This window comes from Devosia sp. Root105, from assembly GCF_001424865.1.
Taxonomy (GTDB): Bacteria; Pseudomonadota; Alphaproteobacteria; order Rhizobiales; family Devosiaceae; genus Devosia_A.
This window is the reverse complement of the sequence record NZ_LMCR01000018.1, coordinates 391,515-438,593: the sequence shown is the minus strand read 5'-3', so window position 1 is coordinate 438,593 and position 47,079 is coordinate 391,515. Positions and strand designations below refer to the sequence as shown.

47 protein-coding genes (1 of these 47 cut by a window edge) are annotated in these 47,079 nt (G+C 67.1%); 20 read left to right on the top strand and 27 right to left on the bottom strand.

Annotated features, from left to right (window positions below; translation table 11 throughout):
• Positions 1-160 precede the first annotated feature (160 nt).
• From ASC68_RS22440 to ASC68_RS22415, 6 genes are all read right to left on the bottom strand, one after another.
• Positions 161-865 (bottom strand): FadR/GntR family transcriptional regulator, encoded by a 705-nt coding sequence (locus ASC68_RS22440; RefSeq protein WP_055884383.1) that lies wholly within the window; start codon positions 863-865, stop codon positions 161-163.
• On the bottom strand, positions 862-1,896 hold the full coding sequence (locus ASC68_RS22435) for a four-carbon acid sugar kinase family protein (RefSeq protein ID WP_055884380.1): 1,035 nt from the start codon (positions 1,894-1,896) through the stop codon (positions 862-864). Before ASC68_RS22435 ends, ASC68_RS22440 begins: the two co-directional genes overlap by 4 nt.
• Positions 1,889-3,508 (bottom strand): ABC transporter ATP-binding protein, encoded by a 1,620-nt coding sequence (locus ASC68_RS22430; protein WP_055884376.1) that lies wholly within the window; start codon positions 3,506-3,508, stop codon positions 1,889-1,891. Before ASC68_RS22430 ends, ASC68_RS22435 begins: the two co-directional genes overlap by 8 nt.
• Positions 3,501-4,463 (bottom strand): ABC transporter permease, encoded by a 963-nt coding sequence (locus ASC68_RS22425; RefSeq protein WP_055884373.1) that lies wholly within the window; start codon positions 4,461-4,463, stop codon positions 3,501-3,503. Before ASC68_RS22425 ends, ASC68_RS22430 begins: the two co-directional genes overlap by 8 nt.
• Positions 4,464-4,467: 4 nt before the next feature.
• Entirely contained in the window at positions 4,468-5,382 is a 915-nt protein-coding gene (locus ASC68_RS22420) for an ABC transporter permease (protein ID WP_055884370.1), read from the bottom strand.
• Between the two features lie 77 nt (positions 5,383-5,459).
• The gene (locus tag ASC68_RS22415) at positions 5,460-6,962 is read right to left on the bottom strand and encodes an ABC transporter substrate-binding protein (RefSeq protein ID WP_055884453.1); all 1,503 of its coding nucleotides are present in this window, start codon (positions 6,960-6,962) and stop codon (positions 5,460-5,462) included.
• A gap of 325 nt (positions 6,963-7,287) precedes the next feature.
• On the opposite strand from ASC68_RS22415, the gene ASC68_RS22410 reads away from it, so the two are divergent.
• The 5 genes from ASC68_RS22410 to ASC68_RS22390 are packed head-to-tail and all read left to right on the top strand — an operon-like array spanning position 7,288 to position 12,391.
• Positions 7,288-8,460, top strand: coding sequence for an exo-alpha-sialidase (locus ASC68_RS22410; protein ID WP_055884367.1), 1,173 nt, complete (start codon positions 7,288-7,290; stop codon positions 8,458-8,460).
• Positions 8,457-9,407 carry a 4-hydroxythreonine-4-phosphate dehydrogenase PdxA gene (gene pdxA / locus ASC68_RS22405; RefSeq protein WP_055884365.1) on the top strand — a complete coding sequence of 317 codons (951 nt, stop codon included), beginning with the start codon at positions 8,457-8,459 and terminating at the stop codon, positions 9,405-9,407. The genes ASC68_RS22410 and pdxA overlap by 4 nt, the downstream gene beginning before the upstream one ends.
• Positions 9,404-10,333, top strand: a complete 930-nt coding sequence (locus ASC68_RS22400) for a dihydrodipicolinate synthase family protein (RefSeq protein ID WP_055884360.1) — start codon at positions 9,404-9,406, stop codon at positions 10,331-10,333. Before pdxA ends, ASC68_RS22400 begins: the two co-directional genes overlap by 4 nt.
• Positions 10,326-11,462: an iron-containing alcohol dehydrogenase gene (locus ASC68_RS22395; protein WP_055884357.1), complete on the top strand. Its 1,137-nt coding sequence runs from the start codon at positions 10,326-10,328 to the stop codon at positions 11,460-11,462. Before ASC68_RS22400 ends, ASC68_RS22395 begins: the two co-directional genes overlap by 8 nt.
• 29 nt (positions 11,463-11,491) lie before the next feature.
• Positions 11,492-12,391, top strand: coding sequence for an alpha/beta hydrolase (locus ASC68_RS22390; protein ID WP_055884354.1), 900 nt, complete (start codon positions 11,492-11,494; stop codon positions 12,389-12,391).
• Positions 12,392-12,454: 63 nt separating this feature from the next.
• Here ASC68_RS22390 and ASC68_RS22385 read toward each other — a convergent pair whose 3' ends face one another.
• From ASC68_RS22385 to ASC68_RS22375, 3 genes are read right to left on the bottom strand one after another with little or no spacing between them, the layout of a single operon-like run.
• Positions 12,455-13,078, bottom strand: coding sequence for a TetR/AcrR family transcriptional regulator (locus tag ASC68_RS22385; RefSeq protein ID WP_197421369.1), 624 nt, complete (start codon positions 13,076-13,078; stop codon positions 12,455-12,457).
• 2 nt (positions 13,079-13,080) lie between these two features.
• Positions 13,081-13,866 carry a hypothetical protein gene (locus ASC68_RS22380; RefSeq protein WP_055884351.1) on the bottom strand — a complete coding sequence of 262 codons (786 nt, stop codon included), beginning with the start codon at positions 13,864-13,866 and terminating at the stop codon, positions 13,081-13,083.
• A gap of 13 nt (positions 13,867-13,879) precedes the next feature.
• Positions 13,880-14,743 carry an alpha/beta hydrolase gene (locus ASC68_RS22375; protein WP_055884349.1) on the bottom strand — a complete coding sequence of 288 codons (864 nt, stop codon included), beginning with the start codon at positions 14,741-14,743 and terminating at the stop codon, positions 13,880-13,882.
• A 15-nt stretch (positions 14,744-14,758) separates the two neighbouring features.
• On the opposite strand from ASC68_RS22375, the gene ASC68_RS28765 reads away from it, so the two are divergent.
• Entirely contained in the window at positions 14,759-14,941 is a 183-nt protein-coding gene (locus ASC68_RS28765) for a hypothetical protein (protein ID WP_156384502.1), read from the top strand.
• 132 nt (positions 14,942-15,073) lie between these two features.
• On the opposite strand, the gene ASC68_RS22370 is transcribed toward ASC68_RS28765, so the two are convergent.
• The 7 genes from ASC68_RS22370 to ASC68_RS22340 all read right to left on the bottom strand — a co-directional run bounded on the left by ASC68_RS22370 (position 15,074) and on the right by ASC68_RS22340 (position 21,267).
• Positions 15,074-16,633 (bottom strand): polyamine aminopropyltransferase, encoded by a 1,560-nt coding sequence (locus tag ASC68_RS22370; RefSeq protein ID WP_055884346.1) that lies wholly within the window; start codon positions 16,631-16,633, stop codon positions 15,074-15,076.
• The gene (locus tag ASC68_RS22365; protein ID WP_055884344.1) at positions 16,630-16,860 is read right to left on the bottom strand and encodes a hypothetical protein; all 231 of its coding nucleotides are present in this window, start codon (positions 16,858-16,860) and stop codon (positions 16,630-16,632) included. Before ASC68_RS22365 ends, ASC68_RS22370 begins: the two co-directional genes overlap by 4 nt.
• A complete protein-coding gene (locus ASC68_RS22360; RefSeq protein ID WP_156387416.1) occupies positions 16,857-17,465 on the bottom strand; it encodes a hypothetical protein in 609 nt (202 codons plus the stop codon). Before ASC68_RS22360 ends, ASC68_RS22365 begins: the two co-directional genes overlap by 4 nt.
• Before the next feature lie 9 nt (positions 17,466-17,474).
• On the bottom strand, positions 17,475-18,326 hold the full coding sequence (locus ASC68_RS22355; RefSeq protein WP_055884338.1) for a DUF350 domain-containing protein: 852 nt from the start codon (positions 18,324-18,326) through the stop codon (positions 17,475-17,477).
• A 32-nt stretch (positions 18,327-18,358) separates the two neighbouring features.
• On the bottom strand, positions 18,359-18,754 hold the full coding sequence (gene speD, locus ASC68_RS22350) for an adenosylmethionine decarboxylase (protein ID WP_055884448.1): 396 nt from the start codon (positions 18,752-18,754) through the stop codon (positions 18,359-18,361).
• 106 nt (positions 18,755-18,860) lie between these two features.
• Positions 18,861-19,397 (bottom strand): AAA family ATPase, encoded by a 537-nt coding sequence (locus ASC68_RS22345; protein WP_055884336.1) that lies wholly within the window; start codon positions 19,395-19,397, stop codon positions 18,861-18,863.
• A 7-nt stretch (positions 19,398-19,404) separates the two neighbouring features.
• Positions 19,405-21,267 (bottom strand): ABC transporter ATP-binding protein, encoded by a 1,863-nt coding sequence (locus tag ASC68_RS22340; RefSeq protein WP_055884333.1) that lies wholly within the window; start codon positions 21,265-21,267, stop codon positions 19,405-19,407.
• Positions 21,268-21,463: 196 nt separating this feature from the next.
• Here ASC68_RS22340 and ASC68_RS22335 point away from each other — a divergent pair, with 196 nt between their 5' ends.
• Complete coding sequence (locus tag ASC68_RS22335; RefSeq protein WP_055884330.1) at positions 21,464-22,384, top strand: cation diffusion facilitator family transporter; 921 nt, start codon at positions 21,464-21,466, stop codon at positions 22,382-22,384.
• A gap of 216 nt (positions 22,385-22,600) precedes the next feature.
• On the opposite strand, the gene ASC68_RS22330 is transcribed toward ASC68_RS22335, so the two are convergent.
• Entirely contained in the window at positions 22,601-23,497 is an 897-nt protein-coding gene (locus tag ASC68_RS22330) for an AraC family transcriptional regulator (protein ID WP_055884327.1), read from the bottom strand.
• A 165-nt stretch (positions 23,498-23,662) separates the two neighbouring features.
• Here ASC68_RS22330 and ASC68_RS22325 point away from each other — a divergent pair, with 165 nt between their 5' ends.
• From ASC68_RS22325 to ASC68_RS22310, 4 genes are all read left to right on the top strand, one after another.
• Positions 23,663-23,965, top strand: a complete 303-nt coding sequence (locus tag ASC68_RS22325; RefSeq protein ID WP_055884324.1) for an antibiotic biosynthesis monooxygenase family protein — start codon at positions 23,663-23,665, stop codon at positions 23,963-23,965.
• A gap of 73 nt (positions 23,966-24,038) precedes the next feature.
• On the top strand, positions 24,039-24,986 hold the full coding sequence (locus tag ASC68_RS22320) for an alpha/beta hydrolase (RefSeq protein ID WP_055884320.1): 948 nt from the start codon (positions 24,039-24,041) through the stop codon (positions 24,984-24,986).
• A gap of 11 nt (positions 24,987-24,997) precedes the next feature.
• On the top strand, positions 24,998-25,741 hold the full coding sequence (locus tag ASC68_RS22315; protein WP_055884318.1) for an SDR family oxidoreductase: 744 nt from the start codon (positions 24,998-25,000) through the stop codon (positions 25,739-25,741).
• A 104-nt stretch (positions 25,742-25,845) separates the two neighbouring features.
• On the top strand, positions 25,846-26,724 hold the full coding sequence (locus ASC68_RS22310; protein ID WP_055884315.1) for a hypothetical protein: 879 nt from the start codon (positions 25,846-25,848) through the stop codon (positions 26,722-26,724).
• Here ASC68_RS22310 and ASC68_RS22305 read toward each other — a convergent pair.
• Positions 26,684-27,580 carry a 2-dehydro-3-deoxygalactonokinase gene (locus ASC68_RS22305; RefSeq protein ID WP_055884312.1) on the bottom strand — a complete coding sequence of 299 codons (897 nt, stop codon included), beginning with the start codon at positions 27,578-27,580 and terminating at the stop codon, positions 26,684-26,686. The two genes, ASC68_RS22310 and ASC68_RS22305, sit on opposite strands and share 41 nt — an antisense overlap.
• A 129-nt stretch (positions 27,581-27,709) precedes the next feature.
• Here ASC68_RS22305 and ASC68_RS22300 point away from each other — a divergent pair, with 129 nt between their 5' ends.
• The 8 genes from ASC68_RS22300 (at position 27,710) to ASC68_RS22265 (ending at position 36,785) form a co-directional block, all read left to right on the top strand.
• Entirely contained in the window at positions 27,710-28,636 is a 927-nt protein-coding gene (locus ASC68_RS22300; RefSeq protein ID WP_055884309.1) for a dihydrodipicolinate synthase family protein, read from the top strand.
• The gene (locus ASC68_RS22295) at positions 28,636-29,805 is read left to right on the top strand and encodes a mandelate racemase/muconate lactonizing enzyme family protein (RefSeq protein ID WP_055884306.1); all 1,170 of its coding nucleotides are present in this window, start codon (positions 28,636-28,638) and stop codon (positions 29,803-29,805) included. Before ASC68_RS22300 ends, ASC68_RS22295 begins: the two co-directional genes overlap by 1 nt.
• Positions 29,806-29,832: 27 nt before the next feature.
• The gene (locus ASC68_RS22290; protein ID WP_055884304.1) at positions 29,833-31,092 is read left to right on the top strand and encodes a sugar ABC transporter substrate-binding protein; all 1,260 of its coding nucleotides are present in this window, start codon (positions 29,833-29,835) and stop codon (positions 31,090-31,092) included.
• Between the two features lie 68 nt (positions 31,093-31,160).
• A complete protein-coding gene (locus ASC68_RS22285) occupies positions 31,161-32,117 on the top strand; it encodes a sugar ABC transporter permease (protein ID WP_082528383.1) in 957 nt (318 codons plus the stop codon).
• Positions 32,118-32,130: 13 nt separating this feature from the next.
• Positions 32,131-32,961, top strand: a complete 831-nt coding sequence (locus ASC68_RS22280) for a carbohydrate ABC transporter permease (RefSeq protein ID WP_055884301.1) — start codon at positions 32,131-32,133, stop codon at positions 32,959-32,961.
• 4 nt (positions 32,962-32,965) lie between these two features.
• Positions 32,966-34,096, top strand: coding sequence for a sn-glycerol-3-phosphate ABC transporter ATP-binding protein UgpC (gene ugpC, locus ASC68_RS22275; RefSeq protein ID WP_055884299.1), 1,131 nt, complete (start codon positions 32,966-32,968; stop codon positions 34,094-34,096).
• Positions 34,097-34,329: 233 nt separating this feature from the next.
• Complete coding sequence (locus ASC68_RS22270) at positions 34,330-36,036, top strand: SMP-30/gluconolactonase/LRE family protein (protein ID WP_055884296.1); 1,707 nt, start codon at positions 34,330-34,332, stop codon at positions 36,034-36,036.
• Positions 36,033-36,785 carry an SDR family oxidoreductase gene (locus ASC68_RS22265; RefSeq protein ID WP_055884292.1) on the top strand — a complete coding sequence of 251 codons (753 nt, stop codon included), beginning with the start codon at positions 36,033-36,035 and terminating at the stop codon, positions 36,783-36,785. Before ASC68_RS22270 ends, ASC68_RS22265 begins: the two co-directional genes overlap by 4 nt.
• A 314-nt stretch (positions 36,786-37,099) precedes the next feature.
• Here ASC68_RS22265 and ugpC (ASC68_RS22260) read toward each other — a convergent pair whose 3' ends face one another.
• The 8 genes from ugpC (ASC68_RS22260) to ASC68_RS22225 all read right to left on the bottom strand — a co-directional run bounded on the left by ugpC (ASC68_RS22260) (position 37,100) and on the right by ASC68_RS22225 (position 45,877).
• Entirely contained in the window at positions 37,100-38,176 is a 1,077-nt protein-coding gene (gene ugpC, locus ASC68_RS22260) for a sn-glycerol-3-phosphate ABC transporter ATP-binding protein UgpC (protein WP_055884289.1), read from the bottom strand.
• 5 nt (positions 38,177-38,181) lie between these two features.
• Complete coding sequence (locus tag ASC68_RS22255) at positions 38,182-39,174, bottom strand: levansucrase (protein ID WP_055884286.1); 993 nt, start codon at positions 39,172-39,174, stop codon at positions 38,182-38,184.
• 11 nt (positions 39,175-39,185) lie between these two features.
• Positions 39,186-40,064 (bottom strand): carbohydrate ABC transporter permease, encoded by an 879-nt coding sequence (locus ASC68_RS22250; protein ID WP_055884283.1) that lies wholly within the window; start codon positions 40,062-40,064, stop codon positions 39,186-39,188.
• Positions 40,064-41,137 carry a sugar ABC transporter permease gene (locus ASC68_RS22245; RefSeq protein ID WP_055884279.1) on the bottom strand — a complete coding sequence of 358 codons (1,074 nt, stop codon included), beginning with the start codon at positions 41,135-41,137 and terminating at the stop codon, positions 40,064-40,066. The genes ASC68_RS22250 and ASC68_RS22245 overlap by 1 nt, the downstream gene beginning before the upstream one ends.
• A gap of 77 nt (positions 41,138-41,214) precedes the next feature.
• A complete protein-coding gene (locus tag ASC68_RS22240) occupies positions 41,215-42,471 on the bottom strand; it encodes an extracellular solute-binding protein (RefSeq protein ID WP_055884274.1) in 1,257 nt (418 codons plus the stop codon).
• Between the two features lie 5 nt (positions 42,472-42,476).
• Positions 42,477-43,559, bottom strand: coding sequence for a LacI family DNA-binding transcriptional regulator (locus ASC68_RS22235; protein ID WP_055884271.1), 1,083 nt, complete (start codon positions 43,557-43,559; stop codon positions 42,477-42,479).
• Between the two features lie 285 nt (positions 43,560-43,844).
• On the bottom strand, positions 43,845-45,224 hold the full coding sequence (locus ASC68_RS22230) for a HAMP domain-containing sensor histidine kinase (RefSeq protein ID WP_055884269.1): 1,380 nt from the start codon (positions 45,222-45,224) through the stop codon (positions 43,845-43,847).
• Positions 45,221-45,877 carry a response regulator transcription factor gene (locus ASC68_RS22225; protein ID WP_055884264.1) on the bottom strand — a complete coding sequence of 219 codons (657 nt, stop codon included), beginning with the start codon at positions 45,875-45,877 and terminating at the stop codon, positions 45,221-45,223. Before ASC68_RS22225 ends, ASC68_RS22230 begins: the two co-directional genes overlap by 4 nt.
• Before the next feature lie 177 nt (positions 45,878-46,054).
• Between ASC68_RS22225 and ASC68_RS22220 the strand changes: the two genes are divergently transcribed.
• Positions 46,055-46,726 carry a Spy/CpxP family protein refolding chaperone gene (locus tag ASC68_RS22220; protein ID WP_055884262.1) on the top strand — a complete coding sequence of 224 codons (672 nt, stop codon included), beginning with the start codon at positions 46,055-46,057 and terminating at the stop codon, positions 46,724-46,726.
• 263 nt (positions 46,727-46,989) lie between these two features.
• Here ASC68_RS22220 and ASC68_RS22215 read toward each other — a convergent pair whose 3' ends face one another.
• Positions 46,990-47,079 carry the 3' end of a transcription termination/antitermination NusG family protein gene (locus ASC68_RS22215; RefSeq protein ID WP_055884258.1) on the bottom strand. 465 nt of this gene lie beyond the right edge of the window, so 90 of the gene's 555 nt are visible here — the last part of the coding sequence; its start codon lies off the right edge, out of view; its stop codon occupies positions 46,990-46,992.

Genomic DNA, 47,079 nt, shown 5'->3' with positions numbered 1-47,079 from the left:
CCACGGCATCGACAGGTCCTCCTGTCAGCCATGTATCCGGACTAAACTGTCAGCGATCTATCCGGATCGGACCGCGGCGATCTCCTCCCACCAGCCTTTCGGCTGGTCCCCCCTCCCCCGCAAGCGGGAGAGGGTGCGCCGACTGATAGTCTGGGGCTACTCAACCCTTCGGTGCAAACAACCGATCCCGCGAGCCCTGCAAATGCTCCCGCATGCGCGCGCGCGCCGTGTCGGGGTCGGCGGCGTTGATCGCTTCGAAGACGGCGGAGTGTTCGGTGAAGACGTGCTGCAGGCCGTCGCTGGTCGAGCGCAGCGAAATGCCGTGGAAGCGCATGCCGACGGCGATGTGTTCTTCCAGCGCCTGCATGGCGGTGGAGAAATACGGGTTAGCCGAGGCCTGGGCGATGCTGAGGTGGAACATGAAATCGGCGTCGGCGCGGTGCGCCTGCCGGTTGGTGGCATCGCGCAAGAGGCTGAGGGCCGATTTGATCCGGGCCAGCGCTTCAGGGGTGCGGCGCTGCGCTGCCATCGCCGCGGCTTCGGGCTCGATGGTCAGGCGGAAATCGTAGCAGTGCTGTAGGTCGGAGAGGTTCTCCATCTGGCCGAAGCCAAGCGGCTCGCGCAGCCCCTGTTCGCGCACGAAGCTGCCGGCGCCCTGGCGCGAATAGATCAGCCCCTGGTCGCGCAGCCGCTGCAGCGCATCGCGCACCACCGGGCGAGACACCTGGAACTCGGCGGCGAGCGCATGCTCGGTCGGCAGCCGGGCATCCACCGCATAGGCCCCCGACTTGATGGCCCGCTGGATGCGGTCGAACACTGCGTCGGAGAGGCTCCGCCGGACGTTGAGACCTTCGCTCATGGTCATGCGAGGCGCTCCTCCTCTCTGTGGAACGGATGCAGCAGGTGTTGCAGCGTTTCGGGCCCGCCAAAGCCGCCCGATTTAGTGACAAAGGTCAAGCCGCCGCCTTGCGCAAGGGGCAGGCCGGGCAGGGCTTCGCCGATGAGATCGAGCACCCGGACGCCCAGCCGCTCGAGCAGCACCTGCGCCGTGGCGCCGCCCGATAGGACCAGCAGCGCGCCGGGCGGCGGGGCGAGGCGCTGTAACGTGTCGGCGAGGGCGTTGGCCACCGATTTGCCGTCGGCGGGGGTGGCGCCGGGGGCGGCCTGCAGCACGGTCAGCCGCGCCGGGGCCGGGAGCTCGGCCGGACCGATGCCGTTCGGCGCCGCAAGATAGGCGAGGTTGGGTTCGGCGGCCCTCAGTTCCGCCAGCTGGGCGAGGGTGATCGGGTCGGTCGAGCCGATCACCAGATAGGCATGGCGGTGGCGCAGGCTCACATCCGGCGCCGGGGCGTCGGGCGCCATGGCGCGGGCCATGGCTTCGGCGAGACCGCGGGCGCCGATCGGCAGGTCGTGGGCGGTTGCCAGCGCCGCGATGATATCGGCATCGCTCTCGATGTCGGGAATGCTGGCGCGGCCGGCATGGGCGCCGAGGCGGGGGGCGATGGCGACGGGCGCCGCAACGCCGAAGCCGCCGAGCGACCCCTCTCGCACCCAGCGGCCGAAACCCGGGATGGCGGGGATGACGAGGCTCTGCACATGCGGGATGGCGTCGAGTTCAGCGGCGATCTGGCCCTTGAGGCGGGAGTCGATCTTCTTGAACAGGCGGGTGCCGGCGGGCAGGGCGGCCAGCGCAGCTGCAACCGCGGCGCGCGCCTCATTGGGTGGCAGCTCGCGGCTGTCGGTCGACACGCCAATGACGCGAGCGCCGCCGGCAATCGCCGCGCCGAGCGCGGCCGGGCTCAGCGCCACGGCGGTCGAAATCGACCGCATGGCGAAGGGCGCCGCGGCGTCGAGCGCCCCGGTCAGGTCATCGGCAATGATCGCCAGTTCAGGCATTTTGCGCTGCAATGACGGCCCGGCGGCTGGCCTGCACGTCCGGATCGGGGTCGAGATTGGCGGCCAGCAGCCGCTGCGTATAGGGGTGCTGCGGGGTGTCAAAGATCTGCGCGGTCGGGCCGCGTTCGACGATTTCGCCGGCCTGCATGACGATCACCGTATCGGCGAAATCGCGCACCACGCCCAGGTCGTGGGCGATGAACAGGAAGGCGATGCCGAGCCGGCGGCGCAGGCTGTCGAGCAGCGCGATCACCTGGGCCTGGATCGAGACGTCGAGCGCCGATACCGCCTCGTCGCAGATGATCAGCTCGGGCTCGAGCGCCAAGGCGCGGGCGATGGCGATGCGCTGGCGCTGCCCGCCCGAGAACTGGTGCGGATAACGCTCGGCATGCTCGGGCGCGAGCCCGACCTGGTCGAGGAGTTCGGCGACCCGGGCCCGGCGCTGCGCCCGGTCGGGCATCAGCTTGTGGATGTCCCAGCCCTCGGCGATCAGCTGGTACACCGACATGCGCGGGTTGAGCGACTGGGTCGGATCCTGGAACACCATCTGGATCTCGCGGCGCACCCCGAGCAGTTCCCGCGCTCCCATGCGGATCAGGTCGCGGCCCTTCCACAGCGCCTCGCCGCCATCGGCGACCTCGAGCCGCAACAGGGTGCGCGCCAAAGTCGATTTGCCCGAGCCGCTCTCCCCCACCACGGCAAGGCTCTGGCCGCGCAGTAGGGTCAGCGAGGCGCCCTTGAGCGCGGTGAAGCCGCCATAGCTCTTCTTGAGGGCCTTGGTTTCGAGCAGCAGCGGCGCATCGGCTTCGAGCTCTTTGATCTCGCCCTTGCCGGGCGCGGCGCCGATCAGCTTTTTGGTATAGGCGTGCTGCGGCTGGTGGTAGACGTCGCGCACGCTGCCGGTTTCGACGATCTCGCCCTGGTTCATCACCACGACGCGGTCGGCGATCTCGGCGACGACGCCGAGATCGTGGGTGATGAGCACCAGGCCCATGCCCGTCTCGGCCTGCAGTTCCTTCAACAGCGCCAGCACTTCCGCCTGGATGGTGACGTCGAGCGCGGTGGTCGGCTCGTCGGCGATCAGGATGTCGGGCTTCAGCATCAGCGCCATGGCGATCATCAGGCGCTGGCGCTGGCCGCCGGAGAACTGGTGCGGGTATTTCCGCATCGCCGCTTCGGGGTCGGCAATGCCGACGCGGGCGATCAGCTCGAGCGCCCGGGCCCGGGCCATGGCGGCGGGACGGCCATGGGCGGTCATCATCTCGACGATCTGCCAGCCCACCGTATAGACCGGGTTCAGGTGGCCGAGCGGATCCTGGAAGATCATGGCGATCTTCTTGCCGTTGAGCGCCCGGTGCTCCTCGTAGCTGACCTGCAAGAGATCCTTGCCGTCATAGAGGATTTCGCCGGAGACGATGCGGGCCGGCGGGGTATCGAGCAGGTTCATCACCGCATTGGCGGAGACCGATTTGCCCGAGCCGCTTTCGCCGAGAATGGCGAGGGTTTCGCCGCGGCCGACCGACCAGCTGACATCTTTCACCGCGTGCACCGTGCCGCGGGCGGTGTGAAAATCCACCGACAGGTTTTTGACCGTGAGCAAAGCCTCAGCCATGGGTGGGGCTCGCTGGTTTGGCGCTTACTGGCGCAGTGCTCCTGGCTTCGAGGCGCCAGCGCTGGTTGGGATCGAGCGCGATGCGCATCCAGCCCGAAAGCAGGTTCAGCGCCAGCGCGGTGATGACGATCAAGAGCCCCGGCCAGAAGGCCAGCCACCAGGCGGTGGTGAGGTAGGGGCGGCCCTGCGCCACCATCAGGCCCCAGGTGATATCAGGTGGCTGCACGCCGATGCCGAGAAAGCTCAGCGAGCTCTCGGCCAGCATGACGAAGGCGAAATCGAGCGTCGCGATGGTCAAGAGCGTCGGCGCCACCACCGGCAGGATGTGGCGGAAGATGATGCGCCGGTGCGAGGCGCCCATCACCACGGCGGCCTGGACGAACATCCGCTCGCGCACTTCCAGCACCTCGGCGCGGGTGGTGCGGAGGTAAATCGGGATGCGGGTGATGGCGAGCACCAGGATCATGTTGGGGATCGAGGGTCCGAGCACGTAGAGCACCACCACGGCGAGCAGCAGCGAGGGGAACGACATGATGACGTCGGCGAGCCGCATGATCACCTGCGAGGTGGTCTTGCCCATATAGCCGGCGACCAGCCCAGCGGCGGCGCCGACCAATGCCGCCGCGGCGACGGTGCCGGCGGCGATCAGGATGGTCGAGTGCGCGGCAACGATCAGCCGGGCCAGCATTGGCCGGCCCAGCGAGTCGCCGCCGAGGAAGAACTGCCAGCCGCGGGCGAGGCTGAACGGCGCAAAGTTGCGCCCCCTGAGGTTCTGGTCATTGGCCATTTCACCCAGCAAAGCCGGGCCGAGCAGCGCCGCGACGACGATCAGCAGCAGGATCACCGCCGAGGCGAAGGCGAGCTTGTCGCGCCACAGCATGGCGAGCAAAGGCGGCGCGGCGCGCGGGGCCGGAGCGGGGGTTTTGGCGAGCGACGTATCGGTCACGGGCGACATGTCCTTAGTGCCGGATGCGCGGATCGAGCAGCGAATAGGCGATGTCGATCAGGATGTTCATGAGGAAGATGGCGAGGGCGGTGACCATGATCGCCGCCAGCACCACGTTGAAATCGCGCTGCAGGATCGAGTCGATCATCAGCTTGCCGACGCCGGGAAAGCCGAAAATGGTTTCGACGATCACCGCGCCGTTGAGCATGGCCGCGGCCTGGTCGCCGATCACGGTGATGACCGGCAGCATGCCGTTGCGCAGCGTATGGACGAAGATCAGCGGCAGGTTCTTCACTCCCTTGGCGCGCGCCGTCTTCACATAGGGAGCGCTCAGCGCCCCTAGCATCGAGCCGCGCACCACCTGCACCACGAGGCCGAAGGGGCGGATGAACAGCACGGCGATCGGCAGCACCCAGTGGAGCGGCGTGCCGACGCCGGAAGTCGGCACCCAGCCGAGGCCGATCGAGAACACCACGATCGCGACAATGGCGATCCAGAAATCCGGGGCCGAGGCGCCGACCAGCGAGACGATCGAGACCAGCCGGTCGAAAAAGCCGCCGACCTTGAAGGCGGCGAGCGAGCCGAGGACGATGGCGGCGACGACGACGATCGCCATGGTGATGAGCGCCAGCGGCAGCGTCCAGGCATAGGCCTCGAGCACCACCTCGAGGGCAGGGCGGGCCTTGCGCAGGCTGTCGCCGAAATCGAGCTGCAGCAGATCGAGCAGGTAGCGCCAGAACTGCTCGATGATCGGGAGGTCGAGCCCGTGCAGCGCGCGGAACTCCTCTTTCATCTGCTCGGTGGCGTCGATCGGCAGGAACAGCACGGCCGGATCGCCGGTCAGGCGCGACAGGAAGAACACCAGCACCATCAGCCCGAACAGGGAGAGGAGGCTGGCGATCGCGCGTTGTCCGATCAGTTTGGTCATGGCGCTCGGGTGTCCTTATGGGCGGCGGCGCCGGACGCGGGGGTCCGGCGCCGCCAACAGTGTAGTCTGGAAGCGGCTTACTTGAAGCCGATCTCGCTCAGCTGCAGCTGCTGGTTGGTGGCGATGGTCGGGGTGAAGGCGAGCCGTTCGCTCACCCGGCTGTGGCCGACCATGTGGAACAGCAGGGCGTCGGCGACGATGTCCTTCTGCACATAGGCGAACAGTTCGGACCAGAGCGCGGCGCGCTCCTCGCCGGTCGCGGCGCTGGCCTTCTCGATCAGCGCATCGACCTTGGGGTCGTTGACGCCCGACTGGGTGCCCTGGCTGTGATACTTGAAGTACATCGAGAACACCGGATCGCCGCGCGAGTTATCGTGCTGGGCGACGACGAGCTGGGCCGGACGCCCCTCGGGATAGGGCTTTGAATAATACTGCTCGTGCTCGGCCACTTCGACCATGCGCAGGCTGGCGTTGAAGCCGGCTTCGTTGAGCATGTCGACCAGCGCTTCACCCACTTCGGTGACGTGCGGGAAGTTCTCGGTGCGGGCGATCACTTCGACCGGCGCCTTGACGTTGACGCCATCGGCGGCGGCAGCGGCGAGCAGCGCCTTGGCGCCTTCGAGGTCATAGGCCGGCGGGGTGAGGGTGGAGTTCCAGCCCAGCGTCGTCGGCGGCACCATGGCGACGGCGAGTTCGGTGCCGGCGGCGAGCACGGTGCCGATAAAGGCCTCGCGGTCGATGGCGGCATTGAGCGCCTGGCGGACGCGCAAGTCACCCATGGGCTCGACCGTCTGGTCGATGCGCAGGTACACGGTTTCCGAGTTCGGGTAGGTGAAATCGGTCTTGGGGTTGGTCGCTTCCACCTCGGTGATCTGCGGGGCGATATCGGCTTCGCCGGCTTCGACCATGGCGGCGCGCACGGCCGGCTCGGAGCGGAACAGGTAGGTCGCCTTGGTCACCGCGGGGGCGGCGCCCCAATAATCGTCGCGGCGGGTCAAAACGATCTGCTGGCCGGCGGTCCACTCGGTCATCTTGTAGGGGCCGGTGCCGATCGGATCGCGCACGAACTCGATCGGCGTCTCCGAGGGAACGATGGTGACCAGCGACATCAACAGCGGCAGGATCGGCTGCGCCGGCGTGGCCGTGACGTCGATGGTATTGGCGTCGACGATGTTGAAATCGAGCTTGGTGTCGGCGAAGTAGCGCTTGCTCTCGCAAGTGATCTGGTCGCTGAACACCCGGTCGAACGAGTGCTTGACGTCAGCGGCGTCGAAATCGCTGCCATCGGAGAATTTGACGCCCGGATGCAGCTTGAACTGCCAGGTGCCGTTGCCCTTGTCTTCCCAGCTGTCGGCGAGGCGCGGCATCAGCCCCTTGTCGCCGCGCACGTCGAGCTCGGTCAGCGTCTCGGAGATGTTTTCCATGATGACGCGGCCGATATTGGAGCGGGTCGCCATGCAAGGCTCGACGAGGTCGAGTTCTTCGCTGAGCACCACGGTGATGTCGGTATTGGACTGCGCCATGGCGGGGGCAACCAGCCCCGTAGCCATGAGGGCGCCGGCCAGAACGTGCTTGATGATCAAGTCATCCTCCCATCGCAGCTTTCACGATTGGCGCGGGCCGAGCTGCGAACAACCCACGCGAAACTCCCGGCGCCGAATTGAAGGCGCCCGGCGCCGCTCAGGCGGTCACCGATCGGGCTGCACCTAACCCGAGTGCAGCGAAGGTTGTCAAATTAAAAGTGTATGAACGGGCCTTTCGGTTGCGCAGATGAAAGCTAATACATTGAAAATACGTAGATATATCTAACATCCGACCAACGTCTATGCCGCTGACAACGCTGATAATAACTTGACAACATGTGTTTCGGTGTGACTTTTGCGGCCAACAGCAAGTGGGGGAGAGATGACTCCGGACGAGATCGCCGCGCAGATGAATGGTCGGCTGGCCGGCACTGCCGATGGCCGCTACGAGGCGTTTCTCGCCTCGCCCATGGTGCAGAACCACGCTGCCTTCATCGAGCTCCTGGATGACGGCACGCTCGCCTGCCTGTGGTTCGGCGGCACGCTCGAGGGCAAGTCGGATATCTCGATCCACGGCACGGTGCTGGCGCCGGGCGCCGACGCGTTCGGCCCGACGGTGCAGCTCAGCCACGATGCCGAGCGCTCGGAGCAGAACCCGGTGCTGGCGCGCGACGCCGCGGGGAACTGGCAGCTGATCCACACCGCCCAGCCCGCCGGCAACCAGGATGAGTGCCTGTTGCGCAGCCGGCCGATCAGTCTCGAGGGCGATCGCCTGGTCGGCGGCGCGCCGCGCGACCTCGATCTGCCGCTCGGCACGTTCGTCCGCGCCCGCTTCGTCCGGCGCAAGGATGGCGCGACGCTGATGCCGGTGTTCCGCTGCATCTCGCGGCCGGGCCAGCGCTGGAACGGCAGCCACGATACCGCCGGCGTCGCGGTCAGCCGTGATGACGGCCAGAACTGGGTGCTCAGCGAAGTGCCTGGCTCGATCGGCTCGGTGCATATGACCATCGTGCCGCTCGACGGCGATCATCTCGTCGCCTTCTACCGCCGCCGGCAATCCGATCTCGTCCACCGCTCCGAAAGCCGCGATGGCGGTTTCACCTGGTCGGCGCCGGCGCCGACCGATGTGCCCAACAACAACTCGTCGATCAACGTCATCCGCCTCGCCGATGGGCGGCTCGCCATGGTGGGCAACCCGACCTCCGCCGCGACTTCGGCGGATCGCCGGGTGTCGCTTTATGACGAGATCGAGGCCGGCGACGACCGGCCCGACGCCAGCGGCGGCTGTGCCCCGGTCTGGGGCGTGCCGCGCGCCCCGTTGACGCTCAGCGTCTCGTCGGATGGCGGCGTCACCTGGCCGCTCCGCCGCATTATCGATGACAGCCCCGGCACCTGCCTCACCAACAATTCGGTGGATGGGCGGAACAAGGAGCTGTCCTACCCATACCTGCTGGAAGGACCGGACGGCGCACTGCATGTCGCCTACACCTACTTCCGGCGCGCCATCAAATATGTCCGTCTCCCCAAGGGATGGATCGACGGAGAAAACTCGTGAGCGACATTATCGGCATCACCATGGGCGACCCGGCCGGCGTCGGCCCGGAAATCTCGGTCAAGGCGGTGGCCGAGATGAGCGCCGAGGACCGCGCCCGCACCCGCATCTATGGCAACCGCGCGACGCTGGAGCAGGCGCTCCGCGCCACCGGGCTGACGCTCGATCTCGATGAGATCGTGATCGACCTGCCGGTCGAAGGCGGCCCGCTGCCCTGGGGCAAGCTCGATCCGCGCGCCGGCGATGCGGCGTTCCGCTTTATCGAGAAGGCAGTGCGCGACGCCGAGGCCGGCATTATCGGCTGCCTCGTCACTGCGCCGATCAACAAGGAAGCGCTGAACCGCGCCGGCCACCACTATGACGGCCATACCGGCATGCTGGCGGCGCTGACCGGGCAGAAATCGGCGTTCATGCTGCTGGGTTCGGAGCGGTTGAAGGTCATCCATGTGTCGACGCATGTGTCGCTCAAGACCGCCATCGACCGCGCCACGCCCGAGCGCATCCTCGCCACCATCCGGGCCGGCAACGAGCACCTGAAGCGCATCGGCTATGCCAGCCCGCGCATCGCGGTGGCCGGCATCAACCCGCATTGCGGCGAGAACGGGCTGTTCGGCAGCGAGGACGACCAGCAGGTGGTGCCCGCCGTCGCCATGGCGCGAGCCGAGGGCATCGCTGTCGAGGGGCCGATCTCGGCCGATACGGTCTATCACCGCGCCCATAACGGCGCCTTCGACCTGGTGATCGCCCAGTATCACGACCAGGGCCATATCCCGATCAAGCTCGTCGCTTTCGATACCGCGGTGAACGTGTCGCTGGGGCTGCCGATCGATCGCACCTCGGTTGATCACGGCACCGCCTTCGATATCGCCGGCACCGGCAAGGCCAACCACACCAACATGAATTCCGCCATTGCTTATGCGCGGCGTCTCGTTGCGGGGAACAAGCAATGAATCCTGCCACCACGTTCCCCGTCCACGGCGTGTTCAGCGCCGCGGCGACGCCGGTCCTCGCCGATGGCGCGCCGGATCACGAGAGTTTTGCGAGCCACGCCAGGGCGCTGCTGGCCGAAGGGTGCGACGGCATTGCGCTGCTCGGCACCACCGGGGAAGCCAACTCGTTCAGCCTCATTCAGCGCCGGCAGCTGCTCGAGCACGTCATCGCCGCGGGCGTCGAGCCCAAGCGGCTGTTGCCCGGCACCTCGCAGACCAATGTTGCCGATACGGTGGCGCTGACCCGCCATGCGCTCGATGCGGGCGTCGCCGCCAGCGTCGTGCTGCCGCCCTTTTACTACAAGGGGGTGAGCGACGAGGGGCTGTTCCGCTTTTATGCCGAGGTGATCGAGGGGGTGGCGAGCGATAGCTTACGCGTCGTCCTCTACCACATCCCGCCGATCGCCCAGGTCGGCATCTCGCTGGAACTGACCGCCCGGCTGCGCGAGGCGTTTCCGGGCATCATCATCGGGGTCAAGGACAGTTCGGGCAAGCTCGAGAGCATGGCGGCCTTCGCCTCGGCCTTCGAGAATTTCGCCGTGCTGGCCGGCGCCGACCCGCTGATGCTGCCGCTGCTCAGGGCCGGCGGCGCCGGGTGCATCACCTCGAGCTCCAACCTGATCGCCAGGCACCTGCGCGTAGTGTTCGACAACTGGTTCGATCCGCAGAAGGCCGCCGAAGTCGAGGCAGCGCAGGGGCGGATCAATGCCTGGCGCGACCTTTCCAACGCCTATGTGCAGTTGCCGACCATCAAGGCGATGCTGGCCAAGCGCCGTGGCCACGATGGCTGGACGCGGGTGCGGCCGCCGCTGGTCGAGCTGACGGCAGACGAGATCGCCACGGTCTGGGCTCGGATGGGCGAACTGGAGGCGGCGGACAATGTCTGACGCCGTGCTCTCCATGGCCCGCCCCATCACGTTGCTGCAGCCATCGCGGCTCGAGATCGGGGCAGGGGCGATTGCCCGGCTCGGCGCCTGGGCCGCCGGCTATCGGCGCATCTTCGTCGTCGCCATGCCGCCCACCGTCGGCTTTGTCGAGCGCATCGGGCTCAGCGGGGAGGTCGCGACCTATATCGATATTCCGCCCGAGCCCGATCTCCCCGCCGTGGAGGCGGTGCTGGCAGCCGCGCGGGCGTTCCGTCCCGACCTGGTGATCGGGCTCGGCGGCGGCTCGGTGATGGATGTGGCGAAGCTCGTTGCTGCGCTCTGGGACAGCGAGCAGGCAGTGCTCGATGTGGTGGGTGTCGACAAGCTCGCCGGCCGCCGCTCCGCCCTCGCCCAGGTGCCGACGACCTCGGGCACCGGCTCGGAAGCCGGCATCCGCTCGCTGGTCACCAACCCCGCGACGCTGGCGAAGCTGGCGGTCGAGAGCCGGCACATGCTGGCCGATATCGCGGTGCTCGACCCCGAACTCACCTATTCGGTGCCGGCGGCGGTTACCGCAGCCACCGGTATCGATGCGCTGGCGCATTGCGTCGAGGCTTTCACCAACCTCAAGGCGCACCCGCTGATTGACGGTTATGCGCGGTTGGGCATCGAACTCGTCGGTCGATATCTGCCGCGCGCCGTCGCTGATGGCGCCGATACCGAAGCGCGCGCCGGCATGATGCTGGCGTCCTACTATGGCGGTCTCTGCCTCGGTCCGGTGAATACGGCCGGCGGGCATGCGCTGGCCTATCCGCTGGGGACGCGCCTCAAGCTGCCGCATGGCCTCGCCAACGCCATCGTCTTTCCGCACGTGCTGGCGTTCAACACCACCGCGCGCCCCGACAAGACGACTGAGATCGTCACGGCACTCGGCCTCGGGCAGCTGGCCGATGCGCGGGAGGTGCTGGCCGGAAGCATGGCCTATTGCCGTGACCTCGGCATCGAGATGAGCCTTGCGCGCCATGGCGCGCAGGAAGCCGAATTGCCGGTCTGGGCCGAGGAGGCTTTCGCCATAAAGCGCCTGATCGACAACAACCCGCGCGCCCTGGGGGTTTCCGACATCCTGACGATCTACACCAGCGCGCTGTAGTCGCAGCAAACATTGTTGAGGAGGAGCAAATGCTCAAACCCGTCATTTTCGGGATCGCTATCGCATGCCTGGTCGCCGGCATGGCCCACGCCGAAACCAGGACAATCGACGCCGCCGGGATCAGCTTCAGCGGCACAGAGCTCTACTCCGACATCCAGTATTCGACGTCGGCGCTGGGGCTGATGCGCAACGAGCTCTATCTCGACCTGCTGCGGCCCACCAGCGCCGCGCCGGCGCCGGTCATCGTCTTCGTCACCGGCAGCGGCTGGCGCGCAGTCGAGCGCGAGCGGCTGCTGCCGCAGCTGGTCCGCTTCGCTGAGGCGGGTTTCGCGGTCGCCTCGATCGATTATCGCGGCATCGGCGAGGCGAAATTCCCCGAGCCGCAGATGGACGTCAAGGCGGCGGTGCGGTTCCTCCGCCACAACGCAGCGCTCTACAATCTCGACCCGGAGAGGATTGCGGTGTTCGGGCCCTCCGCCGGCGGGCATCTGTCGCTCATTGCCGGTCTCACCGGCAATGAGGAAGCCTTCGTCGACGACCGGCTGCCGGGCGTGTCATCGGAAGTCGCCGCCATCGCGGCATTCTACCCGGCGGCGTATCTGGGGGAAGCGGGCGAGGCCGGCTACGACCTCGCCAGCCTGCATATGGGTCTGTCGGTGCATGACAAGGCCAATGCCGAAGCGGTCAATCTCGCGACTCCGGCCAGTCACGTCACCGAGGCCAGCCCGCCGGTGCTGCTGATTCATGGCACCGAGGACAAGATTGTACCGATCGATCAAAGCCAGCGCCTCTACGACGTGCTGATCGGCAAGGGCGTCGATGCGACGTTCATCACTGTCGCGGGGGTGGGTCACGATTTCGAGCAGATGACCAGTGTGCCTGAGGTCACCGATGCGCTGATCGGCTTTTTCGAGCGGACCCTGAAATGACCTGCGGATCGCGCGGCAGCCGGCCGCGCGATCCGCTTCAGCACTTGCCTCGCCCCGCACCAGTCAGTGCGGCAGGATCACCCGCACGCGGCCGGCGATTTCCGCCATGATGTCGTCGACCGGGCGCGTGGCGTTGATGGTGGCCGCCATGCTGACGAACATGATCGTCGAGACGATCTGCGCCAGGGTGGCGGCGACGTCCGGTTCGATGCGCTCGTTCCGACACAGAACCGCGGCGACTGCCGCTTCGGTCTTGAAGGTCAGGGTCAGGGCATCGCGGTGGTGCGGCTCGTCGGGGTCGCCGAAGACCAGTTCGCGCAGGTAAGCCCGCCCGTTCTCGACATTGACGCGGTTGCATTCGACGATCGGGCGGATGATGGCGAGCACCCCATCGAGCGCTCCGGACGTGGCTTCGGCGGCGGCCCGGCCTTGCTCGAGCGCCTCGGCATAGCCCGAGTTCTGCACCAGCAGCAGCAACTCGCTCTTGCTTTTGGCATAAAGGAACAGCGTGCCGGTGCCGATGTCGGCCCGGTCGGCGATCTGCTGCGTGGTCACCGCATCGACGCCGTGGGCCTCGAAGAGCTGGCGCGCGGCGGCGACGATCCGGTCGAGCTTGTCCTGCTTGTTGCGCTCGCGACGTCCCACCGGTTTCGGTCCGGCCGGCGGCATGTCCTCCAAGGTCTTCACCGTTACTCCTGATAATGGGGAAGGATGACGCCATCCCGCACGAACGTCAGTGCCTCGGCGACCTGATAGGCGTGGGCGGCAGAGGCGATCTGGGCCAGCCCGATCGACAGACTAGCCAAACTGCGGCCCGCAAAGAAGGCCGCCTGCGTGGCCGTGTCGGGGAAGCCGAGCATCACCGAGGCGTGGAACTGCTGATCCCCGGGATTGTCGTGCGCGACATTGGGGGTGTTCCACAGGGCCTTGCTCCAGGGCAGGAAGGTTTCGGTTCTGAGCTCCTGCAACGCTCCCGTGCCGGCAAGGGCAGGCGCCAGCTGATCGTTGATGAACCTGCGAAAGGCGCGGCCGCCGACCCCATCCCGCCGCCGCAGATAGACCAGCACCCGGGAGGCAACCCGTTCGCCCGGCCGCGCAACGTCGTACCAGCGCGACCAGTTCGGCAGACCCAGATAGAGCAGGGTGCGCCGGAACACGTTGACCTCGTCCTTGAACGCCAGCTTGTTCTGCTCGCGCCCGGCCAGCACCGAGAACGCCGACTGGAACGCCACCTGGGCGACGCCGTCGATCCGGCGACCGGCGGGAATCCCGGTTTCGAAACCCGGGGTCGCCGGCCACAGCCCCGGGTTCGTCTCAGCGAGGTGAGTCTGGCGATACTCATGGAGGCCCGGGCTTGCCGAGATGATCTTCGAATGCGGCCCTTTCCAGTAGTTCATGCCGGTTTGGCGGGGCTGGTCGGAACGCATCCACAACAGGATCGAAGAGGAGAAGCGCCTGCTGAATGTCGTGCTCATTTTGCTCGTCCTTTCAGCGATCGAGGAATGCGACGGCGAGCGGGGCGAACCTGTCGTGGAACTGGAAGATGCCGCCATGGCCGGAGTCGGGATAGATGATCAACTCGGAACCCTTGATGCGCCGATTGAGATCCGTCGAGAGCACGGAAGGCACCATCCGGTCATTGTCGCCATTGGCGATCAGGGTGGGCTGGGTGAGCCTCGAGAGGTCCGCCGGAGCCGAGCGCCCCCACTTGCCGATCGCCTTCAGCTGCGTCCGGAACGCCTTGAGCGTCACCGGCACGTCGCGGTCGGCGGTCCGCTCCTTGAGCCGGTTGACGAAGGCCCGCGCCGCTGGCTTGCCGCTGGCGTTCCGGTTGAAGAACAGAAATTCCTTGGGGTCAGACCCGGTCAGGGTCGCACGGAGGATGTCGAAATAGGTGACACCCGCCACCTTATCGATGTCCTTGCCGCCGGCCGGGCCGGTGCCCGTCAGGATCAGCTTGCGGACCAGGCCGGGGTGCTTGTCGACCAGCGCCTGGGCGACGAAACCGCCGAGCGAAAACGAGAAGATATCGATCCTGTCGAAGCCGAGGGCCTTGATGAAGGTGAAGGCGTCGTCGGCCATCGCCTCGATGCTGTCGGGCACCTGGCCGCTCGAGCCGCCGACGCCGCGGTTGTCGAAGGTGATGACGTGGTGACCCCTGGCGATCGGGTCGATGAGGCGCGGGTCCCAGTTGTCGAGGTTGGCGGCGAGGTGGACGAAGAAGACGACGGGGATGCCGCCTTTCGGCCCCAGCTCGCGATAGGCGTAGGTGACGCCGCCGGCGGTGATCGTTCGCCCCGGTGCATCCTTATAGGCGGTGATGACGGTGTCGTTCGAGTGATGCGCGTTCATGTGGGTGCTCCCTGGATGAATGGCGGCAGCCAAAGTCGATCCGTCATTCTGATTGCACTCAAATATGAATGCATTCAGTTTTTGTCAATGGAGGCTGCTGGCACAACCGTATCCGGCACCCTGCATGCGGTCCTTCTCGAGCGCTTCCTCGTCCGCGTCGCCGCGCTGCGGCTCGGCGATCCGCTCGGCGACGGGTGATCTCGCCGGCAAGGGCGGATTTTCTGGTCTAGGAGCGTGCAGGCGGGAGAGGGTATGCCGACTGCGAGATCGCGCGCGGCGAGTTTCTGGGTTAGGCGGGGCCCGTTGCGGCCGGCCGGCCGCGGTTGGCCATCAGCGGTAGTACTGCCACCCGGCCAGGTAGTCGTCGAGGATGGTCGGCCTGTCCAGGGTGCTGACCCCGGCATTGGCGACGATGGTGTCCTTGTCGAACTGGAAGTGCTTGGGGATGTCGTCGGCCTCGAGGTAGCGCGTCGCAACGGCGAGCCGAGGCTTGTCGAGGTCGAGCGCCACGTCGCTGGCGAGGACGAACCCCCATTCGCCGAACGAGGGCACGTTGAGGTGGTAGGGGTAGGTCCGCTCGAAGCCGCCGGCGCGGACCGTGGCCTCGATGCTCCAGAACGCCCGCGGCGAGAAATACGGGCTCGTCGCTTGCGTCACGAACAGTCCGCCCGGCGCGAGGCTCCGATGCACCAGCTGGTAGAACTGCTTGGCATAGAGCCGCGCCAGCCCGCTATTGTTGGGGTCGGGCAGGTCGGCGATCACCAGGTCGAACGGCTCGCTGTTCTCCCGCAGGTATTCGAACGCATCGCCGATCACCACCTGCACCCGGGGTGAATCGAGACTGCCGCCATTGAGCTCGCGGATGCCGGCATTGCCGCGCGCCAGGGCGACGACTGCGGGGTCGAGGTCGACGAGCACGATCTCGGCAATCGCCTGGTGCTTCAGCAGTTCGCGCGCCGCAAGCCCGTCGCCGGCGCCCAGCAGCAGCACGCGCCTCGGCGGCCGCGGGCTGAGCCCGAGCGGGATGTGCACCAGCGCCTCATGGTAGCGGTACTCGTCAACCGAGGAGAACTGCAGGTTGCCATCGAGATAGAGCCGCAGATCGTCGCGGTCGCGGGTCAGGACGATGCGCTGGTAGCGGGTCTGCTCGGCGTGGACGATCCGATCCTCGTAGAGGCTCTGGTCCCACTTCTCGAGGAAGGCATGCGACAGGGCGATCATGCCGCCGAGGAACACCGTGACCGCCACGCTGAGCGCCAGCATCGTGCGCGCCGGCTTGCCGATCTCCTCGCCGAAGACGCGCAGCATGACGAAGCCGATCGAGACGTTGGCAAAGCCGAACAGCAGCGACGACTGGTAGATGCCGAACACCGGCAAGAGGAAGAACGGGAAGGCGATAGTGGCGATCAGCGCGCCCAGGTAGTCGAAGGACAGGATCGAGGCGATGTTGATCTTGAGCGGGTTGTAGCGGTCCATCAGCCGGGTGAGAAACGGGATCTCGAGCCCGATCAGCACGCCGATACCGACAGTCAGCACCAGGTAGGCGTGGAAAAACAGCTCGGTCCAGGCATAGGCAAAATAGAGGATCGGGATGCTGAGCCCGCCCAGCGCCGCCAGCGCCAGCTCGATGATGACGAAGCGGCCGAGCATGTGCCGTTCGATATAGCGCGACAGGAAGGTGCCCAGCCCCATCGCCGCCATGTAGATGCCGATGGTGAGCGAGAAGAACTTGATGCTGTCGCCGAGAAAATACGACGCCGTGGTGGCGATGAGCAGCTCGTAGATGATCGAGCAGAGGCCCGATACGAAGGCCGAAAACACCAGGGCCAGCACCTGGCGGCGATTGCCGCCCGCGGCTTGGTCGGCCGCTTCGGTTCCATCAGTGGTCATTTGCCGCCTTCCGGCCCACCGCCGACAATGCCGAGGCCGCCGGCGCTGCCGGTGCGCGCGCTGCGATCGTGGTAGGTCTCCACGCCGCCACGGAACCATGGCCGGGAGCTGTAGCCATGGTATCCGGCGTGGCCGAACCCGTCGCCGGCGACGTAGAAAAGCGCGATGTAAACCGCGCCCAGGCCAACCAGGGCGATCAGCACGGCGTTGCGGGTCGGCGAGTTCATCGGAACACCCCAAGGAGCTTCATGACCGTCCGGTTGGCGATCTCGTTCATCACCAGCCCGGCCAGCAGCGTCACGATGCCGAAGATCAGGTGCGGAATATTGCTGCCCCTGGTGCGGCGGATGTTCACCTCGATCCGTTCGGGCCGCAGTTCGCCCTGGGTCTTGAAGTTAAGGTAGAACTCGCCGGCCTCGGGGATGGTCAGGTTGAGATTGTAGTTGTTGTCCGTCTCGTCCCACGGGCCGTCGTCATAGCCGGTTTCGTGCCAGAGCTCGCTGCCGAAGCCCATCAGGTAGTTCTGCCGGGCATCGAGCAGTTCGCCCTCGATGAACACCCAGGAATTGACGGGTAGGTTGGCCTTGACCGACACCCAGATGCTCTGGCCCGGGCGAGCGATGGTGAAGGGCCCGACCATGGCGTAGTCGAGCGCGGCGAGCTGCTCGCCCGGCTCGAGCGGGGTCGGATCCTCAAGCGCCGGAGCGTATTTCAGGCTGCCGCTGAAGATCTTATCCAGGGGCACACCGAGAACGAGCGAGGTGAGCAGGCCGAGCAGCCCGAAGACGATGAACACTGCGGGCGCCGGCCGCGACGATGCTGAAACCCGCATCGGCCGCCCCTAGATCAGCATCGCCGTCACGCCCGCAAAGCAGATCGCGGTCGTGGCTTCGAGCAGGGCGGCGCCGAGGTTGCCATTGTCGCGGATTTCGCGCCCCAGCGAGCGACCAGGGATGACCATGCGATCCATGACCAGCCGCAGGATCGGCAGGAAGACGAAGGCGATGAGGTCGGCGGCGAAGAAAGCCATCAGGTCGGCCGGCCAGTTGACGAAATCGCCGGCCGAAGCGTTCATGATGATGATGGCGAGGGCGATCAGGTGGCCGGCGAAGGCGACGCCGCTGGCGACGTTGCTGTCGACCAGCGTCTTGTGGATGCTGTAGGGCGAGAGCCGCTCATAGATCAGGCTGAAAGCCAAGAGCGACAGCTGCCCCAAGACGAAGAACACCAGCATCGAGACGATGCCGCCGCCTTCGCCCGATACCGAGCCGGCAATCACCAGCCCGGTCGCGACATAGGCGCCGAAATGCACCGCGCCGACGCCGACATTCCGTCTGGCGACCAACTGGTGCGTGTCGTCGAACTTGCGCAGGATCGCCCAGTCGTTGAACCAGCGCGACAGGTTGAGCAGCACGATGCCGGCCAGCGAGTAGCCACCGACCGCCAGCAGGTCCTGCAGCAGCCCATGGGAGGGGCCATAGAGCGCCCCGACAAAGATCAGCGCCGTCGCCAGGTAATAACCCGACATGGCGAGCCCGATGGCGAGGTTGCCGCTTTCGCTCAACTGCTGGTTGATCTTGTAGGAGATCGCCAGGCCCTTGAACCATTTGGCGAGCAGCAGCAGCACCAGATACAGCACAAGGAATATCGGCGCGCGCACGATGTCCTGGATCGGCAGCCCTGCGAAAGTCATCCACCACCCCCCGATGGTCGCCGCTGGCGGCGCTAGGCTGAAGCGTCCGGGGTCAGTGACCCGCGGGCAACGGCCGTGATTTTCAAGTTGCTCGGCTGAAACGCGGCCTGCAGCGGCGCAATGGCCTCCTCGGCGCGGCAATCGCCGCACATGAAGACGTCCAGTGCGACGTAACCGGTCTCGGGCCAAGTGTGGATGCTGATATGCGACTCGGCAAGCAGAGCAACGCCGGTAATCCCACTATTGGCGCCGAAATGGTGGAAACGCGTTTCGAGCACTGTGGCGTTGCAGGCCGCGGCCGCGCGGCGCATCGCCTGTTCTATGAAAGATTGATCATCGAGGCCGGTCGCACCCCAGAAATCGAGCAGAATATGAGTACCGGGCCGGTATTGTGGCCCGGTTTCTGCTCCAGATGCCGCTTCAGTCACTATCGCCTCCACGGCACCAGCAGACATAGCTGGCGTAACTCATCGTTAGCGCAGCGCGATTGCCGCCACAACCCGGGGGCGACGGCCCTGGCCACCGTCGGTCCGATCAGCCGCCGCTCTGCGGCTGGCATGCAGCGAGGATCGCGTCGACGACGTCGGCAAGCGGCGCGGTGGCGTCGATGCGGATGGCGTTGCCCGGGTCGTTGTCGCCGCTCGCATGGAGCCGCGTGTTGAACGCCCGCTCAATCGGCTTGCCGCCGAAGACATCGGCCGGCCGCGCCGCGAGCCGCCGGTTCAGGGTGGCGGCGTCGGCTTCGAGCACGAAGACCCTGTCGAACAGCGCGATGAAGTGATGGCGGTTGCGCGAGCCGCCGCAGAAGAAGCTGATTAGGTGGCTCCGGTCGGCGATCAGCGCCTTGACCCGTTCGACCGGCCAGATCCAATGCCGGTAACCCCACGCCACCTTGTCGTTCTCGCTGTCAAAAGCCGGCCAATCCAGCGGTGCGCCGGTCTCGGGGTCACCGTAATAGGCGAATTGCCGGTCGCCGTGGATAACATGGTGGCCGCGGCGCTGCAGCTCTTCGGCCACCGTGGTCTTGCCCGCGCCGGAGAGGCCCTCGATCAGATAATTGCGCACGCCCATCCGGTCCTCACCCCGTCGCGCCGGCCCGGTGCATGGTGGCGTAGCGGCCGCCGGCGGCGATGAGTTCGGCATGGGTGCCGCGTTCGACCACGCCGCCATGCTCGATCATCACCACGCGGTCGGCGCGCTCGATCGCCGAGGTCCGGTGCGCCACCACCAGCACCGCCCGGTTGGCGGCAATCGCCGCGATGGCGTCGAGGATGCCTTCCTCGCGTTCGGCATCGAGATGCGAGGTGGCCTCGTCGAGGATGAGCAGCGGGCGATCGCGCAGCACGGCGCGGGCAATGGCGATGCGCTGCCGTTCGCCGCCGGAAAAGCGCTTGCCGCGTTGGCCGACCATGGTGCCGAGCCCCTCGGGCAGCTGCCGCAGCAGCTGGCCGAGCCCGGCCTGGTGCAGCGCGTCTGTGAGCCGCTCGTCGGTCGCATCCTCGAGGCCGTAGCGCAGGTTGTCGCGCAGCGTCGCATCGCGCAGGTAGACATCCTGGCTGACCAGCGAAACCGAGCGCCAGATATCCTCCTCGGCCAGCGCGGCGGCATCGCGCCCCTCGATCCGGACCGCACCGCTCGATGGCCGGAGCGAGCCACAGGCGAGGCTGATGATGGTCGATTTGCCCGAGCCGGAAGGCCCGGCGATCGCCAGGGTTTCGCCGCGGCGTACCGCGAACGAGATGTCACTGAGGATCCGGGCCGGCTGGTCCGTCGTGCCGGGGTTCGCCGGCTGGTCCAGCCGGGTGAGCGAGACCCCGGCGAGAAACCCGGTCATCCCGGCACTGGCGCTGGCGACATCGGACAGCGTCCTGACCGCGAGGGCGTCGCGGCCGGGATAGGTGTAGCCGACGGCCTCGAACGCCAGGACCTCCGGGGCGGGCGCCGGCTGCGCCGGCGGGCGCGCCGCGGCCGCTACCGTGGGCAGGCCGGTATTAGCCGACTGCAGCACTGCCTCGACGCGGTCGAGCCCCATGCCGGCGCGGATCAGCGGATAGCGCCGGCCCACCACTTCGCCCAGCGGCTGGCGCACCAGGCCGACGAAGAACAGGGCCGAGACGACATTGCCGATCGAGATCTGCCCGGCCGAGGCGAGCAGCACGCCGATGCCGATAAACAGCACCGTGATCAAATCGAAGCACAGCCGATAGGCCACGTTGATCACGGCGCGCCAATTGTCCATGCGCGCCGCCAGCGCCACGGATTTATCGGCCAGCGTGGCGAAGCGCTGTTCCTCGGCGCCGGTGGCGCGCGCCTGCCGGACGAGGCTCACCGCATCGCCGCTGGTGGTGCTCTCGATCTGCGCGGCGACAGCGGCGTTGATTTCGTAGGAATCCTTGATGGTGGCGTTGATCTGCCCTTCGGCGAAGCGCACCGCGAGCAGCGCGAGCGGCACCAGCGCGAAGGCGGCGAGGAACCAGGGGTTGATGAGGGCCAGCGCGATGCCGACCGCAGCGAGCCCGACCCAGCCATGCACGGTTGCCAGCGGCACGACGGTGAACAGCGGATCGACCATGCGCATGTCGTTGGTGAGGCGGCTGTTCAGCACGCCGGGGTTGATGGTGGCATAGCTCAGCATCGGCATGCGCAGCACTTCGCCATAAAGCCGCCGCGCCAGCTGCCAGGAGAGGCCATAGCCGAGGCGCGCCCCCAGGGTATTGGCCAGCACCTCCGCCAGGGCAGCGGCGATCGCCAGCCCGGCGACGAGGCCCAGCAAGGGCAGCAGCTCCATGAGCCCCGCGCCGCGCAGCGCGCCATCGATGATGCGGCCGAGCAGCAGCGGCACGCCGACCGGCAGGGCGGCCGCCAGCACGGTCGCGGCGAGGATCGGCAGCACCCGCAGCCAGTCGATCGCGAGGCCAAGCCGCAAAACTCTGCCGAACATGGTGCCGCCCCTCCCAAGGCCAGTCCTCGCCCCATGGGTGACATTGCCGCTCCGGCCGCGCAACCGGATTTCCCGCCGGTTGCAGAAGCCCTTGCAGCTATAGTGGCTAGAGGTTGTAGCGTCGGCCGGGTGTTACCGGAGATCGATCATGGCCATGGGTTGCGCCGAACGTCTTGCCGTCGCGGGGAGGGGCTGAATGGGAGCTGGACACAGCCATGGGGCCACGCGCCCGGCGAGCGGTTCGGCCGGGGCGCGGCATCGCCGTAACCTCGTCATCGCGCTGGGGCTGACGACCGCCTACCTCATTGCCGAAGTGGTCGGGGCGCTGATCTCGGGGAGCCTCGCGCTCCTCGCCGACGCCGCGCATATGCTCACCGATGTGGGCGGCATGGCGCTGGCGCTGCTGGCGATCTGGTTCGCGGCGCGGCCGCCGAACGCATCGAAGACCTATGGGTACTTGCGCACCGAAGTGCTGGCGGCGCTCGGCAATGCGGTGGTGCTGCTCGTCCTCGCCATCTACATCCTCTACGAGGCCTATGAGCGCCTGCTGGCGCCGCCCGAGGTGCTGTCGACGCCGATGCTGATCGTCGCGGTGATCGGCCTTGTGGTGAACCTCGTCAGCATGCGGCTGCTGGCTGCCGGCTCGAAGGAAAGCCTCAACCTGAAGGGCGCCTATTTCGAGGTGCTGGCCGATATGCTGGGCTCGATCGGCGTCATCGTTTCGGCGCTGCTCATCATGTTCACCGGCTGGACCCTGGCCGATCCGCTCATCGGGGCGGCGATTGGGCTGTTCATCGTGCCGCGCACCTGGGCGCTGCTGAAGCACGCGGTGAATATCCTGCTCGAAGGCACGCCGGCCGGCTTCGATCTCGGCGGGCTCGATGCCGCCCTGCGGGCGCTGCCCGATGTCACCGACGTGCACGACCTGCATGTGTGGACCATCACTTCGGGCGTCGATGCGATGAGCGGGCACCTCGTGATCGGCGACGGCGCCGACCAGCAGGCGCTGCTGGTCGCGGCCCGCGAGCTGCTGCACGAGCAGTTCGGCATTTCGCACTCGACCATCCAGATCGAAACGACAGCCAGCCGTGCCGGGGAGGCGGAGATGCCGGTTTAGGGGGTGGCTTGAACGGCGGCCCTCTCCCGCCTGCGGGGGAGGGGGGACCACGCGAAAGTGTGGTGGGAGGGGGGTGCCCCACGCTCGGACAGTGGGCGGCCGGGGCAGGCTCAGGGCCCCCCTCCCACCACGCTTTCGCGTGGTCCCCCCGCGGTGAGGGCCTCCGGCCCTCATCCGCCGACCCCGTAAACGGGAGAGGGCCGCCGACTGCACCATCTACACCAGCGACGCCATACCCCGCGCCTCGCCGCGCAGGCGCTGGGCGTCCTGGCTGGGTGGGGCGCCGAACTGGCGGCGGTATTCGCGGCTGAACTGCGAGGGGCTGTCATAGCCGACGCGAAAGCCGATGCCGGCGACGTCATCGGGGGAAGCGGCGAGCTGCAGCCGGGCCTGCTGCAGCCGGATCTGCTTCTGGAACTGGATCGGGCTCATCGCCGTCACGGCCTGGAAATTGCGATAGAAGGCCGAGGGGCTCATGCCGCAGATTTCCGCCACGTCCTCGACCCGGAAAGCGCTGGCATGGTGCTCGCGGATCCAGCGCACGGCGCGGGCGATGTGGCTGAGATGGCTGTCGGCGAGGCCGAGCTGGCGTACCGTCGCCCCCTGTTCGCCGACGATCAGCCACCAGAGGATTTCGCGCTTGATTGATGGCGCCAGCACGGCGAGATCGCGCGGCCGGTCGAACAGCCGCAGCAGCCGCAATACCGCATCGAGCAGCTCGGTGGGGGCGGCGGAGACGATCAGGCCGGAGGGCACGCCGCTGGGCCGGCCGAGGCTCTCCGAGCCGGCTTCGAGCAGCAGTTCGGCGATGCTGGGCGGATGCAGCACCATGCCGAAGCCGCGGGCCGGGTGCTCGGGGCTAGCGTCGACGAACTGGCCGCTGATCGGCAGGTCAACCGAAGCAACAAGATATTGGCCGGCACCGTAGCGATAGAGCCGGTCGCCCAGCGCCAGGCGTTTTTCGCCCTGGGCGATCAGCGCCAGCACCGTGCCGGTGGTCGAGTGTTCCTCGATCGAGGCGTTGTGTTCGGCGAGCAGTACGCCCTCGACCGGGGTCGAGGCATCGGGCCGGGCGTGGCGGGCGATCAGGGTGTTGAGTTCATCGATCTGCATGGAGCTTGAGTAACAGCGGAGAAGGCTGAGTTCAAACGATTCTCTCGATGATGGTAGGATCGTGCAAGTCGTCGATAGCCCTGTGATACCGCCCCGGATGCTGGAAATGGTTTGGTGTCGTTGCCGCCGAGCACTGGGCGTGCCGGCAACGAAAGGACACTCGAAATGACCAGCAAGCACGGTTTCCACGCCGCAATGACCGCCCAGCCGGGGAAGGGCGACGAACTCGTCGCACTGCTCGAACGGGCTCCCTCGCTCGAGCATGACGACTGCCTCGTCTTCCTGATCGGCCGCTCGGCCAGCAACCCGGACCTGGTGTTCGTCACCGAAGGCTGGAGCAGCGCGGAAGCGCATGGCCGCTTCTTCGGCAGCGACGTAGCGAAGGCCTATACCGCCGAGTTCGGTCCGCTGGTCGCCGACAGCGCCTACACCGACGAAGTGCCGCTGGGCGGCAAAGCCGTCCTCTAGCTCCCCTATTCACCGCGACGCCCGCACACGCCCATCGGCGTCGTGGCATCGCCTTGCCCAAAGGAACCCTCCCATGACCACGTCCCGCCCTGCACTGGACCCCGAACTGGCCCGGCTATTGGCAGAGTTGCCGGCGGCGCCGGCGCTCGATGCCGAGAGCCTGCCGCTGCTGCGCCAATACAAGCTGCCGGCCGAAGCCTTCATCGAGGGCCGCTCGATCGAACGGCGCGAGCTGACTGTCACCGCTGCCGATGGCGCCGAACTGCCGCTGTCGATGTTCCGCCCGGCCGGGCTCGAGGCGGCGGCGCCCTGCATCTACTGGCTGCATGGCGGCGGCATGGTGATGGGCGACCGCTTCGCCAATCTCGATATTCCGCTTGATTGGCTCGAGCGCTTCGGCGCCGTGGTGGTGACGCTGGACTATCGGCTGGCGCCTGAGGCCAAGGGCGCGACCCCGGTCGAGGATTGCTACGCCGGCCTCGTCTGGGTCGCCGCGCACGCCACTGAGCTCGGCATCGATCCCAGGCGGCTGATCGTTGCCGGGGCCAGCGCCGGTGGCGGCCTCACTGCCGGCATGACGCTGCTGGCGCGCGACCGGGGCGGCCCGGCGATTGCCGCGCAGGTGCTGATCTGCCCGATGCTCGACCATCGCAATGACAGCGTCTCGAGCCGGCAATTTGCCGAGGGGCCCGCCACCTGGACGCGCGCCGCCAATACCTTCGGCTGGCAGGCGCTGCTCGGCGCCGCCACCGAAGTGCCGGCCTATGTGTCGCCGGCGCTGGCGGCCGATCTCGGCGGGCTGCCGCCGAGCTTCATCGATACCGGCTCGGCCGAACTGTTCCGCGACGAGGACACAGCCTTCGCGAGCCGGATCTGGGCGGCCGGCGGCGAAGCCGAGCTGCATGTCTGGCCCGGCGGCTTTCACGGTTTCGACGCGCTGTTCCCCACGGCGCGGCTGTCGCTCATCGCCCGGCAGACGCGCAGCGCCTGGCTCGGCCGCATTCTCAACTCCAGCAACTGAAGGAGAGTTTCATGAACACCATTCTCATCACCGGCGCCTCTTCGGGCTATGGCCGCGAGACCGCCCGCCACTTTCACGCCGCGGGCTGGAACGTCATCGCCACGATGCGGAAGCCCGAGCCGGGCATCCTGCCCAAGTCGGAGCGGATGCGGCTGCTGCCGCTCGAGGTCACCGACGCCGCCAGCATTGCCGCCTGCATCGCAGCGGCCGGGCCGATCGACGTCCTGGTCAACAATGCCGGAGTCGGCCTGGGCGGCGCCTTCGAGATCGCGCCGCTCAACGATATCCGCCGCATCTTCGAGACCAACACTTTTGGGGTGATGGCGATGACCCAGGCGGTGCTACCGGGCATGCGCGAGCGCGGCAGCGGCACGCTGGTCAACGTCACCTCCTCGGCAACGCTGGGCGCTTTCCCGTTCTCGGCGCCCTACACCGCGAGCAAGATGGCGATCGAGGGGTTTTCGCAGGCCCTGGTGCCCGAACTCGCGCCGTTCGGCCTGCGGGTGAAGCTGGTGGAGCCCGGTCTCGGGGTCAGCACGCGCTTCGCGCAGAACTCGGCCTTCGACTTCGCTGCGCAGGTTCCGCCGGCCTACGCGGCCCACGCCACGGCAGTGTTCAGCGCCCGCCCTGAAGTGACCACCAGCGAAAGCGATGTCGCGGAAGGGGTGTGGCGCGCCGTGCACGATACCACCGGGCAGCTGCGCTTTCCGGCCGGCGCCGACGCGCTTGCGCTCTGGGAGCGGCGGTCCTGGTGAGAGCAGGGCCCCCGGGGTTCATCGCGATCTGCCACTTGGCTTGTCGCCCGTTACGCCTTCAATTGCGGGCGCGAGAAACCAGGAATCAGACGGGGTAACCTTCGGTGGGATCGATCGAGCTCCAGGCCAATGAGCTGGCCGCCAGCATTTCTGCTGTCGGTGCGGAGCTCATATCCCTGAGGCATCGCCAGGTCGGGGAGTTCATCTGGCAGGCGCAGTCGGAGGCGTGGCGGCGCAGCGCGCCGGTGCTGTTCCCGGTGGTCTCGCATTATCCACGCGGCCTGGTGCTGCTCGGTGATACCCCGATGGACCTGCCACCGCATGGTTTTGCGCCGGGCAGCGGATTTGACGTGCTGGAGGCGGCGCGAGACGCCTGCCGGTTGCGCTTGCGATCGTCGCCGGAGACCCTGGCGACGTTCCCCTACGCCTTCGAGCTGAGCGTCGATTTCGCGCTCGACGCCGAGGGACTGACGCAGGTGATGCGGGTGCACAACCCGGATGCCGAGGCCGAACTGCCCTACATGCTGGGGGCCCACCCGGGCTTCAACTGGCCGCTGCCGGGGGCGGGGCGGCGCGAGGCGCATCGGCTGCATTTCGACGCGGTGGAGGCCGGAGAGACGCAGCCGCTCGGCGCCGCGCCGGTCCCTCGCTACAGCTTTGACGGGCGCGTCGCCGTGCCATCCGACATCGACTTTTCGACCGCCCATGGCATGCCCGATATCGCCAGCCGTTCGGTGCGGTTCGGCACCGAGGTGACGCATATGACGCTCGATTTCGACGGCTTCGCACAGTTTGCGCTGTGGAGCCGGGGCGTGGCGCCGTTCCTCTGTCTCGAGCCGTGGAGCGATATGCCGATCGCCATTACCGAGCCCCGGCAGTTCGCCACCCTGCCAGGGGTTTCGCGGTTGCCGCCGGGCGCCAGCCGCAGCTACCGGCTGCGCTTCACCCCGGGAGGAGCGCAGGTGCGGGAAGGGCGGCGATAAGGCCGCCGATATCGATCCGCGCCGATGCGGCGGCGATGCCGCGCCGGCGGAGGGCCGTCAGGTAGCGGACGGCATCGGGGCTGCTGCCGGCGACCAGAACGGGCACTGATCCCAGCGACCACTCCGCCTCGGCTTCGAGGATTTCGGCGCCGGTGACGAGGCCGGCGATGTAGCCGGCAATATCCTCGCGCGGCAGGCGCTCGAACAGCACCAGGCTGCGGGCGGAGAACAACCGTCGCAGCAGGCCGCCGGCAATCTCGCTGCTCCATGCCGTCGCCAGACCTCGCTCGAACCCGGGTTCGGTGATCGCCGCGGTTTCGGGAATCAGCCGGCTGATCAGCGAGTCGCGGCGCAGCAGCGCGGCGGCCTCGCCGCCCATATAGGTGGCGAGGCGCGTGATGCGGCCGGCTTCGACGGCGACATATTTGGTGTGAGCGCCCGGCAGGATGACGGTGGCGGCCGGGTGCGCTCCGGCTGCGGCGATGGCCTTGAGCTCCTCGCCACGCATCACATCGGGCAGCGGATCGTCGACACTGACGCCGCTGAGAAACAGCAGCGGCAGGCCGTCGACAACAAGCCGTTTCCCTTGCGCGGCGATTTCCGCCAACCCCGCGGGAGCCGGCGCGAAGCTGGTCTCGAGCCAGCCGCCCCGTCCGGTGATCATTCCCGCGAGATAGGCGTGCGTGGCGCGATGACGCCAGTCGGCCGGGATCAGCTCGCGGAAGCGGGCCTCGAAGGCTCCGTCCTTCACCTGGTTGACGCCGAGCGGCTGACGGATCTCGGCCACCACCGCCCCGGCCGCGTCGATCAGGTCGGCGGCGAAACTCACTGATGTCCACTCCACATAAATCTGCATCGGATCCCCGTTCTGCTGGTCGGCGCGATCAGCAACTTCGTCACGCGCCCTTGACCGCTAGCACGGCCCGTGGCATCAGTTCCATATTAAAGAAAGTAGTTCCAACATATGGAACTAAGGGAGTTGAGGATGCTTGAGGGAGTGCTGCCGGTCCTGCCGACGCCGTTCGACGCGTCGGGGCAGATCGATGAGGCCGGCATGGCGCGGGTGACCGAGTTCGCACTCGATGCGGGTGCGGATGGCGTGGTGTTCCCGGGCGTCGCCAGCGAGTTCGACCACCTGAGCGCCGCCGAGCGCGAGACGCTGGTGCGGATCGTCGGCCGTACACTCGGTGGCCGCCGTCCGCTCATCGTCGGCGCCAGCGCCGCAACTCCCGAGGAAGTCATCGCCTTCTGCCGCATCGGCAAGGCGGCTGGCGCGACGGCCGCCATGGTCATGGCCCCGGCCTCGGTCGGCGCCGATCCCGCTCGCCTCGTTGCCTTTTTCGGCACTGTCGCGGCCGAGGCCGGTATCGACATCATCCTGCAGAACGCACCGGCGCCGGTGGGCAGCGGCCTGCCGGTCGCGGCCATCGCCGAGGTGGTTCGCGCCGTGCCGGCCATCCGCTACGTCAAGGAAGAGACGCTCCCGTCGGGCCCCCGCATCACCGCCTTGCTCGAAGCCGTCGGCGACCGGCTCGACGGCGTCATGGGCGGGGGCGGCGCCCGCTATGTCTATGACGAGCTCGAGCGGGGCGCAGTGGCGCTGATGCCGGCAGCCGAGATCACCGATCTCCACGCCGCGCTGTTCCGGGCCTATCGCCGTGGCGACCTCGGTGGGGCGCGTGAGCTCTACATCCGCTCGCTGCCGCTGCTGCTGGTGCAGATGATCTACCGGATGTCGCTGACCAAGGAAGTGCTGATGCGCCGCGGCATCTTCACCAGCTCCGGCGTGCGGGCTCCGCTGCCCAAGTTCGACGCTCACGGCCTCGCCGAGATCGACATGATGATTGCCGAGATCGCCGACCTGCTGCCGGTCGGCGCCGCGCCGAAACTGCCTGCCCTGGGAGATGCATGATGACGAGCCGCATCAAATCGGTCGAGAGTTTCACCATCCAGATCGACCGGCAGGACGAGCCCTATCTGGGCGGCCCCAAGAACGGTGAGTCCGCCAACGAGGCCGGCTATTTCGTCCGGGCCGAAAACCGGACGGTGTACCCGACCAAGGACCGCACGGTGCTCTGCCGCATCGAGACGGTCGATGGCACGGTGGGCTGGGGCGAGACCTATGGCATCGTCGCCCCGGGCGCGGTGCGGGCTATCATCGATGACCTCTTGTCGACCTTCCTCGTCGGTCGCGACCCATTCGATGTCGCGGTGATCTACGAAGACCTTTACGACCTGCAACGCGTCCGCGGCCAGCACAGTGGCTATACCCATGATGCGTTGGCGGCGGTGGATATCGCGCTGTGGGATATCTGCGGCAAGCTCCGCAACGCCCCGATCGCCAAGCTGCTGGGCGGGGCGCGCCGCACCGAGGTGCCGGCCTATGTTTCCGGCCTGCCGGGCGAGACGCTGGCCGACCGGGCGAAGTTCGCCGTCAGCTGGCTCGAGCGCGGCTTCACCCAGTTCAAGTTCGCCTCGCCGCATGCCGAGAGCGGCGTGGTCGAGGAGTTCCGGGTGCTGCGCGAGGCGCTCGGCCCCAAGCCGATGATCGCGGCGGACCTGCACTGGACCTTGACCGACGTCGAGACGGTGGCGCTGGCGCATAAGTGCCTGCCTTACGATCCCTGGTTCCTCGAAGCGGTGTGCAAACCCGAGGATATCGAGGGCATCGGCCGGGCGGCCGAGCATTCGCCGGTGCCGATCGCGGCGGGCGAGGAATGGCGCAACGTCTTTGATCTGCGCGCCCGGCTCGAAGCCGGGCCGCTGGCCATCGTGCAGCCGGAGATGGGGCACACCGGGATCACGGCGTTCCACCGCATGGGCCTCTTGGCCCAGGCGCATCACCGCCAGATCATCCCGCATGCCACCATCGGCACGGGCATCTTTCTCGCCGCCAGCCTGCAGGTCAGCGCGACGCTGCAGAACCTCAGGGGTCACGAATTCCAGCACTCGGTGATGGCGCGCAACGCGCCTTACGTCGAGACGGCGCTCGAGGTGCGGGAGGGCAAATACCTGGTGCCCGACAAGCCCGGCCACGGCGCCGAGCCATCGGCCCGGGCGCTGGCCACGATGGTCAAATAACACGTCACATTTGGGAGGATATTGACGATGAAGCTTTCGAAAACACTTGCCGCGCTGCTCTTGGCCGGCATCGTCGCGCTACCGGGGCTCGCCGCTGCCGAAACGCGGCTGAACTTCGTGTCCTGGCAGAAGGGCGAGAAGGGCTATGGCGATTGGTGGCAGGCCGTCATCGACGAGTTCGAGACGACCCATCCGGACGTCAAGATCGATTTCACGCTGATGCCACGCGACGGCTATTCGGACGCGATGATCACCCAGTTCGCCGCCGGCTCGGCGCCCGACATCGTGCATCTCACCTCGTTCGAATATGTCACCTTCGCCGAGAACGGCTGGCTCGAGGACCTGGGCCCGTGGATCGAGAAATCGGGCATGGACCTCAACGGCTGGGCGGGCCAGAGCGTCTGCGAATGGGACGGCAAGACCCAGTGCATCATGATGCTCTATTTCGGGTACATCATGGCCTATAACGAGCAGATCCTCGCCGAGGCCGGCATCACCGAGCCGCCCAAGACCTGGGAAGAGTTCCTCGCGGCGGCCCGCGCCACCACCATCGATCGCGATGGCGACGGCATCAAGGATGTCTACGGCACCGGCGTGCACATGGTCTCGGCCAATTCCGGCTGGACCAACGACATGCTGATCTACGTGCTGTCGGCCGGCGGCCGCTGGACCAACAATGAAGGCAAGGTCACCATCAACACCCCCGAGACCATCGAGGGGATCAACCGCTGGCGCACCCTGGTGGACGAGGGTCTGGTGCCTCCGGGTGGGGCCGAGCTCGACCAGCTGTTCATCGAAGGCAAGGTCGCCATGCGCCTCAACGGCCCGTGGATCAACGCCTTCCTGCAAAAGGCCGATCCGGCGATCCAGCCGCACCTGAAATACGCGGCCTCGCCGATGCAGCCGCCGCTGGGTGGGGCGTCCAATGTGCTGACCCTGGCGGCCGAGACGCCGCAGGAAAAGAAGGAACTGGCCTGGGAGTTCATCCAGCTCGCTACCAGCCAGAAGTTCCAGGAGCTCTATTCCGAGCTCGGCGCCTCCCCGGCGCCGCGCCCGGGCGCCGTCGGCCCGGCCTCGTTCGAGAAGGTGCCGCACATGCAGCTGTTGATCGATGCGACCAACGCTGCTTCGGCTGCCGGTGTCGACCGCATGCCCAAGGGGCTCGAAGCGCAGAACAACGAGTTCACCAAGCTGGCGGCCGAGCAGTTCCAGCGCATGATTATCGAGAAGCTGCCGACCGAAGCCGTCGCCGCGACCGTGCAGGCCGAAGCCGAAGCGCTGCAGTAGCGACAGGCGGGCCGCGCACTGGCAGGTGCGCGGCCCGCTTCCAGTCATCTTGAGGAGGAGAGGCTGATATGACCGACCTGACCCAGCCGCGCCCGGTGACGGCGCCGGTGCGCCGCAGTTCCGGCTTGTTCGGCATTGACCTCGCGAGCCCGCGCCACGCCAGAAAGCTCGGCTACCTGCTGCTGCTGCCGGCGGTGCTGCTGATCCTCGGCATCCTCGTCTACCCCATGCTGCTCGCCATCGAGATCAGCTTTCACGACGTGAAGTTCGCGACGCTCAGCTTCGGCGCCAGCGAATATACGCTCAAGAACTACGTCAAACTGTTCGCTTCGAGCGATTTCTGGAACGCCATCGGCGTCAGCGCCAAATTGCTGGTGGTGGTGACCAGCATCTCGATGCTGGTGGGGCTCGGCGCGGCCTTGCTGGTCAACCAGCAGTTCCGCGGCCGCGGCGTCGCCCGCATGCTGATCGCGCTGCCCTGGGCCATTCCCGAAGTGGTGGCGGTGATCACCTGGCTGTGGATCCTCGATGCCTCGTTCGGCGTGCTCAACTGGATGCTGCTCAAGCTCGGGGTGATCGGCCTGCCGATCTCCTGGCTCAACCAGCCGCTGCCGGCCTTTTCGGCGGTCACCATGGTGATGGTGTGGAAGGGCTTCCCGTTCATTTCCATCATGATCCTCGCGGGCCTGCAGTCGATCCCCGAGGAATATTACCAGGCGGCCCGCGTCGACGGCGCCAATGTGTGGAAGCGCTTCATCTGGATCACGCTGCCCTGCCTGATGCCGGTGCTCGGGGTGTCGCTGGTGCTGACCGTGCTCTGGGTATTCCGCGACTTCTCGATCATCAACGTCTTGACCGGCGGTGGTCCGGTGGGCGCCACCGAGACGCTCGCCATCATGACCTATGAGGAAGCCTTCTCGTTCTTCCGCATGGGCTACGCCTCGGCGCTCGGCGTGGTGACGCTGGTCATCTGCGCGCTGATCAGCGCCTTCCTGGTCAAAAAGACCAGCCACGCCGTGTTCTGAGGGAGGGGGCTCGATGAAACGCAAGCTCTGGCAATCCATCCTGCTCTACGCGACGGTGATCGTCGCCTGCGCCGTGGTGCTGTTCCCGGTCTACTGGATGGTGGTCACCTCGCTGCAGCCGCCCGGGTCGCTCCGCGCCTACCCGCCGCATTTCCTGCCGCCCGACCCGCAATGGCAGACCTATATCCGGCTGTTCATCGAGACCGACATCCTGCGCTGGATGGCCAACTCGGCCATCGTCGCCGTCACCGCCACCGGCATCTCGATGGTGGCCGCGGTGCTGGCCGGCTACAGCCTGTCGCGCTACCAGACCAAGAGCAGCGAGAATGTCGGCCTGTTCATCCTGATGAGCAAGATGCTGCCGGCCACCATGCTGATCATCCCCTTGTTCGGCATCATGCGCTCGCTGGGCCTGATGGGTTCGCTCTGGTCGCTGATCTTTGCGCATGCGACGGCGATCGTGCCGTTCGCCACCTGGATGCTGAAGGGGTATTTCGACTCCATTCCCAACGAGCTCGAGCAGGCGGCGCAGGTCGATGGCTGCACGCCCTGGGGGGCGCTGTTCCGGGTCATCCTGCCGGTGGCCGCGCCGGGGCTCGCCGCCACCTCGCTCTATGGGTTCGTCCTGAGCTGGGCCGATTATCTGTTCGCCCGCACCTTCCTTGCCAACAATGCCGACAGCTGGACGGTTAACCTCGGCATCGCCACCTTCAAGGGCGAGTACCAGACCGACTGGAACCTGGTGATGGCGGCCTCGCTGCTGGCCGCGCTGCCGATCATGATCGCCTACCTCTTCCTGCAACGCTTTCTCGTCGGCGGCATGACCGCAGGCGCGGGGAAATAGTCCGATGGCCGATATCCAGATCCAGAACCTCAACAAGCGCTACGGCACCTTCCAGGCGCTCCACGACATGTCGCTGGACGTCAAGGACGGCGAGTTCATCGTCTTTGTCGGCCCCTCGGGCTGCGGCAAGTCGACGGCGCTGAAGATCCTCGCGGGGCTCGAGGCGGCCAGCACCGGCAGCATCATCATCGGCGGCGAGGATGTGACCGAGCTGGCGCCGGCCAAGCGCGACATCGCCATGGTGTTTCAGAACTACGCGCTCTACCCGCATCTGACGGTGCGGCAGAATATCGGCTTCGGCCTGATGATGCGCGGCACCGACAAAAAGCAGATCAACCAGCGCGTCGAGCGGGCAGCCCAGGCGCTCGAAATCAGCGACCTCCTGGAGCGTCGCCCCAAGGCCCTGTCAGGTGGGCAACGGCAGCGCGTGGCGCTGGGCCGGGCGATTGTGCGCGAGCCGCGGGTGTTCCTGATGGACGAGCCGCTATCCAACCTCGACGCCGCCCTGCGGGTGCAGATGCGGGCCGAAATCACCGCGCTGCAGCGGCGCATCGGCGTCACCACCATCTATGTCACGCACGACCAGACCGAGGCCATGACCATGGCCGACCGCATCGTCATCATGCGCAAGGGCGTGGTGCAGCAGATCGGCTCGCCCGACGCGCTGTTCAATCACCCGGCCAATATGTTCGTCGCCGGCTTCATCGGTTCGCCGGCGATGAACTTCCTCAGCGGCAAGGTGCAGCGCGACGATCGGGGCCTTAATATCGATGCCGGCGGCCTCAGGCTGCCGGTGGCCGAGGCGGCGGCGGCCTATCTCGGCAAGACCGTGATCTGCGGCATCCGCCCGGAATCGCTGGACCTGGCGCGGGGCGATGCGCCGGCGCTGGAGATCACCCCGACGCTGGTTGAGAGCTTGGGCACCGAGGCCTATGTGCATTTCAAGCTGCCCGGACAGCAGGTCGCGACCGCGGTGGCGGGCGAGCACGAGCACCAGCCGCTCGGCAACGGCACGCTGATCGCCCGGCTCTATGATGTCGGCACACCGCTTTCCGGGGGGACAATCCGGCTGGGCCTGAAGCCGCAGGCTTCCGTCCACCTGTTCGACCCGGCTACAGAACAGGCAATCAGCTAGAGCATTTCACAGATGACTGGAACCACACTCGATGTCATCCCTGCGAAAGCAGGGACCCAACTCGCCGCAGCGCAAATGGACAGATGGGTCCCAGCTTTCGCTGGGATGACAGCCGGCGGGTGGGTCAAAGGGCCGAGCCTGGCCGCCATGCCGATGCTGCCGATCGTTAAATGATCTAGAGCGCTTTCAGGAAAGCGCGACAAACCAAAAGCGCTGTCAGCGCTGGAGCCGGGATGCCGATCGACGCAAAACAACTGGGCGGGCATGAGATGCCCATGGGCACCTCGGCCCTGGGCAAGGGGCTCTATGTGCTCGACCTGCTCGGCGAGGTCGAGCGGCCACAGCGCTTCACCCAGTTGCTCAAGCTCACCGGCTTTCCCAAGGGGACGCTGCACCGCATCCTCGAAGCGCTGATGGAGTTCCGGCTGATCCGCTTCAACGAGGCGGACCAGACCTACCGGCTGGGGCCGCGGCTGTTCGAACTGGCGCACAAGGTGTGGGACGAGTTCGACCTCCGGGGCGCCGCCGCCCCCGAACTCGATCGCCTCGCCGATCTCACCCACGAGACGGTGTCGCTGTGCGAGATCGAGAGTGGCGCGATCCTCTATATCGACCGGCGGCTGGGGGCGGATGCGTTCGGCTTCCGCATCGAGGTGGGGCGTCGCGCCCCGTTGCACTGCACCTCGGGCGGCAAGGCGCTGCTGGCCTTCCTCGCGCCGCATCGCCAGCATGAACTGATTGCGGAACTGCGCAATTCCGGCGATCCGACCAAGATTCCGCCGGACGAGCCGGGGCTCCTGGCCGATCTCGGGCTCACGCGGGCCCGGGGCTATGCGCTGTCGATCGAGGAACACGTCGCGGGCGTGGTGTCGGTGGCGGCGCCGGTGCTCGACCATCGGCATGAACCGATCGCGGCGATCGGCGTCTCCGGTCCGCGCGAACGCATCAGCGTCGAGCGCCTGCACACGATCGGCCGCGACCTGATGGAGGCCGCCCGCCGCATTTCGGGCAATGTCGGAGCCACAGCCATGAGCATCAATGCCCCGGACCGGCCGCGCACGGCGGTTACGGCCAATGCCGAGTGCGTCTTGCCGGTGGCGGCGCATCTGGGCGAGGGGCCGATGTGGAGCGCGGTGGACAGCCGCCTCGTCTGGCTCGATATCCTCGCGCCGGCGGTGCATGTGTTCGATCCGGCAAGCGGAGAGGATAGCACCACCAAGGTGTCGCGCATGGTCACCGCCATCGCCCCGCGCGCCGCCGGCGGCTATGCGGTGATGACGCAGAACGGCCTTGAACTGCTCGACATTGCCACGGGCGAGCTGACGCCGGTGGTGGACCCGGAAGCCGATATCGAGACCAACCGCTTCAACGACGCCAAATGCGACCGTCGCGGGCGGTTCTGGGCCGGCTCGATGGCCCTCGATGCGTCGCGGCCGGCCGGCTCGCTCTATTCGATCGAGGCGGATGGCAAGTGGCGGCGGCACGACACCGGCTTTACCGTCTCGAACGGCATGGGCTGGAGCCCGGATGACCGGCTGATGTATTTCGTCGACTCGGCTGAGGGCTGTGTCTTTGCCTATGACTTCGACATCGAGGCCGGCACCCTGTCGAACCGCCGCAGCGTGATCCAGATCCCGCCGGTCGAAGGCAAGCCCGACGGCCTCACAGTCGATGCCGAGGGCTATATCTGGGTGGCGGTGTGGGACGGCTGGGCGGTGCGCCGCTATGCCCCGGACGGCCGGCTGGACCGGGTCGTCGGCGTACCGGTGCCGCGTCCTTCGAGCTGCTGCTTCGGCGGCGACAGGCTCGAGACGCTCTACATCACCTCGGGCCGCATCCGCCTCGCCGAGCGCATGCTGGTGGAGGCGCCGCTGTCGGGCGGCATCTTCGCCATCGCCGCGGGCGTGCGTGGGCAGCCGAGCGGGACGTTCGGCCGATGAGCCTGACCAACCGCTACCCCAGTCTTGCCGGCCGTCCGGTGCTGATCACCGGCGCCGGCGCCGGTATCGGCCGCGCCATGGCGCTGGCCTTTGCGGGGCAGGGCGCCCTTATGGGGCTGATCGACCGCGACGCGGCCGGGCTCGAACGCACGGCCGGGATGATCGACGGCACGGTCGCGACCCGGGTTGCCGATGTGACCGATATCGAGGCGCTGCGTAGCGCCATTGCGGCGATACGAGCCGAGCTCGGGCCGATCCGCATCCTCGTCAACAATGCCGGCAGCGATACCCGGCACGACTTCCGCACCATCACCCCGGACTATTGGGACGACCGCATGGCGACGAACCTGCGGCATCTCGCCTTTGCGGCCCAGGCGGTGACGCCGGACATGGAGGGCGCCGGCGGCGGCGTCATCATCAACCTCGGCTCGACTTCGTGGATGCAGGGCGCCGCGGGCCTCATCGCCTATGGCACGGCGAAGGCGGCGATCGGGGGCTTCACCCAGTGCCTCGCCCGCGACCTCGGCGAGGCAGGGATCCGCGTCATGTGCATCGCACCGGGGCGGACGGTGGTCGAACGAACGGCGACCGATCCCGCCTATGTGGCCGAAACCATCGGGCGGCAGGCCGTCAAGCACCTGGTAAAGGCCGAGGACATTGCGAGCCTCGCGCTGTTCCTCTGTTCCGACGATGCCCGCATCCTCTCGGGCCAGACCATCATCGCCGACGGCGGCCACCTGATGCGGTAGGGGCTGATGCGGCTCTCGCAGGTGCGTTCGCCACCGCACGCGCCTAAACGCGATGTCTCCCGGCGAAAGCGGGGACCTCGCGGCGAGGGGCTTTTGCCCTCGTCCCCCATCCATCCCACCTGCGCGGGCTGTGAGTTGGGTCCCTGCTTTCGCAGGGATGACACCGAGTTAGGGGCGCTGCCGGCGGCAAGTTCGCCGATCGGCGCCGCATATGGGCGAAGGCCCGGACGCATCACCGCGGCGAGGGCCTCGCCCTCGTCTGCTAGAGGTGGCGCAATCGGCGCCGAAGCCATCCGACTGCACGTCCTGTGACCTCAGTTCACCGCCGCGCCTGAGCTCAGGAACAGGCTGGCCCGCTCCGGTTGGGGGGCGAGGCGCAGGTCTTCGCCGATGCTGACGTCCACATCGCCCGGCAGGGCGGCGATGAGTTGCTGGCCGGAGGCGAGGGTGAGGGCGGCCAGGGTTTCGTTGCCGAGCCGCTCGACCAGCTTCACTTTGCCGCCGATCTGCTGGCTACCGCTCGTGCCGAGGTGGTGGGGCCTCAGGCCGACCACGACCTCGTCGCCGCGGCTGACCGCGGCATTGGCGCGCGGCAGCACCAGGGTGCCGAGATCGGCGGAGGCGAGCTTGACGCTCGTCGCATCGACGCCTTCGACCCGGGCCTCGAGCAGGTTCATCTTGGGCGAGCCGATGAAACCGGCGACGAAGAGGTTGGCCGGGCGATGGTAGAGATCGAGCGGCGAGCCGATCTGCTGCACGACGCCGGCGTCGAGCACGACGATCTTGTCGGCCAGCGTCATGGCTTCGACCTGGTCGTGGGTGACGTAGATCATCGTGGCGCCGAGATCGGCGTGGAGCTTGGCCAGCTCCATGCGCATGTCGACGCGCAAGGCCGCATCGAGGTTACTTAGCGGCTCGTCGAACAGGAACACCCCTGGGTGCCGCACGATGGCGCGGCCGATGGCGACGCGCTGGCGCTGGCCGCCCGAGAGCTGGCTGGGGCGGCGCTCGAGCAGGTGCTCCATCTTGAGGATGCGGGCGGCTTCCGCCACCTTGGCGTCCTTTTCGGCCTTGGGGGCCTTGGCGATGGTGAGGCCGAAGGCGAGGTTTTCGCGCACCGTCATGTGCGGGAAGATGGCATAGCTCTGGAACACCATGGCGATCGAGCGATCCTTGGGCGGCAGGTCGTTGACCACCCGCTCGCCGATGGTCAGCGTGCCGCCCGAGATATCCTCGAGCCCGGCGATCATCCGCAGCAGGGTGGATTTGCCGCAGCCCGAGGGGCCGACAAACACGCAGAACTCGCCATCGGCGATGTCGATATCGACGCCCCTGATGACCTCGGTCGAGCCGTAGACCTTCCTGATACCGTCAAGCGATACGCGTGCCATGTCTGCTACTCCGCTGCAGCTCTGATCGGGGTGACCGCGAGCAGCCCGTCGGGGCCGACGGTAACCGGATCGGGGTCGGTGACGTAGCCGCCGAACTGCGCCTTGCCATTGTCGGCAAAGCCGAGGATGCGCAGCCCGTCAGCGGTTTCGACGATGCGGGCGGCATAGCGGCGGCAGGGCTCGGCGCCATCGAGGAAGGGGCCGGGGGCCACCTGCCAGGGGCCGCGCGGATCGTCGGCGATGAGGTAATGCGTGCCGGTGACCGGGCTTTGCGGGTTGAACCGCTTGTAGGCCTCGGACCAATGCGCGCCCGAGGTGCAGAACAGGCAATACCACTTGCCCCCATGTTCGAAGACCTGCGGTACTTCGAGCTGGCCGAAGCCGCCTGCAAACACCGGCGGCTGCAGCGTCCAGGTCACGAGGTCGGGCGAGGTGGCAAAGCCGATGGCGCCGCCGGCATTGGGCTCGGCGACACCGGGCACGCGGGCGGTGAAATACATCAGCCAGCCCTCGCCGCCGGGATCGCGCATCACCCAGGGGTCGCGCATGGCGCGATCGTGCCAGTGGCCGATGGCGTGCGCGGCCTCGTAATGGGGGGCGGCCGGGCCTTCGAGATCGAGGCAGAAGCCGGTGCCGACGCGCTGCCAGTTATGGAGGTCGGTCGAAGTGGCGTGGCCGATGCGCTGGTAGAGCGCCGCCTCGCTGCGGCGCGTGCCGGTGTAGAACAGGTGCCAGAGCTGATCGTCGCCACGGACCACCGAGCCGGTCCAGGTGGTGTAATCGTCCCAGGCCGGGCCGGCGCTGGGAGCAAATGTGGTGCCCAGGTGCTGCCAATCGACCAGGTTGTCGGAGATGGCATGGCCCTGGGTGACGTTGAGGTGCCTCAGGTCGGGGTCGCCGAGGCGCTTGTCGGCTTGCAGGAAAAAGCCGTGCCAGCGCTGGCCGTCATTGACGTACCAGCTGTCCCAGATCCAGTTTTTTTCGAGGGCAATGACCATGAGGAACTCCGTCAGCCTTTGACGCCGGTCGAGGCGATCGAGGCAATGAATGCGCGTTGCAGGAACAGGTAGAAGGCGAGCACCGGCACGGTGATCAGCGACAGGTAGGCCATGATCTCGCCCCAGGCCCGGTTGAGCTGGAAGAAGTACTGGAGGCCCACCATCACCGGCCGGTAGCCTTCCTGCTGCACCACCATCAGCGGCCACAGATACTGGTTGTACATGACGAGGAATTTGAGGATCGCGGCAGTCGCCAGCACCGGGCCGGCAAGCGGCATCACCACCTTGCGGTAGACCTGGCCCCAGCTGGCGCCCTCGACCCGGGCCGCCTCGATCAGCTCGCCCGGCAGATCCTTGAAATACTGCACGAACAGGAAAATCGTCAGCCCATCGGCGATGAACGGGACGATCTGTACCTGGTAGGAGTTGAGCCAGCCGAAGGTCAGGCCCTCGAGGCCGATCCAGGGGAGCTTGGAGGCGATCAGCAGCAGCGGGATGGCGATGGTTTCGAACGGCACGATGAGCGTCGCGAGGATCGCCGTCAGCACCAGTTCGCGGCCGCGCCAATCGACGAAGACGAAGGCAAAGGCGGCGGCCGAGCAGAGCAGCAGCGACAGCAGCACCGTGACGCCGGTGACCAGCACCGAGTTGAAAATGAACAGCCCGACCGGCGCGCGCTTGAACGCATCGGCATAGTTATCGAGCGAAATATCGCCCACCGGCAGGAAGGCGGCAAAGCTGCCGGTATCGTTGAGCAGCTGCTGGTCGGGCTTGAAGCTCGACATCACCATGAAGATCAGCGGGAAGATGAAGATCACCGCGATCAGGATGAGCACGACATAGCGCACCGCGAGGCGGAGGCCACGGTTATCGGAGGCGATGGTCGCCATCACTGCTTCTCCCGGGCGAGGTAGCGCTGGATCAGCGAGATCGAGAAGACGATGACGAACAGGATCACCGAGATGGTCGAACCGCCGGAAATATCCTGCTTGCCATAGCCGCGCTCGACCGCCTGGAAGACGATGGTCTGGGTGGAGTCGAGCGGCCCGCCGCCGGTCATCACGTCGATCTGGCTGAACAGCGCGAAGGCCTGCATGGTGATGACGATGAGGATCAGCACGGCGGTGTTTCGGAGCCCCGGCCAAGTGACGTAGCGGAACACCTGCCACTTGCTGGAGCCCTCGATGGCGGCCGCCTCGTAGAGCGAGGGGCTGATGGTCTGCAGCCCCGAGAGCCAGATCACCATGTGAAAGCCCACCGCCTGCCAGATCGACATGGCGATGATGGCGCCGAGCGCCGTCGAGGGGTTGCCGAGCCAATCGATCTTGGGGAAGGCGCCGAAACTCAGCGCCGCCAGCAGGTTGTTCAAGAGCCCGCTGCTGCCGTCATAGATGAAGCGCCAGAGCAGCGAGACGACGACGATCGAAACCACCACCGGCATGAAATAGATGGCGCGGAACAGGTTGATGCCCCTGAGCCGCTGGTTGATCAGCAGCGCCAGAACCAGCGCCAGCCCGGCCTGCACCGGGGCGACGACGAGGACGAAAATGAAGGTGTTGACGATCGCCTTCATGAACACGACGTCGCGGGCCAGCACATAGGTGGGGTGCTCGCCCAGCTGAAAGCTGAACCACTCGCGCATGCCGGCAAATTGCGGCAGATCGGGATTGTTGCGGGTGACGCTGCGCAGCGTCGGGTATTTCGGCGCCCCGTCGGCATCGCGCAGCACGGCGCCACTGGCGTCGCGCTCGGGTTCGAGCGTCAGCATGCCGATGCCGAGCAGTTGCTCGTAATTGGCGAGGCCGACGAACTCGGTGGGGTTGGGCGAGATCAGCCGCTGGTTGGTGAAGCTCAGCCCGATGGCGAAGATGAACGGCAGCACCACGAAGACCGCGATGAGCATGGCCGCCGGCCCGGCCATCAGCCAGCCGATCCGATTGGAGCGCGTGAACTTGGAAGCCATGTCGATCTCGCGAGGGCAGGGGACAAGATCCCGGCCGAAGCCGGGATCCCCTCCTGAGGGCCAGAGGGAGTTAGACCCTAGAAGCCGTAATTGCCGTTCTTTTCGATATCGGCGTCGATCTCGTCGACCGCCGCATCGAGGGTGTCGGCGACGCTGGCGCCATTGGCGATATCGGCGAGGGCCTTTTCGAACACCTTGGCCTCGACCACGTAGCCGGGGGTGACCGGCCGGAGCAGCGCCTGCTTGGCCGACAGATCGAAGAACACCGCCAGCTTGCCGCCCGGCTTGTAGTTCTCGGTCAGCGCCGCCGCCGAAGCGGTGGCCGGGATCAGCCCGATGCCGTCCGAGAAGGCCGCGAGGTACTTATCCTGCAGCGCGAACTCGATGAACTTCGCCGCCCCATCGGGGTGCGCCGATTTGGCCGAGACGCCGAACTGCCACGACGCGGCGCCGATCTTGGGACCAGTGCCGAAATCGGGCGCGGGCAGGAACAGCACGTCGTCATAGGCGGCGAGGGTGCCGATGGCCGCCCAGTTGCCGTTCCACGAGAAGGCGTATTTGCCGCTGTTGAAGCCGGCATCGCGATCGGCCGGATCCTGCGTCGCCTGGGCATAGCCGGCGGTGAACAGGCCCTGCCACCACTCGCCAAAGGCCAATGCGGCATCGCCGTTCAGCTTGCCTTCGGCAGTTTTGTAGGTCGAGCGGTCGACGATATCGCCGCCAAAGCTCTGCAGCAGCGGCGAATAGGCATAAGGGTACCACTCGCCGGTCCAGGCCGTGCCGAGGTCGAGCGCGTATTCGAAGGTGCCCGAGGCCTTGGCCTTATCGAGCGCAGCCATGAACTCGTCCTTGCTCCAGGGCTGCTCGAGCGTCGGGGTGCGGAGGCCGAGCGCGTCGAGCGTCGACTGGCGGGTGACGAGCGACACCGCGGCGTCCCACAGCCCGATCGAATAGAGCTGGCCGTTCCACACGCCCTTGGTGCCGGGCAGGAAACTGGCAATCTTCGTCTCATCGATCTTCAGCGGCTGCATGTAGCCGGCCCAGGCCCAGTTCGGCATCACCGGGCCATCGACATCGAGGATGTCGGGCAGGTTGCCGGCGAGCGCCCCGGCAACGACGCTGTCATTGTAGGCGGCCTGGGGGAAGCTCTGCAGCTCGACCTTCCAGTCGGCCTGGCTGGTGTTGAAATCGGAGATGATCTGGTTGACCAGCTTCTGTTCAACCTCGTTGCCGGCGCCATGGTACCACATGGTGAGCGTGGTCTGGGCCAAGGCGCCACCGGATGAAAGCGCGGTGCTGAGCAGCACGCCCGTAATGAATGCAAGTTTGCTCACTGTCGTTAGTCCTCCCTGACGAGTTGTAGCTGTGAGACGTTGGGTGGGCGCCGCTCGGTGACCGATTGGCGCCAGTAGACCGGCCCGCCGATCACGTCGGGGCCGGTATCATTCCGGCTCTCGCCGGAAATCAGATCGAGCAACCGCTGCGCGGCGCGCACGCCCATCGCGGTATAGGGCAGCTCCACCGTGGTGAGCGGCGGATAGAGCGTTTCGGCGATGACGCGATAATTGTCATAGCCGGCCACCGAGATATCGTCGGGGACCGCGAGCCCGCGCGAGCGCAGGATCCCGTAGACCTTGAGCGCCTGCCGGTCGTTACCGCAGCAGAATACGGTGGGCGGCTGGTCGAGGTTCAGCATCCGGTCGATGGCGGTCCACAGCACCTGCGTCTCGGTTTCCGGGCTGCCGATCTCGCCGCATTGCAGCAGCGCCGGATCGTAGGCGATGCCGGCCTCGCCGAGCGCATCGCGATAGCCGCCACGGCGGAGGCCGGTGGCGACGATATCCTCGCGCAGCGTCAGATAGGCGATGCGCTGGTGTCCGGCGGCGATCAGCCGCGACACCAGGTCGTGCTGGCCGCGCCGGTCATCGGGGATCACTGCAGGGGTACCGGCATCGTCGTAGCAGTTGGTCAGCACCACCGGCGTATCGTCGGGCACCGGCGGCAGCCGGACATTCTGGTGGTAGGGCGCCACATAGATCAGGCCCTCGACCCGGTGCTCGAGGAAGGTCTTGATCAGCTCGGGCACGCGCTCCGAGCGGTTGCCCGAGTCGGCGATCATCAGCGTCTTGCCGGTGAGCCCGATGGTCTGCTGGATGCCGCGCACCAGCAGCAGCTCGGGCAGGCCGGCCGGCTGCGCCGGCTCGATCTGGTCGGAGATGGCGCCGGTGATCAGCCCGATCAGCCCGGATTTGTTGGAGCGCATCATCCGCGCGGCGCTCGAAGGGACATAGCCGAGCGCGGCGATGGCAGCAGTGACCGCGGCGCGGGTTTTCTTGCCCACCGGGGCATCGCCGTTCAGCACCCGGCTCACCGTCTTGGGCGAAACCTTGGCGGCTTTCGCCACGTCATAAATCGTCGCCATCGCAGCCTCCTCAGGTCATGTCCGGTTTGTGACACCGATGTCATGACACCGATGTCATCTACTGGCGGATGCGGTGGGAGTCAATGGTGATCGCAGGCTTGCCCGGGTTCTCGCCTCCCCACCGGCTGTCATCCCAGCGAAAGCTGGGACCCCTCGGCGAGGGCTTGCCCTCGTCCGGCATCCATCCGCTTGCGCTGTGGCGAGTTGGGTCCCAGCTTTCGCTGGGATGACATCGAGTTTAGGGCAATTGCGGTGGGTCGGCCGCCAGTACTTGCAGCCTCTTTGCTAGCCCCCCAGCCGCAGCCTCGCCTCGAACCCATCCGCCCACCCCTCGACTGGTGAGCGCAACTGCAGTGCCCCGCCGGTCTGCTGCATGATGGTGGCGACCACGGCGAGGCCGAGGCCGGTGCCGCTGGCGCGGGTGGGGCCGCGGGCGAAGCGTTCGGTGAGGCGGGCCATCAGTTCGGGGGCGACGATGGGGCCATGGTTGCGCACCACCACCGTTGGCCCAGGGCCGGCGGTGACGAACACCGGCCCATTGGAGGCGCCGTGCAGCAGCGCGTTGTGGATCAGGTTGCGGATGGCGATGGCGAAGGCATCGGGGTTGATCCGCTGGGTGAGCTCAGCCGCCGGGTGGCGCTCGAAGCGCACCCGCCCGCTGGTGCTCGATTGCGCCTCGAAATCGCGCAGCACCAGGTTGAGCACCGGCGCGAGGTCGACAAGATCAGCGGAACGCGCGAAGCCGGCCTCGAGCCGGGAGAGCTGCAGCAGCTTTTCGCTGAGATCGGCGAGGCCGCGCAGCGATTGCTCGATCTCTTTCAGCCGCGGCGAGGCCTGGTCGCCGAGTTCGCGGGCCAGACGCTGGGTCTGCGCCAGCGCCCCGGCGATCGGCGTCCTCAGCTCATGCGCGCTGCTCGCGGCGAAGGTGCGCTCGGCCTCCATGGCGGCGCGCAGCCGCTCGAGCAGGCCCTCGATCTCGCGGGCGATCGGCGCCAGTTCGGCCGGCTGGTCGTCATCGTTGAGCGGGGTGAGGTTGGTGCCGCTGCGCAACGCCACGTCGCGGCTCAGGCGCTTCACCGGTTGCAGCGCCAGCCGCACCGCCTGCCAGATGCCGAGCCCGACCAGCGGCAGCAGAGCCGCGAGCGGCCAGAGCAACCCGGCGACGGCGCCCCACAGCGCATCGCTCCGCGCAGTTGAGGTTTCGAGCACCAAAATGCCCATGCCGTTGCGCCGGTCGGTGGATTTGAAGGCGCGGTGGCCATCGATGAAGGTGAGGCCATCGCTGGCCGGCAGCGCCGGCAGCACCTCGGGCGCATCCTCGGCGCGCAGCCGGATCACCCCGTTCTGGTCGAATACCAGGTAGGTGAAGGCTTCGAGCTCGGGCGCCATTTCGTCGGGCCGGGGCAGGGGCCGGCCCTTGGGCCCGCGATTATCGTCATCGCGCCCGAGCCGCGGCACCGGGGCGCGGCCATGCACATCGTCGCCGACATCGCGGTTGGCCAGCGGCAACAGGCGATAGGCGCTCTGGCGCAGCGTTTCGTCGAACGCCTGCTCGAGTTCGCTGCGCAGCACCAAAGTCGAGATCGCGGCGCCGCCGAGCCAGAACACCAGCATGCCGGCGCTGAGCCACACGGCGAGCTGCAGCGCGATGGAGCGGCGCTTCATGGCTCGACCCGGTAGCCGAGGCCGCGCACCGTGGTGATGACGGCCTGGCCGAGTTTCTTGCGCAACCGGCTGACATAGACCTCGACGGCATTGCCCTCGATTTCGGCGCCGAACGGATAGAGCGAATCCTCGATTTCGGCCTTGGTGACGATCCCGCCGCGCCGGCTCAACAGCCGCTCCAGCACCGCCCATTCGCGCGCCGTGACGCCGATCGGCTTGCCGTTGAGGGTTATGCTGCGGGTCGCAAGGTTGACGCTCGCTTCCCCGACGCGCAGCTCGGGCGTGGCGATGCCGGCATAGCGGCGGGCGACGGCCGAAACGCGGGCGCTCATTTCGTCGAGATCGAACGGTTTGACCAGGTAATCGTCGGCCCCGGCATTCAGCCCCTCGATGCGGATGGCCACCTGGTCCTGCGCCGTGGCGATGATCACCGGCACCGGATTGCCCGACTTGCGCAGGTGCTTGAGGAGATCGAGCCCGCGCCCATCGGGCAGGTTCAGATCGAGCAGGATCAGCCCGTATTCCACGGTATCGAGCGCGGCGCGCGCGTCGTCGAGCCGCTGCATCCAATCGACGCCATGGCCATCGGCACGCACCTGATCGCGCATCGCCTCGCCGAGCACATAGTCATCCTCAATCAGCAGAATGCGCACGCCACGGGCCCCTTTGGCGGGCTCCTGTAACCTGCCAAGCTGTCGCCAGCCTTACGAAAAATCTGCGCTCCCGCAAGGTCGCCGACAGCTTGGGCTGGTTGTCTCTCCCCAGATCGCAGCGACCCCGCCGCGACCCCGCGCCGGCGCCGCAGCCGGCCAGCAAGAGGATAGACGATCATGAACAACCGCATGCTTGTTACCACCGCCCTCGCCGCCATCATGGGCCTCACCGCCCTCGCACCCGGCGCCTATGCCCAGTCGGCCCCGGCAGCGCCGGATGCGCCGGCCGTGACGCAGCCCGACGCCAAGGGCCCCGGCCCCCAGGGCGAACATCGTGGTGAGCGTGGCCAGCGCGGCGGCATTGCCGGGCTGATCTGCAGCACCGATGGCGCGACGCAGCTCGAAACCAGGCTCGCCGATATCGCCACCAAGCTCGCCCTCACCGCCGAGCAGCAGCCGCTGTTCGATGCTTACCGCACCGCCGCACTGACGGCCCAGACCAGCTTCGCCGAAAGCTGCGCGACGCTGCAGCCGGCCACCGCTCCGGCGACCGCCCCTGATGCCCTCACCGTGCTGAAGGACCGCCAGGCCCGCCAGACCGCCGAGCTCGACGCGCTGAACGCCGTGCTGCCGAGCTTCGAGGCGCTCTACAACAGCCTCACCGACACGCAGAAGGCGACGCTGCAGCCGCTGGTTGGCCCGCATCACGGCGGCGAGCATGGCCCGCGCGGCGATCGGGCCGGTCGCGGCGACGATCACCGCGGCGGCGAGCACGACGGTGGCCGTGGGCGCGATGGGCGGGCTGGGATGATCGAGCAGTTGCCGGGTACCGGCGCCGTGGCTGGGTAAGCCAGGCGTTAAGGACGCAGTCGGCGAAGTAGCTCGCCGACTGCACGTTCCGAGGGCGACGAGGCTCGCAAAGTACTGGCGGGCCGATTCACTGCAATCTCCCCAAACTCGGTGTCATCCCAGCGAAAGCTGGGACCCATCTACCCACTTGCGCTGCGGCGAGTTGGGTCCCAGCTTTCGCTGGGATGACAGCCGGTGGGTAGGAGAGAAACTGCCAGGGCCCGAAGGCCCCATCACCCCCGACTGCCCGTCCCGTGTGCCCCTCAAGCCGCCAGCTCCACCTGACCAACCCGCAGCTCCACCGGCGTCGGCCGGCCGAACAAATCCAGCAGCACCTTCAGCCGGTCGAGCGA

Bases quoted from the DNA above. Each gene is read 5' to 3' on its own strand.
- ASC68_RS22440 (WP_055884383.1), bottom strand. From the start codon at position 865: ATGACCATGAGCGAAGGTCTCAACGTCCGGCGGAGCCTCTCCGACGCA.
- ASC68_RS22435 (WP_055884380.1), bottom strand. From the start codon at position 1,896: ATGCCTGAACTGGCGATCATTGCCGATGACCTGACCGGGGCGCTCGAC.
- ASC68_RS22430 (WP_055884376.1), bottom strand. From the start codon at position 3,508: ATGGCTGAGGCTTTGCTCACGGTCAAAAACCTGTCGGTGGATTTTCAC.
- ASC68_RS22425 (WP_055884373.1), bottom strand. From the start codon at position 4,463: ATGTCGCCCGTGACCGATACGTCGCTCGCCAAAACCCCCGCTCCGGCC.
- ASC68_RS22420 (WP_055884370.1), bottom strand. From the start codon at position 5,382: ATGACCAAACTGATCGGACAACGCGCGATCGCCAGCCTCCTCTCCCTG.
- ASC68_RS22410 (WP_055884367.1), top strand. From the start codon at position 7,288: ATGACTCCGGACGAGATCGCCGCGCAGATGAATGGTCGGCTGGCCGGC.
- ASC68_RS22400 (WP_055884360.1), top strand. From the start codon at position 9,404: ATGAATCCTGCCACCACGTTCCCCGTCCACGGCGTGTTCAGCGCCGCG.
- ASC68_RS22395 (WP_055884357.1), top strand. From the start codon at position 10,326: ATGTCTGACGCCGTGCTCTCCATGGCCCGCCCCATCACGTTGCTGCAG.
- ASC68_RS22390 (WP_055884354.1), top strand. From the start codon at position 11,492: ATGCTCAAACCCGTCATTTTCGGGATCGCTATCGCATGCCTGGTCGCC.
- ASC68_RS22380 (WP_055884351.1), bottom strand. From the start codon at position 13,866: ATGAGCACGACATTCAGCAGGCGCTTCTCCTCTTCGATCCTGTTGTGG.
- ASC68_RS22375 (WP_055884349.1), bottom strand. From the start codon at position 14,743: ATGAACGCGCATCACTCGAACGACACCGTCATCACCGCCTATAAGGAT.
- ASC68_RS28765 (WP_156384502.1), top strand. From the start codon at position 14,759: ATGAATGGCGGCAGCCAAAGTCGATCCGTCATTCTGATTGCACTCAAA.
- ASC68_RS22370 (WP_055884346.1), bottom strand. From the start codon at position 16,633: ATGACCACTGATGGAACCGAAGCGGCCGACCAAGCCGCGGGCGGCAAT.
- ASC68_RS22365 (WP_055884344.1), bottom strand. From the start codon at position 16,860: ATGAACTCGCCGACCCGCAACGCCGTGCTGATCGCCCTGGTTGGCCTG.
- ASC68_RS22360 (WP_156387416.1), bottom strand. From the start codon at position 17,465: ATGCGGGTTTCAGCATCGTCGCGGCCGGCGCCCGCAGTGTTCATCGTC.
- ASC68_RS22355 (WP_055884338.1), bottom strand. From the start codon at position 18,326: ATGACTTTCGCAGGGCTGCCGATCCAGGACATCGTGCGCGCGCCGATA.
- ASC68_RS22345 (WP_055884336.1), bottom strand. From the start codon at position 19,397: ATGGGCGTGCGCAATTATCTGATCGAGGGCCTCTCCGGCGCGGGCAAG.
- ASC68_RS22340 (WP_055884333.1), bottom strand. From the start codon at position 21,267: ATGTTCGGCAGAGTTTTGCGGCTTGGCCTCGCGATCGACTGGCTGCGG.
- ASC68_RS22335 (WP_055884330.1), top strand. From the start codon at position 21,464: ATGGGAGCTGGACACAGCCATGGGGCCACGCGCCCGGCGAGCGGTTCG.
- ASC68_RS22330 (WP_055884327.1), bottom strand. From the start codon at position 23,497: ATGCAGATCGATGAACTCAACACCCTGATCGCCCGCCACGCCCGGCCC.
- ASC68_RS22325 (WP_055884324.1), top strand. From the start codon at position 23,663: ATGACCAGCAAGCACGGTTTCCACGCCGCAATGACCGCCCAGCCGGGG.
- ASC68_RS22320 (WP_055884320.1), top strand. From the start codon at position 24,039: ATGACCACGTCCCGCCCTGCACTGGACCCCGAACTGGCCCGGCTATTG.
- ASC68_RS22315 (WP_055884318.1), top strand. From the start codon at position 24,998: ATGAACACCATTCTCATCACCGGCGCCTCTTCGGGCTATGGCCGCGAG.
- ASC68_RS22305 (WP_055884312.1), bottom strand. From the start codon at position 27,580: ATGCAGATTTATGTGGAGTGGACATCAGTGAGTTTCGCCGCCGACCTG.
- ASC68_RS22300 (WP_055884309.1), top strand. From the start codon at position 27,710: ATGCTTGAGGGAGTGCTGCCGGTCCTGCCGACGCCGTTCGACGCGTCG.
- ASC68_RS22295 (WP_055884306.1), top strand. From the start codon at position 28,636: ATGACGAGCCGCATCAAATCGGTCGAGAGTTTCACCATCCAGATCGAC.
- ASC68_RS22290 (WP_055884304.1), top strand. From the start codon at position 29,833: ATGAAGCTTTCGAAAACACTTGCCGCGCTGCTCTTGGCCGGCATCGTC.
- ASC68_RS22285 (WP_082528383.1), top strand. From the start codon at position 31,161: ATGACCGACCTGACCCAGCCGCGCCCGGTGACGGCGCCGGTGCGCCGC.
- ASC68_RS22280 (WP_055884301.1), top strand. From the start codon at position 32,131: ATGAAACGCAAGCTCTGGCAATCCATCCTGCTCTACGCGACGGTGATC.
- ugpC (WP_055884299.1), top strand. From the start codon at position 32,966: ATGGCCGATATCCAGATCCAGAACCTCAACAAGCGCTACGGCACCTTC.
- ASC68_RS22270 (WP_055884296.1), top strand. From the start codon at position 34,330: ATGCCGATCGACGCAAAACAACTGGGCGGGCATGAGATGCCCATGGGC.
- ASC68_RS22265 (WP_055884292.1), top strand. From the start codon at position 36,033: ATGAGCCTGACCAACCGCTACCCCAGTCTTGCCGGCCGTCCGGTGCTG.
- ugpC (WP_055884289.1), bottom strand. From the start codon at position 38,176: ATGGCACGCGTATCGCTTGACGGTATCAGGAAGGTCTACGGCTCGACC.
- ASC68_RS22255 (WP_055884286.1), bottom strand. From the start codon at position 39,174: ATGGTCATTGCCCTCGAAAAAAACTGGATCTGGGACAGCTGGTACGTC.
- ASC68_RS22250 (WP_055884283.1), bottom strand. From the start codon at position 40,064: ATGGCGACCATCGCCTCCGATAACCGTGGCCTCCGCCTCGCGGTGCGC.
- ASC68_RS22245 (WP_055884279.1), bottom strand. From the start codon at position 41,137: ATGGCTTCCAAGTTCACGCGCTCCAATCGGATCGGCTGGCTGATGGCC.
- ASC68_RS22235 (WP_055884271.1), bottom strand. From the start codon at position 43,559: ATGGCGACGATTTATGACGTGGCGAAAGCCGCCAAGGTTTCGCCCAAG.
- ASC68_RS22230 (WP_055884269.1), bottom strand. From the start codon at position 45,224: ATGAAGCGCCGCTCCATCGCGCTGCAGCTCGCCGTGTGGCTCAGCGCC.
- ASC68_RS22220 (WP_055884262.1), top strand. From the start codon at position 46,055: ATGAACAACCGCATGCTTGTTACCACCGCCCTCGCCGCCATCATGGGC.